Genomic DNA, 56,848 nt, shown 5'->3' on the forward strand with positions numbered 1-56,848 from the left:
CTGGCGCGCAGGCGCGCCGCCGGGTCGCCTGCCATCGCGCGCAGCACGGTCAGGCCGCGCTCCAGCGGACCGACCGTCTCACCGGGCGCGGCGAGAGCCGCGGCGGTCTCCCGCGTGGCCTGCGGCATGGGCCTTACCTCCTTGGAGCGGTCACCGGGCCGGCAACGCTGTGAAAACCGTACCCGCCGCCGTTGACACGGCCGAAAGCTCGGCGGACACTCAACCTCAAGCGATTATGAACGAAAGTTCATCAGGCGAACAGAGGCGATTCATGGACAAGTTGGCGGCAAGCGCCGACGACGCGGTGGCGGACATCCCGGACGGCGCATCCCTGGCTGTCGGCGGATTCGGTCTGAGCGGGGTTCCGGATGTGCTCATCCAGGCGCTGTACGCCGGCGGCCCGGTCGGACTCAGCGTCGTTTCCAACAACTGCGGTGTGGACGGCGGAGGTCTCGGCACCCTGCTCGCGGCCGGGCGTATCGCCCGGGTGACCGGCAGCTACGTGGGTGCGAACAAGGAGTTCGCCCGCCGCTATCTCGGTGGCGAGCTGGAGCTCGAACTCACCCCCCAGGGCACACTGGCCGAACGGCTGCGCGCCGGCGGCTGCGGCATCCCTGCCTTCTTCACCCCGGCGGGCGTCGGCACCCAGGTCGCCGACGGCGGACTGCCCTGGCGGTACGCGCCCGACGGCAGCGTCGCGGTGTCCTCGCCGCCCAAGGAAGTGCGTACGTACGACGCACGCGAGTACGTACTGGAACGCGCCATCACCACCGACTTCGCCCTGGTGCGCGCCGCCAGGGGCGACCGGCACGGCAACCTCGTCTTCAACAAGGCGGCCCGCAACTTCAACCCCCTCGCCGCGATGGCCGGAAGGGTGACCATCGCGGAGGTCGAGCAGCTGGTGGAACCGGGCGCGATCGACCCCGACGAGGTTCACCTGCCGGGGGTGTTCGTCCAGCGCGTCGTGGCACTGACCCCGGCGCAGGCCGCCGACAAGAGCATCGAGCGGCGCACCCTTTCGGCGTCCGTGGCGCCGGGGAAGGTACGCGTCTGATGGCCTGGACCCGGAACGAGATGGCGGCGCGCGCCGCGCGCGAACTGGAGGACGGCTCGTACGCCAACCTCGGCATCGGCCTTCCGACGCTGGTGCCCAGCTTCCTCCCGGACGGGGTCGATGTGGTGCTCCAGTCGGAGAACGGACTGCTGGGCGTCGGCCCGTACCCGACCGACGACGAGGTGGACCCCGACCTCATCAACGCCGGCAAGGAGACCGTCACCGTCCTGCCGGGAGCGAGCTTCTTCGACTCCGCGCTCTCCTTCGGCATGATCCGCGGCGGCCACATCGACGTCGCGGTCCTCGGTGCGATGCAGGTGTCCGCCGCGGGGGATCTGGCCAACTGGATGATCCCCGGAAAAATGGTCAAGGGGATGGGCGGTGCGATGGACCTCGTCCACGGCGCCCGCACTGTCATCGTCCTGATGGACCACACGGCCAAGGACGGCTCACCGAAGATCCTCCAGGAGTGCACCCTGCCGCTGACCGGCCGCCGCTGCGTCAACCGGATCATCACCGACCTGGCCGTCCTCGACGTCACCGGCGGTGGCCTGGTCCTGGCCGAGACCGCCCCCGGCGTGAGCGCGGCGGAGGTCCTGGCCCGCACGGCCGCGCCCGTGCGTCTCCCGGGCGACCGCACGGCCGACCACCCACCGATGACCGGACTGCGTACCGCTGCCCGACACGCCCCCGTACCTGAAAGGTAACGGCCCCACCATGTCGCTCACCCAGCCCGACATCTCCCGCGAGATCGCCCGGGAGCGCGATGCGTACGTCAGTGCCGGCACGGTCCGGCACCATCCGTCCCGCGGCTACGCGCCGTACCGCAGCACTGTGTTGCGGCACCCCGGGCAGCCTCTGGCCACCGTGTACGACCCGGAGGCCGTGGAGCTGTCCGGACCGGCCTTCGGCATCACCGACGTCACGGCGCTCGACGCCGACCTGACCCGCAGGCACCCGGGTGAACCGCTGGGAGAGCGGATCACCGTCACCGGCCGGGTACTCGACCGCTCCGGCCGCCCGGTGTGCGGTCAGCTGGTGGAGATATGGCAGGCCAACGCGTCGGGGCGCTATGCCCACCAGGGCGATCAGCACCCGGCGCCGCTCGACCCCAACTTCACCGGGGCGGGGCGCTGCCTGACGAGCGGCCAGGGGTGGTACTCCTTCACCACCGTCAGGCCCGGCGCCTACCCCTGGCGGAACCACGCCAACGCCTGGCGTCCGGCCCACATCCACTTCTCGCTCTTCGGCAGGGCCTTCACCCAGCGCCTCGTCACCCAGATGTACTTCCCCGGCGACCCCCTCTTCGCCTACGACCCCATCCTCCAGTCCGTCACGGACGACGACGCCCGCCGGCGTCTGATCGCCAGCTACGACCACGAACTGTCGCGCCCCGAGCAGTCGCTGGGATACCGCTGGGACATCGTCCTCGACGGGCCCGCCGCCACCTGGATCGAGGAAGGGCGATGACCGTGCTCCCCACCCCCTCGCAGACCGTGGGCCCCTTCTACGGCTACGCGCTGCCGTTCCCCGGCGGACCCGACATCGCACCACCCGGACACCCCGGCACCATCACCGTCCACGGACACGTACTGGACGGCGCCGGAGAGCCGGTCCCCGACGCGGTACTGGAGTTCTGGCAGCCCGCACCCGACGGGTCCCGGACCGGAGCTCCGGGCTCGATGCGGCGCGACCCGGTGTCCGGTGGCCACCTCGGCCGCGACGGTCTCACCTTCACCGGCTTCGGCCGCGTCGCCACCGACGCGGACGGCGGGTGGGCCGTGCGCACCCTGCCGCCGGGCGGGGTGCCGTACCTCTGCGTCTGCGTCTTCGCCCGCGGTCTGCTGCACCACCTCTACACGCGCGTCTACCTCCCGGGGGTCTCCGTGGACTCCGACCCGCTGCTCGCCTCCCTGACCCCCGCGCGCCGGCGGACGCTGACCGCGGTCGAGGCGGCACCGCGCACCTACCGCTTCGACATCCGTCTGCAGGGCCCCGAGGAGACGGTCTTCCTTGACTTCCGCTGACCACCTCACCGAGCCGGCCGGCGTCCCCGACCGGCCGGCCTGCGCCGACGTAGGCCTGCTCGATCCGGTCCGCGCCGGCGCGGACGTCGACGCGGCCACCGGCGACCTCGCCTTTCTGCAGGCCATGCTGGACACCGAAGCGGGGCTGGCCCGTGCCCAGGCCGCGCTGGGACACACCCCGGTGTGGGCCGCGGCAGAGATCTCGGCCGCGGCCCACACCGGACGGTTCGACGCACGTGACCTGGCGGTGCGCGCCCGCCGGAGCGGCAATCCGGTCATCCCACTCGTCTGCGACCTCGCCGCCGCCGTGTCCGGTGAGGCCGCGCCGTACGTACACCGCGGCGCCACCAGTCAGGACATCCTCGACACCGCGGCCATGCTGGTCGTGGCCCGCAGCCTGCCGGGGATCACCGGAGATCTGCGCCGGACCGCCGAGGGGCTCGCGCGGCTGGCCGCCGAGCACCGGGAGACCCCGATGGCGGGGCGCACCCTCACCCAGCACGCCGTCCCCACCACCTTCGGCCTCAAGGCTGCGGGCTGGCGAAGTCTCGTACTGGACGCCGCTGACCGGCTTTCCGCCCTGCGGCCACCGGTCCAGCTCGGTGGCGCCGCCGGCACCCTGGCAGCGTTCGAGACCCTGGCCGGGGAGCCCGGCAGCGGCCCCCGGCTGCTCGCCGCCCTCGCAGGTGAACTCGGCCTCGCCGCGCCAGTCCTGCCCTGGCACGCCCTGCGCACCCCGGTCGCCGACACGGGCGGGGCGCTCGCCTTCACCGCGGGAGCCCTCGGCAAGCTCGCCGCTGACATCCTCGTACTGTCCCGCACCGAGATCGGGGAAGTCGCGGAGGACAGCGGGGGCGGCTCGTCCGCGATGCCCCACAAGAACAACCCTGTCCAGGCCACCCTTATCGCGTCCGCGGCCCGCAGAGCACCGGCCCTGGCATCCGTGCTGCTCGGCTCGCTGGCCGCCGAGGACGAACGGCCCGCCGGCGCCTGGCACGCCGAATGGCAGCCCCTGCGCGAACTGCTCCGCCTGACCGGTGGGGCAGCCGGACTCGGCGCCGGACTCGTCTGCGGCCTGCGGGTGTTCGCCCCGCGGATGGCCGCCAATCTGCGTCTCACCCAGGGCCTGGTGGTCAGCGAGCGGATCGCCGCCGAGCTGGGCCGCCTGCTCGGACGCGGTCCGGCCCGGGAACTGCTCTCCCGCGCCTCCCGCCGGGCCGCCGCCGAAGCCCTGAGTCTGGAAGAGGTGCTGCGCGAGGAGCCCGCTCTGGAAGGCAGGATCAGCCGCGACGCACTGCGCGAACTCACCGATCCGGCCGGGTACCTCGGCTCAGCCGCCGGCCTCGTCGACCACGCCCTGCAGCGCATACCCGCCGGAAGGACCCACCCGTGAACGGTCTGCCACATCACCTGCTCGACGGGCCGGCCGACGGCGCCCCGCTGGTGCTCGGCCCCTCCCTCGGCACAACCACATCCGTCTGGGCCTCCCAGGCCGCCGTCCTGGCACGTACCCACCGCGTGCTCCGCTTCGATCTGCCCGGACACGGCGGCTCCCCGGCCGGACTGCTCGCCCAGGACGGCTCCGCCACGGTCGCCGCCCTGGCGGATCTCGTACTGCGGCTGGCCGACTCCCAGAGCTGGGACCGCTTCGCGTACGCCGGGGTGTCGCTCGGCGGCGCCATCGGCGCCCACCTCGCGGTGCACCACCCCGAGCGGGTCGGCGGCCTCGCCATGGTCTGCTCCTCCGCCCGCTTCGGCGACCCGGCCGGCTGGCGGGAGCGCGCCGCACTCGTCCGGGCCGAAGGCACCGCCGCACTCGCGCCGAGCGCGCCGGGACGCTGGTTCACCCCGGCCTTCGCCCGCTCGGCCGGCGCCGCCGGTACGGTCGCCGACCTGCGCGCCACCAGCCGGGCGGGGTACGCGGCCTGCTGCGACGCACTGGCCGCGTACGACCTGCGGAGCCGGCTGCACCACATCCGCGCGCCCGCTCTGGTGGTCGCCGGACGCGAGGACCCCTCGACTCCCCCGGCCCACGCACGGGAGCTCGCCGACGGCATCCCCGGTGCCACCCTGCTGGAGCTGCCCGGCGCCTCCCACCTCGCTCCGGTGGAGCGACCGCAGCCCGTACTCGCCGCCCTCCAGGGGCACTTCACCACCACGGCCCACGACGACGAGTCGCGCCGCGCCGCTGGGACCACCGTCCGCAGGGCCGTACTGGGCGATGCCCATGTGGACAGGACCACCGAACGCAGCACACCGTTCACGGCCGCCTTTCAGGACCTCATCACCCGCTATGCCTGGGGGGAGATCTGGACACGGCCGGGTCTGGACCGGCGTACCCGCAGCTGCATCACCCTCACCGCGCTGGTCGCCCACGGCCATCTGGAGGAACTGGCGATGCACGTCGGAGCGGCGGTCCGCAACGGCCTCACCCGCGACGAGATCGGGGAGGTCCTGCTCCAGAGCGCCGTCTACTGCGGGGTTCCCGCCGCCAACGCGGCCTTCGCCACCGCGCAGCGCGTCCTGACCGATCTCGACCGGAGCGGCTGACGGCCGCAGGTACACCCCGCGACCACCACCCCTCTCCACCTCCAGGAGTCCGCATGCGCACACGCGTAGGCATCATCGGCGCCGGCCCGGCCGGCCTGCTGCTGTCCCATCTGCTCCACCGCCAGGGAATCGACAGCGTCGTGCTGGAACTCCGCTCCCGCGATTACGTCGAGCAGCGCCAGCGTGCCGGCATCCTCGAACACGGCACGGCCGAGGTGCTGCGCGCCTCGGGGGCCGGAGAGCGGATGGACCGCCAGGGCCTCCCGCACGAGGGCATAGAGCTCCGGTTCGACGGCCGCTCCCACCGCATCGACCTCACTGCGGGTACCGGCGGGCGGTCCGTGATGGTCTACGCACAGACCGAAGTCGTCAAGGACCTCATCGCACTGCGCGAACAGGCGGGCGGCGCCGTCCTCTTCGGGGCCGAGGCGCTCTCCGTCGACGGCGTCGACACCACGGCCCCGAGCATCCGCTACCGCCACGGAGGGGCTGAGCGGACCCTGGACTGCGACATCGTCGTCGCGTGCGACGGCTTTCACGGCATCGGGCGCCGCTCCGTACCCGAAGGCCTGCTCACCGTCTCGGAGCGCACCTACCCGTTCGCCTGGCTCGGCATCCTGGCTGATGTGCCCCCCTCCTGCGACGAACTGGTCTACGCCCACCACGCGCGTGGTTTCGCCCTGCACAGCATGCGGTCCCCCCGGGTCAGCCGTCTCTACCTCCAGGTGGACCCGGCCGACAGCACCGACAACTGGCCCGACGAGCGGATCTGGGACGAACTGGACACCCGGTTCACGACGGACGGCGCCTGGAGGCTCGGGCGCGGACCGATCACCGAGAAGGGCATCACTCCGATGCGAAGCTTCGTGGCCGAACCCATGCGCCACGGCCGCCTCTTCCTGGCCGGCGACGCCGCCCACATCGTGCCTCCCACCGGAGCCAAGGGCCTCAACCTGGCCGTCGCCGACGTCACCCTGCTCGCGCGCGCCCTCGCCCACTGGCACATCCGGCAGGACGAGACGCTGCTCGACGGCTATTCCGAGACCGCGCTGCGCCGCGTGTGGAGGGCCGAGCACTTCTCGTACACGATGACGAGCCTGCTGCACACCGATCCCGGGGCCACCGATTTCGACCGACGGCTCCAGCTCTCCCACCTGCGGTACATCGCGTCGTCCGGGGCGGCGTCGGCCTCGCTGGCCGAGAACTACGCGGGGCTGCCGGTCGTCTGACCGTTCGCGTCGGTACCGGCGCGACGGCGGGCCCGCGCGCCGGCCGGGCCGGACTACTTGACGGCGATGGGGTTCACCGGTGAGCCGACGGCTCCGGTGACCGGCAGTGGGGCCGCCGTCAGCCAGAATTCGTACACCCCGTCGCGGGAGCAGTGGGCAGCGAGCGCGTCGGGATCCCACATCTCGCCGATCAGGAGCCCCATATTCGGAATCGCGACCTGGTGGAGAGGCTGGAAGGCGTTCTCGAACTCGTTGGGCCGGACCTCGAAGCCCCAGGTGTCCGTCGCGACGGCGGCGATCTCGGTGCGGTGCAGCCATCCCGCTGTGGTGAAGGACAGGCCGGGTGACGCGCCGCCCGCGTACTCGCCCCAGCCCTCGCGCCGGGCCCGGGTCAGCTGCCCGGTGCGTACGATCACGATGTCGCCGCGCCCGACCGTCACCCGGTGCGCGTCGGCTGTCGCGACGAGGTGTTCCTCGGTGATGGCGAAGCCGTCGGGCAACTCGGCGTCCGGCCCCCCGACGACCCGGCCGACGTCGAGCAGCACGCCGCGCCCGGCGACGTGGGGCGCCATGTGCTCGATACCCGTGACCAGGTCACCGGCCGACGTGACGACCTCCTCGGCCGGGCGTCCGTTCCACGCCTTGCCGTGGTCGAAGATGTGGCCGAGCCCGTCCCACTGGGTGGAGCACTGCAACGGCATGGCGATCATGTCGTCGGCGCCGCCGAACCCGTGCGGGAAACCCTGGTTGCCCAGCGCCGCGTCGGTGCCGGTCTCCAGCATGGTGTGCACCGGGTTGGTACGCCTGCGCCAGCCCTGCTGCGGGCCCGCCATGTCGAAGGACTGCGCGAGCGAGAAGCTGACACCTTCGCGGACGAGTGCCGCGCCTTCGCGCCGCTTGGCCGCGTCGAGGAAGTTCAGCGTGCCGAGAACATCGCCCTCGCCCCAACGGCCCCAGTTGGAGAAGGCCTTGGCGGCTTCGGCTATCGCATTCCCGGGGTCGTTGCGGTTGATCACTCTCAGGCCTCCTGGACGGGACGACGGGCGCACTGTGCACCCCGGCAGCACCATGATCCTCTCCGTCACGCCCCGAGCCGCGCCGGCCTCCCTCCCGCGTATGCCGTCCCGGACACGGTGCGCCGGTACCCGCGGTCCGCCGACAGGCGAATTCGCCGAGGGCAGAACGCCACCGGCAGCCTGCCGGGCGCAGGGCTCCTAGGCTGGAGAGGTGAGCAGCCATGCGCCGAACCAAGCCCGCGTCCTTCCCCTGCGCCCGGTTGCAGCCGCCGCTGCGCCGGTCCCGCAGGAGGGGACGAAAGAGCCCCTGTGGCGCGATGTCGTGGGGGATGTCCTGCGCCGTGAACGCCTCGCGCAGGAGCGCACGCTGAAGGACGTGGCCGACGCGGCCAGAATCTCGATGCCGTACCTCTCGGAGGTGGAGCGCGGCCGGAAGGAGGCCTCGTCCGAGGTGCTCGCGGCCGCCGCCCGCGCGCTCGGACTCGGCCTCGCTGATCTCCTCGCACTCGGCCAGCGTGAGCTTGCCCGGCTCACCCGCGCGAGGCCTGCCACGCCCCGTACCGAGCTGCCTCCCGCGACCGGGGCGCGCGGTCCGGTCGCCGGCCAGCCGCTCTCCCGCGCCGGCCGGAGCAGTGCCGTGGTGTCCGTGACGGAGCTGAGTTCCCGCGGTACGGCCTCACCGGTCTCGCACCGGGGCGAAGTACGCCTGGCAGCCTGAGGGTTCAGCGCCGGGGCGGGAGTACGGGGCGTGGTGCGCGCCGTACTCCCGCCCCTCCCCCGGACCTCCCCGCCGACCGGGGTTACGCGGCTGCGTTCCGGCGGCTGAGCACCTGGTCGGCGAGCCCGTACGCCACGGCCTCGCGAGCGGTGAACACCTTGTCGCGGTCCATGTCCGCGCGCAGTTCGGAGATCTCGTGGTGGGTGTGGCGGGAGAGCACCTCCTCGACATCGGAGCGGATCCGCAGCATCTCCTTCGCCCGCAGGCTGAGGTCGGACACCGTCCCCTGCTGGCCCCCGCTCGCCGGCTGCCCCAGCAGAACGCGCGCGTGATCGAGCACGAACCGGCGTCCGGGGTCTCCCCCGGCGAGCAGCACCGCGGCTGTCGAGGCCGCCTGCCCTACGCAGAACGTCGAGATGGGCGAGCTGACGAAGGTCATCGTGTCGTAGATGGCCATCAGCGAAGTGACCGAGCCACCGGGCGAGTTGATGTAGACCGAGATCTCGGTCTCCTGGCTCGAGGACTCCAGGTGCAGCAGCTGGGCGATGACGACGTTCGCCACTCCGTCGTCGATCTCGGTGCCGATGAAGATGATCCGCTCGGAGAGCAGCCTGCTGAAGACGTCGTAGGACCGCTCGCCCTGCGGGGTGCGTTCGACGACGCTCGGAATCGTGTACTGGCTCATGTCCGTCGTGTACCGGTCCATGTCACAGTCCCGTCCGTCGTCGCGGACCGGCGGGCCTGACGTCGCTGAGCGACTCCACGACCCGGTCCACCATGCCGTACTCCTTCGCCTGCTCCGCGGTGAACCAGCGGTCGCGGTCGCCGTCCCGGGAGATGGTCTCCTCGCTCTGGCCCGTGTGCTCCGCGGTGATCCGCTCGATGGACTTCTTGGTGAATTCGAGGTTCTCCGCCTGGATCGCGATGTCGGCCGCGGTCCCGCCGATCCCTGCCGACGGCTGGTGCATCATGATCCGCGCGTTCGGCAGCGCAAGGCGCTTGCCCCGCTCTCCCACCGTGAGCAGGAACTGGCCCATGCTCGCGGCGAATCCCATCACGAGGGTGGAGACGTCGTTCGGGATGAGACGCATGGTGTCGTAGATCGCCAGCCCGGCCGTCACCGAGCCGCCGGGGCTGTTGATGTACAGGCTGATGTCGGTCTTCGGGTCCTCCGCCGACAGCAGGAGCAGCTGGGCGCAGACCCGGTTGGCGGAGACCTCGTCGACCTGGGTGCCGAGGAGCACGATCCGCTGCATGAGGAGCTGTGCGGCCAGGTGGTCGTCGAAGCGTGTCGCGGGTGTGCTGTCGTCGTCGGACCCTTGTGGGGCGAGGGCGGTGCCCCAGCCGGTGGGGGGAGTTCGCATCGGTCCTCCTTGTCGGGGCGCGGACGGTGTCTGCGCGCTCTGACCCCACTGTCGGCCCGGCTGTGCCCCTTGTTGAGCGTTCTCGGCCCGCAGCAGATTCGCCGACGGCAGAGCCCGGCGGGCGGCCTCCACCGCGTCGGCCCCGTGGTCCCGCGAGCGTCCGTTCCGGAACGCCGGAAACCGGTTGCGGGGCCCACAGTGCCGCATGTGGACCCCACAACCGGTTGCCTCGCCCTTCCGGGCCTTCCTGTTCAGTCCGCCGCGGGAATCCTTCCGGTCTCCTGCTTGCCGAGCCCCGGCAGGTAACGCCCGATCAGCAGCTTGTACAGGCCCGCGCCGAGCGCACCGCCGATGAGCGGTCCGACGATCGGCACCCAGAAGTAGAGGTTGCCGTACTGATCCCGCCAGGCGCTGTGATAGCCGGTGATGAAGCTCGCCAGCCGGGGGCCGAAGTCCCTCGCGGGGTTGATGGCGTATCCGGCGTCAGCACCGAACGCCATACCGATGGCCACGATGAGCAGCCCGATGAGCAGCGGTCCCAGGTTGGCGCCCGGCGGGTCGTTGAGCAGGTCCGTGAGGGCGAACAGGACGAAGAGCAGGATCGCGGTACCGAGGATCTGGTCGCGCAGCGCGCCCCACTCACTGACCGGCAGGGATCCGTTGCCGGGCAGCGTCGAGAAGACGAACTGCGTCTTCAGCGTGTGGCCGGGGTCGAACTTGGCGAGCACTTCGGTGTAGTTCCAGCGGACGAGCAGAGCGGCGGCGAAGGCACCGGCGGTCTGCGCCACGACGAAGGGAACCACTTTGGCCCAGGAGAAGCCCCTGAAGAGGGCGAAGGCCAGCGTGACCGCCGGATTGATGTGGGCCCCACTGATACGGCCTGCGACATACACACCCAGCGTCACGCCAAGACCCCAGGCCCAGGCGATGCTGTCGTGGTCTCCGAGGCCGGCCGCCGTCACCTGGGCCACCACACCGCACCCGAAGAGGATGAGGATGAGGGTGCCGGCGAACTCGGCGGACAGTTCACCTACCAGGCCCGTTCTCGTTACGCCTTTCGACATGAACACCTGCCTCCAGAGAGTCCGGGCTGAGACGTACGGCCGGTGGCGTTCGGCTGCACGGGCGGCAGGCTGACACACCGTACGGCCGGAACGCGCACCGGCATACTCATACGACGTGCATGTACGCGGGGGCGCAAGCTGTGGCGGGCGACCGGGTGTCAGGCCGACCGCACACAGCACCTCTTGACGCGGACACGACGAGCTGAAATGGTCTGGACCAAGTTGGTGGAGACCACTGGTGGCGTTGACCCGTCACCCGGCCCCTCCGGTACGGAGGGGGTCCCCACCGGTGCCCTTCGCGCCTCTCGGCCCCACCCGCGAGAGGCCGGCCTGCCGCGGCTGTGTCCCCCCACGGGCCCTCCCGCGCAGGAAGACCTGATGTGAAGGAGTTCTCATGCACGCGAAAAGGAAGACAGCCGCGGTGCTCGGCGCCGTTCTCGCGCCGGTACTCGCGTTCAGCCTGTCCACAGGCTCGGCGAGTGCCCACGGATATGTCTCGTCACCTCCCAGCAGGCAGGCGCAGTGCGCGGCAGGCACGGTCAGCTGTGGTGCCATCACCTACGAGCCGCAGAGCGTGGAAGGCCCCAAGGGCCTCCAGAGCTGCAGTGGCGGAAACGCCAAGTACGCCGAACTCGACGACGACTCCAAGGGCTGGACGGTCACCCCGGTGTCCGCCACCACGGATTTCAAGTGGACGCTGACCGCACAGCACGCCACCAGCACCTGGCAGTACTTCGTCGGCGGACAGAAGATCGCCGAGTTCGACGACCACGGCGCGAAGCCCGGTGCGACCGTCACCCACTCGGTGAATTTCGGCAGCCTCAAGGGCAAGCAGAAGGTGCTGGCCGTGTGGAACATCGCGGACACCAGCAACGCCTTCTACACGTGCATCGACGTGAACATCGGCTGACGCGGGCAGGCCTCCGGCCTGCCGGGTGAAAGCCCCTCACAGAGGCCGGGGCGTCCTCGCCGGCGCCCCGGCCCGTCCCACGGATCCCACCCACGAGGAGTGGCAGAGAATGTTCCGACGAGGTCTGCGTGGTCTTCTGGCACCCGTGATGGCGCTGGCGTGCCTGGGAGCCGCGGCGCCCGCGGCCGGCGCGCACGAGGCGCGGCGGGCCGTCCCGTTCGTGGTGAGTGAGAGCCAGTTCGAGCGGATGTTCCCGGACCGGGACCCGTTCTTCACCTATGCCGGGCTCGTCGAGGCCACGCGTTCGTACCCGGGCTTCGCCCGTACGGGAAACCTGTTCGTGCGGCGGCAGGAGGCGGCGGCCTTCCTCGCCAATGTGAGCCATGAGACCGGCGGCCTTCACTACAAGGTCGCTCAGGACCAGTCCACGTACCCGGTTTTCTGCGACACCACCCAGCCCTACGGCTGCCCCGCGGGTCAGGACGCGTACTACGGGCGCGGCGCGATCATGCTGAGCTGGAACTTCAACTACAAGGCCGCCGGCGACGCCCTCGGGCTCGACCTGCTGGACAACCCCTGGCTGGTCGAGCAGGACCCGGCCGTCGCCTGGGCCACCGCCCTCTGGTACTGGGACACCCAGAACGGGCCCGGCACCATGACGGGGCATCAGGCGATGGTCCGGCACGCGGGGTTCGGCGAGACCATCCGAAGTCTCAACGGAACCGCCGAATGCGACGGCGGCGATCCCGCGCGGATGCAACACCGTGTCGGCCTCTACCTGCGGTTCGCCCGGACCCTGCACACCCCTCCCGGGCGGCGGGTCACCTGTTGACGCGTTGCCCGTCGTCCGCCGTCCCCTCGACGAGGAGCCAGCCGCGGTGCGGGAGGTCCTGACCGAGCAGCAGGGTCCCCACCGATGCGGTCAGTGCGGCGGAGGCGGGTTCCGCGAGCGGGGCGAGCAGCGTCGCTTCCACGACAGCGGGGCTGTCGGCCAGGGCGATCCGGGGCCGGGCAGGGTCCGCGCTGCCGTTGGTGACGGCGAGTTGCCACCCCTGGCCGGTGCGCGCCAGACGGGGAATCAGATACGGGCCACCGCTGACCAGCGGGAGAACCGGCTCATCGCCCTCCAGGTAGCGCACCGTCGCGTGCAGGAGCCGCCGGCCGTCGTCGTCGTAGGGCAGCAGATGGGGAGCCGTGGCGGCGAGAACCGCGACGCGGCCGCCGAGCGAGTTCGTGAACTCGCAGCGGCCCGGCCCCCAGGGTTTCAGGTCCGCGGTGAGGACACTGGTCCGGACCTCGGCTCCCGCGGAGGGACACAACCGCGCCAGGGCGGGTTGCAGGTTGACGCTCAGACAGACGTCGGCATCGGCCGCGTGGGCCGATGAGGCGGGAACACACTCCAGGGAGTACGGACCGTTCGCGGACGGGGCCCGTCGGTCGACGATCTCCGTGACGGTGACTCCGAGCAGTTCCCCGAATCCGCGCTCGGTCAGTATCCGGGCCGCGGTGCCGTCCACCAGGAGACCGCCCGAGAGCATCCGTCGCAGGGCGTCGTCGTCGAAGGACCGGGCCACCTGCCCGAACAGCACACGTACGGGGGCCTCTTCGGCGGTCACCGGTACGCCGTAGCGCAGCAGGAAGTCCGCCGCCGGGCCCGGGTCGACAGCCAGGTCGGCGAGATGTCCGGGCCGCTCCGTGTGTACGTGCGCCGAGGCGTCCGGGTGGAGGGGCAGTCCCACGCCACAGGTGCCCAGCTGGCGGCGGTGGCGCTGGGCGACGTGGTCCAGCGCGGGGCGCGACCGCCGCAGGAGGCGGGTGACGCCGGGGAAACGCCGGGCGTGGCCGGACTGGACGGGCAGGACGTTGAGGAACAGCGCGTCCGCTCCGCAGATCTGCGCGGTGACCATCTCGGACCAGGTCTGGGTGTCGGACTTCGACCAGGTGGTGTGCGGCCAGTTCTCGATCTCCGGTTCGGTGCGCACGTACGGAGGCCGCAGGATTCGCTGGACGTCCAACGTCCAGAGGGAGTGGCTCAGTTCCCGGCCCGGGGCGTCGCTGTAGGGGGCGAAGTGGGGCCGGTGCACCGCCTCGCCGCCGATGGAGAGTGCGTCGAACAGGGCGGGCCAGTCGCGGCCTTCGACGGCGTGGGCGCCGGGCACCGAACTCATCAGACCCAGCCGGGAGCGGCCCGCCGAGTGCTTCTCGACGGCGTCGGCCACCAGGGCGGCGACTTCGAGCTGCGCGGTGCGCCACGTCTCCTGCAGCAGCGCGCGCCAGGGATGCGGAGCGCCGGGCGCCGTCACCGCGGCCACCACCGCCTCACGCGTGACCGGTTCGCCGGCCAGCTCAGCGAGCCGTTCCAGCATGAGGGGCTCGAACCCGCCGCCCCATTCGAGCGGCGCGTGGTTGTGGTAGCGGAAGTCGTCCTCCAGCCACAGGACACGGAAGCCGAGCCCGGCGAAGCGGGCGTAGTGCGCGGTGATCCAGGCACGCCAGCGCGGGCAGGCGAAGGACGCCTGCCCGGCAGCGGCCTGCCCGTCGGGCCCCACCATGGGGGCGAAGCCGTGCCGGTCCCGCCGGCCGCGGTCGGCGTGCCCAGCTGTCACCCAGGGGTTGAGACTGACATCGAGCCCGGCGCCCCGCAGAACGGCGGCCGAAGTGGCGGCCGTGTCGTACAGGCGGTCCTCCTCGTCGCCCGCCGGGTGGCCGTTGTAGAACTCCTCGGCCCCGAGCAGCAGTACGACTTCGTCGACACCCGACTGCAGGCAGAAGTCAGCGAGTTCGGCGGCCTGGCGGCCGGCCGCTGACGTGGGGTGGATGTGGAACCTCAGGTGGTACCGGGCGGGCACGCGGGGCCTCCATGGTGCGCTGTCGGCGATGGGCCCGCGCCGACAGCGAGTCGGCGCGGGCCCGTCGCGGGGTTCTGGCCGGCGGGCGCTCAACGCGTCGCCGGCGTTCCTGCAGTGTCAGTCGTCCTTGCGGCCGTTGAGACGCAGCGGAGCAGGTGCGACGGGGCGGGACGGACCCGCGACACCGCCCTTGCCGCCCTTGTGGGCCGGGCCCACGGCGGTGAGCGTGAGGGTCTGCTCCGCAGCCGTGCGCGCTCCGCCGACCGGGCCGCCGGTGGTGTCGGTCCACGCGCGGGTGGGCGTGGTCTCGGCGAGCCGGCCCTGAGCGGCCGACAGGCCGATGACGAGTCCGCTGTAGCGGTTCACCAGACGGTAGGTACCGGTGGAGTTGCCGTTGACGGCTGTGTTCTTGATGACGAACCACTGCTGGCCGACACTGGGGCCGCCGGCCGGTGCGTTCGTCGCGGTGGGCCTGGCCGCCCAGGCGCGCCCGGCGTTCGTCTTCGCGTCGACACCGAGGAGTTGGTGGGTGGACGCGTTGGCTATGCGGTAGGAGCCGTCACCGTCGGGGGTGAAGATCCAGTGGCCGAGGGCCGATCCGGCCGACGCGGCCCGCGAGGTGGTCGCGCCGCTGCCCCGGACCTGGGTGAGGACACGGCCCGCTCCGCTGGCGATGGTGTAGGCCTTGCCCGTGTCGAGTGGAGCTGCCGGGGCGCTGGTGTCGATGGCGGTGTTGTAGTACTCGCCGTCGGCGCCGCCGGAGCAGGAGAACGAGCAGTAAGAACGGAAGTTCTTGCCGACGATGGTGGAGCCGGTCTTGTTCTCCGAGTCCAGGAACCAGCGGTACCAGGAGCCGGTCAGGTAGTCGCCGGAGTCTCCTGCGAGACGCCACTTCTGGGTGGCGAGGCTGTCGGTGACGTAGAAGCGCTGCGGTTCGCTGGCGTCCTGGTGGATGGTCTCGGGCTCACCTATGTACAGGCCGAGGTAGGCGTCGTAGGCGATGTTCATGGTCAGCAGGTCGGACTTGGCGGGCAGCTTGCCGTTCGCCTGCTGCTCCTGGACGTTGCCGGGGTTCGCCGGGTTGTAGTCGTTCGCGACGGGTGTGTAGCCGGTGGGGTGGTCGGCGTCGACCGGCTGCAGGTTGCTCTCCAGGCCGCCGGTCCCCGGCTGGGACCAGGAGCCGTTGTACCACTTCTTCCAGGAACCCGGCGCCATCTTCGCGGACATGGGGGCACGCGCCACGTGCGAGAGGCTCCCGTCGGTCCAGCCGCCCGGCACGCCGCCCTTCGGGATGACGCGCGAGTTGTAGTAGACGTAGAAATAGCCGGACGCGGTGTCCACGAACAGCCGTGCGTCGCCGTCGCCGTAGTCGAACGTGTCGTGGGGGAAGGCCTTGTCGTCGCCGCGGCGGGTGCTGTACGGCGAGGTGAGCACGTGGTCCTTGATGTCCCAGGTCTTGCCCTGGTCCTTGGACACGGTGTAGTCGATCGTGTCGTAGTGCAGGCCGTCACCGAAGGGCTGCGGGGTGAACTCGTTGTGGATCAGCCCGTACCAGTCACCGGTGTCCGGGTCCACCCACACGCCCATCAGGTCGCAGTAGTTCTTCTGCGCGTAGCTCGAGGTGCCGGGGGCGTACGTGGCCTCCCGGCCGGTGGGACTGTTGTTGCACCGCCAGGTGGTGTCGTCGTTGCGGTCCTTGGAGTTGGCGGGGTTCACCGCGTCGCTGAGCGCGGCCGAACGGTCGGCGGAGTCGAAGTCCTTGCCCGTGTAGAACGTCCAGTTGCGGGAGTCCTTCGCGCCGTACAGGGAGTGGGCCGACTGGTAGTAGAACGCGCCGTCCTTGTCGGTGTACGTGGCGGCGGGAGTGTCGTCGGGGTTGGTCCAGGAGCCCTTGTCACCGATGGAGACGTTGTACTTGGGCGAGGGGTCCTGGGCCGACGCCGGAGCGGTGGCCAGTGCGCCGAGCAGGACCACGGCAGTGGCGGCGAGCGCACCGGCGATCTTCGTTCTGGGACGGGCTGACACGGGTACTCCTCTCTTGCCCGGACTGCCTGCGGGAGAGACGAGCAGGGGCCCGGGGCGGCGAGATGTCCGGCGGTGGGGCGGCGTGTGCCACCGGACTGGGGGCATGGGGGGGTGAGAGCGTGCACAACGGTGTATTAATTAGTTTGAATAGAATCCGAACTAATAGAGGCCTGTCAAGACTCGTGTCACTCATGAACCGGGATCGCTCCGCCGCCACAGCCCGGACGCGGACTTGCCATCATGAGTGCGCAGACAGACCCGCCCAGAGATGAGGACGCAGTGACCGACCTTCACGCGGCGGCGCCGCCGTACGCCACTGCCGGACCCTCCCGGCCCCGGGACCGCGGGTCCATCCGGCCCGCCAACCTCGGTGTGGTGCTGCGCATCCTCCGTGATTCCGGACCGCGTTCACGTGCCCAGATCGCCGCCGACACCGGCCTCCCGAAGCCCACGGTCACCACGCTGGTGGCCGAACTCGTCGCCCACGGCCTGATCCGTGAGGGGCCCGCCCAACGTGAGGGAGCCGTGGGGCGCCCCGGCACTCTGGTCCACATCGACGGCCGGGGCCTCTGTGGCATCGGGGTGGAGATCAGCACCAGCTACATCCACGTTCTCGCCCTCTCGCTCAGCGGGGCCGCCGTCCACGAGCACCGCGTCGCCGTGGCGGTCGCGGAGGCCGGAGCGGAGGAGATCCTGGACCTCACCGCACAGGCGATCCGTACGTGCCTCACCGTGCTCAGCGGCGAAGGCATCCGGCCCGTCGGCCTCACGCTCGCGGTGCCCGGCGTCATCGACGCCGCCGCCGGCACGGTCGAGTACGCGCCCGCCATCGGCTGGCGCGCAGTGGCCGTCGCCGACGGGCTCCGGCAGCGCCTGGAGCAGCCGCTGCCGCGCCTGACCCTGGACAACGACGCGAAGCTCGGCGCCCTCGCCGAATACGTCCAGGTGCAGGGTTCGGACGTGCACGACATGGTGTGCATCACCGGCGAGCGCGGTATCGGTGCAGGCATCGTCAGCGGCGGCAGGCTCCTGCGCGGAGCCACCGGTTTCGCCGGCGAAGTCGGTCACATGCCTCTCGACCCGCAGCGCCGCCCCTGCGTCTGCGGACGCCGCGGGTGCTGGGAGGTGATGGTGGGCCTTGATGCGATCCTGCGCCTGGCCGCCGCCGACGACGACCTGATCCACGACCCGGCCGTCGAACTGGAGACCCGCCTGGCCGAGTTGCGCCGCCGCGCCCTGGACGGAGACGCCCGCACCCTTGACGCGTTGGCGCGGGTCGCGGAGGACCTCGGGCTGGGTCTCGCCCTGCTGGCCGACGTGCTCAACCCCCGGATGGTGATCCTGGGCGGGTACTTCACCCACATCGGGGACCTCATGCTGGAGCGGGTACGGGAAGTGGTCCACGAGCGGGTCATGGCGTCGGACGCCGGGGGGTGCGAGGTGCGGCTGTCCGCGCTGGGGTTCGCCGCCGCGGCCCGCGGCGGCGCGTATCTCGCACTCGACGCGGTGTACCAGGATCCGGGAGCGGTATGAGGCCGGCCGGGACCTGCCCGGCCGGCCTCATGGAGCTGCCCCGCTGTACTGCGGCTTCGTCGCGTGTACCGGCCCCCACGCCCCGACGGACCGACCGTCAAGGTTGCCTCAGTGTCCGTACGTCTCCAGCAGCCGCAGCCACACCTCGCTGATCGTCGGATAGGCGGGTACCGCGTGCCACAGCCGTTCGACGGGCACCTCCCCCGCGATGGCGACCGTTGCCGAATGCAGCAGTTCGCTCACTCCCGGGCCCACGAACGTGGCGCCGACGACGACCTCACGGTCGAGGTCGACGACCATCCGGGCCCGGCCCCGGTACCCGTCGGCGTACAGCCCCGCTCCCGCGACGTTCGCCATGTCGTAGTCCACTGCCCTGACCCGGTACCCCGCACTCTCCGCATCGGCGAGCGTCAGACCGGCCGACGCCGCCTCCGGGTCGGTGAAGACCACCTGCGATACCGCGGCGTGGTCGGCGGTCGCGGAATGGGCGCCCCAGCGGTCGGTTTCGAGCAGCGGGACCCCCTGGGCCCGTGCGGTGATCGCCGCACCCGCGATGCGCGCCTGGTACTTGCCCTGGTGCGTCAGCAGGGCCCGGTGGTTGACGTCCCCCACCGCGTAGAGCCAGTCGCTGCCCTCGACCCGGCAGCTGTCGTCGACGGTCAGCCAGGAGCCCGCGGTCAGGCCCACCGTGTCCAGGCCGATGTCGTCGGTGCGCGGGGCGCGGCCCGTGGCGATGAGGATTTCGTCCGCCTCGATCCGCTCGCCGTCCTCCAGCACCACGGTCACCGGTCCTTCGCCCCGCTCGACCGAGGCCGCGGACGTGTGGAAACGGATGTCGGCCCCCGCCTCCTTGAGCGCAGCGGCCACCAGCTCGCCGGCGAAGGGCTCCATCCTCGGCAGCAGTCCGCCGCCGCGCACCAGCATCGTCACGCGGGAACCCAGCGCCTGCCAGGCGGTGGCCATCTCGACGGCGACCACTCCCCCGCCGACGACCACCAGGCGTCCGGGCACCTCCTGGGAGCTGGTCGCCTCGCGGCTGGTCCAGGGCCGGGCGTCCGCGAGTCCGGGGAGCTCGGGGAGGACGGCGCGGCTCCCCGTGCAGACGGCGACCGCGTGCCGTGCGGTCAGCTGCTGCTTCTCCCCCGCGGGGCCGGTCACGACGACTGTCTTCCTGCCGGTGAGGCGCCCCTGGCCGCGGTAGAGATCCACCCCGATGCCCTCCAGCCAGCTGACCTGGCCGTCGTCCTTCCAGTGCGAGGTGTATTCGTCCCGGTGGGCGAGCACCTCCGCGACATCCAGGGGGCCCTGCACCGCTCCGCGCAGTCCGGGCACCCTGCGGGCGTCGGCGCGCGCGGTCACCGGGCGCAGCAGAGCCTTGCTCGGCATGCACGCCCAGTACGAGCACTCACCGCCGACCAGTTCGCTCTCCACCACCGCCGCACTCAGCCCGCCTGCGCGGGCGCCGTCCGCCACGTTCTCGCCGACCGGGCCGGCGCCGATCACCACCACGTCGTACGCCGTGTTCTCCATGGGATCCGTCATGGGAGCCAGTCTGGTACGGGGTGTGCCGCGCGGCCACATGGGCAGCCGGAATACGACAGCGAACACCACGGTTGACCCCGGCGAACACACCGGTCAGCCAGGAAAGGCGGGCACAGCATGAGCACGGTCGAGCTCACCAAGGAAAACTTCGACGATGTCGTGACCGACAACGACTTCGTCCTCATCGACTTCTGGGCTTCCTGGTGCGGACCCTGCCGTCAGTTCGCCCCGGTCTACGAGGGTGCGTCGGAGCGGCACGAGGACCTCGTATTCGCGAAGGTCGACACGGAGGCCCAGCAGGAACTGGCCGCGGCCTTCGAGATCCGTTCCATCCCCACCCTGATGATCGTGCGTGACAACGTCGCGGTCTTCTCACAGCCCGGCGCTCTGCCGGAAGCCGCTCTGGAGGATGTGATCGGGCAGGCCCGCGCGCTGGACATGCAAGAGGTCCGCAAGTCGGTGGAGGACGAGAAGAAGGCGTAGCGGGACCGGTCAGGTCCCGGGTTTCACCGACACACCGGGAAACGCCGGACCGGTCCGGGCTCCGGCGGGCGTGGGCCGCCCGCCGGAGCCTTTCCGTTCTTGTGGCCGCCGCGATCAGCGTTCGAGTACGAGCGCGAGCCCCTGGCCGACGCCGATGCAGAGCGCGGCCAGACCGGTTCCGGAACCGGCCGCGGCCAGCTGGTGCGCGACCGAGCCCGCGAGCCGCGCCCCTGACGCGCCGAGCGGATGACCGATCGCGATGGCGCCGCCGCGCGGGTTGACGACCGCCGGGTCGAGCTCCGGCCACTCCGCGAGACAGCCGAGCGACTGGGCCGCGAAGGCCTCGTTCAGCTCGAAGACCGTGAGGTCGCCGAAGTTCTTGCCGGCCTTGGTCAGAGCCCGCCGGACCGCCTCGACCGGGCCGAGCCCGAAGAGCTGAGGCTCGACACCCGTGACAGCGGATGTCCGGATACGGGCGAGCGGTTCCCGGCCGGTGGCCCGCAGCCCCTCGTCGTCGACCAGCAGCAGAGCCGCCGCGCCGTCGTTGAGCGGGGAGGCGTTGCCCGCGGTGACGGTACCGTCCGGGCGGAAGACGGGCTTGAGCCGGGCCAGCGCCTCCATGCTCGATCCGGCTCGGACGCACTCGTCACGGGCGAGGTCGACACCCTCGTACGGAACGACCTCCGCGTCGTAGAGGCCCGCTTCCCAGGCCGCGGCCGCCTTGCCGTGGCTGGCCAGGGCGAAGGCGTCCTGCTGCTCCCGGCTGATGCCGTGCTTGTCGGCGATGAGCTCGGCGCCCTCACCGAGCGGGACCGTCCACTCCTCGGGCATCCGCGGGTTGGTCATCCGCCAGCCCAGGGTCGTGGAGTGCAGCTGCTGATGCCCGGCCGGGAAGGCGCGTTCGGGTTTCTGCAGCACCCAGGGCGCCCGGGACATCGACTCGACCCCGCCCGCGACGGCCACCGACGCGTCGCCCAGCGCGACGGCACGGGCAGCCTGGATGACGGCCTCCAGCCCTGATCCGCAGAGCCTGTTGACGGTGACGCCCGGGACGGAGACCGGAAGCCCCGCCAGCAGCACGGCCATCCTCGCCACATCGCGGTTGTCCTCGCCCGCGCCGTTGGCGTCGCCGAAGTACACGTCGTCGACGCGGGACGGATCGAGGTCCGGGCTCCGCTCCACGAGAGATCTGACGACGTGGGCGGCCAGGTCGTCGGGGCGTACTCCGGAGAGTGCCCCCGCGAATTTCCCGACCGGTGTACGGACTGCGTCGACGATGTAGACGTCGCGGATACTCATCGGACCTCTCCCATGCCACCTGGCCGTTCGCCCGGTGAACGATTGTTCATAACGGCTTACCGCCCGAGTCTGTGTCCGCCCCCTCCGCCTGTCAACGCCCGTGCGACGGAGCGGCCCGCGGACGTCGCGAAAGGATGCGGGCCCCCCGGCGCAGCCGTCAGGTCACTGCTGGGCGAGCACTTTCCACAAGCCCGGGTCCTCGAAACCGAGCGCCCAGAGCGAGGTGTTGCGCACCCCGTACTTGCGGACCGCGGCCAGCTGCACGGCGGTCCCCCGTGCGTCCTGGTACCAGACGGTCCTGGGCACATCCCCGTCCTGGTAGGTGAAGTGCGGGGTGCCCGACTCCGGGTCGAGCGCATAGGGCGCGCCCACCTCGCGGCGCAGCGCCTCCGCCTGCTTCCACGTCACGTGCCGGGCGGGACCGCTGCCGTCGGCCGGCCAGTCCCAGCCGTACCCGGGCAGCGCCATTTCGATCCGGCCGGCCGGCACCAGCGCGGTCGCCCGGCGCAGGATCCCGTCGTACCAGGAAGTGGCCGAGAGCGGGCCGGGCGGACCGCCCGACCAGTGCAGGTCGTACGCCATGATCCGCATCCGGTCCGCGGCCCGGCCGATCGCTGCGTAGTCCCAGATCCGGCCCGTGGTGTCCGTCTGGGGCGAGACGGTGACGACGCACTGTTTCCGCAGGGCGTGCAGCTTCGCGCACAGGCCGGTGACGAAGGCCGCGTACGCGGACCGCACGCGGTGGTAGTCCGGCGTGGCGGTGGAGGCGATGGTCTCGTAGTCGAGGTCGATGCCGTCGTAACCGTGACTCCGTGCGAGCCGGACCAGCGCCGCGGTGTGCGCTTCGCGCAGAGCCGGCGTGGTGAGGACGGCCGCCAGCGCGCCCGGCTTCATGGTGTCCATGTCCATGACTGTGGGTACGACATCGATCCCCGCCCGGTGCAGTCCGCCGATGATGCGGGCGTCACCGGCGCCGGGGTGCCCCTCGATACGGTCCGCCGCCGCCGCTTTGTACCAGAAGGGACTGACGGTGTGCAGTTGATCCGCGTGGCGCAGGGCGTCCTGGTACGCGTTCTCCTGGTCCCAGTACGGGAGCCAGGCCGAAACGGTACGCGGAACGGCCGGAGCGCTCGGCGGACCGGCTGCGCGGGCGTTCGCGGGAAGCGCCGCGGCCAGGAGGCAGACGACGCCCGCCAGTGAACGGGCGAAGCGGGATACAGGTGCAGTGATCATGGGCAGAGAGTGGCGGGGACACCGGGATACCGCGCTGCGGAGTGGTCCATCCAGGTTCTGACGTGACCCGGATGACGGGGTATCAGGGTGACCGCACCGGTCTGCCCGGCAGCATTGGCTGACTCCGAGCGCCACGGCCGGGGCCGGAGGGCAGGTGACCGGTGACCGGTGCTCAGACCGTCACGTGAGCCGGGACACCGAGGTAGCGCCCCAGGTCGGCGGCGTCAACGTGCAGGCCCTCCCGCACGCCGGCATCCAGCCCGTCGTCGAACGGCGTGATCTCGACGGTCATCCGGTGTCTGCGGTGTCGGACGCTCCAGGTCCCGAGAGCACGGCCGTCGGCCACGAACGTCGGCATGATGAAGCCGCCACCGCTCTGGACCGCACGGTCGTGAGCGGGCGGGACAATCAGGGTCCGGTCGCGATAGCCGAGCAGGTACCCGTCGAAGTGGCCGAGCAGCCGGACGTCCGGGTGGGGCACGACCGCCTCCCCTGCGCGCTCCGGAAGCTCGTGCAGCGGACCGAGCTCCGTGGCGACCTCGCACAGCTCTCGCGCCGCGAGGGCGAAGGCCCGCCCGGCGGATGTCAGGGGCAGCCCACTCCACGCGGCCAGGTCGGGAGGCCCGGTGGGGCCGTGCCCGGTGACGTAGCGAAGAGCGAGCCGGGCGAGATCCGCATCCTCGTCGCCCGGCTGCGCCGGCCCGGCCCGGTCCGCGAGCAGGGTGTACGTGGCTCCGTCGTGCTCGTCCTCCGGGCCGCGGCAGACCAGCCCGCGGACCGCGGCGTACTGCAAGAGGTGCGCGGGTGCCTGACTCCGGGGATCGAGTGCCACACCTTCACGGGCGATCTCGTCCATCAGAGTTGCCCGCGTGAGCGGCGCCGACCCGGCGAGTACGGCCCGCAGCGCGTCGAGGCCGCGTCGGCAGGTGTCCTCGTCGAGGCCCAGGCGCCGGCGCCGTCCCGCCTGGCGGCGGGCCGTCCGCTCGCCGAACAGCCGCAGCAGCCAGCGGACGTCGTCGGCGATGACCATGTGCAGCGTGCCGCGCATGAGCCAGGTGCGCACCAACTCACCACTGGTGCACCTCGCGTCGACATCGCCTGCGGTGAGCCCGGTGGAGCGGGCACGGACCGCGAGACGGGCCGGCTTCACGTCCTGGGACTGCACACCCACCACGCGGCGTACCGCATCGGCCGGCCCCGACGCGCTCTCCGCGCCCAGCAGTTGTGCGGCGGCCCGGCGTCGGCGCACGTCTGCGGCCGTCCATCGATCTCGCATGATCGCGAGCCTATCGAAGCCCGGGAGCGGGCGGCTGCTGACGCGTCGGACGGTGACCGACCGGCTCCCGTGGCCCCGCAGCGGGGAAGCCACCGCTCAGATGCCTACGTAATTCTCGGCGAAGTAGTCCTGATGGCTGCGCAGATCCCGCAGACTCACCAGTCGTGCGCGCTGCAGCAGGCGCATGAAGGCGGCGTCCTCGCCGTCCGCTGCGGGGCCGTGCAAGAGGTTGACCATCCAGTGCGAGAACTCCTGTGCGTGCCACATACGCGGCAGGCAGGCGTCGGAGTACCGGGCCAGTCCACGCTGATCGTCCCTGGCCAGCGCGTCGGTCAGTGCCACGGCCAGTGTCCGCGCGGTCACGATGGCGAGATTGGCCCCCTTGGCGGCCGAAGGGCTGATCAGGCCGGCGGCGTCGCCCGCCAGGAACAGCCGCCCGTACTGCATGGGGACGCTGACCGCCGAACTGAGGTCCACGGTCGCCCGTTCCAGAATCGGTCCCTCGCGCAGCGGCCCGTACTCGCCGGTGCGCATCCTGGTCCCCAGCTCGTCCCAGATCCGCGCGTCGCTCCAGTCCCCGGGAGCCTCCCCGCGTGGCACCTGGAGGTAGTACCGGGTGACGGTGGCGCTGCGTGCCATGTGCCCCGCGAAACCCCGGTCGTGCACGGCGTAGGTCACCGCTGTCATGCTGGGCGGTGCCTGCGCCAGTATCGCCAGCCAGGTCACACCGTGATAGCGCCGGAACCCCTGGGCCGCCCCGGCCGGCATCTGCCGCAGTGCGACACCGTGCTGGCCGTCGCACCCGGCCGCGTACTCCCCGGAGATGCGGTACGTCCGGCCGTCGGTCTCCCGGCAGTCGATCGACGGGCTGTCGCCGTCGAGTCCGTGCATCGCGGTTACCGTCGTTCCGAACCGGATGTCCCCGCCCCGGTCCAGGAACTCGGCTATCAGGTCGGCCACCAGCTGCTGCTGCGGATAGACGGTGTGGACCTGCCGCTGGCCCAGCTCACCGTAGTTCAGCTCGAACTGCCCGTGCTCACCGCGGAACGCGCAGGTGCCGTGGAGCTGCCCCGCCGCGTGCAACCCCTTGGCCAGTCCGTTCTCGTCGAGGACGCGGACGACGTCCGGTGCGAGGAACCCGGCCCGCCCGCGCTGCTCGACATGGGCGCGGCTCTGTCTTTCCACGATCACGCAGGTGATGTCCGCGGCACGCAGTAAATTCCCGAGCACCAGACCGGCGGGCCCGGCTCCGACGATCAGTATCCGGGTTCTCTCGGACACGGGCATGGAATCCCCTCCATCGCGCAATTCGCTACCGGCCCCCTGCACGCACGCACACTGTATTGGGCTCCCGGAGCCTGGGGCCGGCCATGCAGAGGATCGTGCGTGGGACCGTGTGAGCCGGTATCAACTCCCCCTCGGCTGCGCTCGGTCCACGATGGTTTCGTCACCGCGGCCGGGCCGGGCGCCCTGCTCTCCGCGGGTAGCCCGTCACCTCTCCGTCCGGCGCCGGGCCTCCCGGGCGAAAGCGGTAGGAGCGCGGCCCGGGAATGTCCGGAACTCGGTGGTTCACCAAGGCTGTCCCGGCGTCCCCGGTGGATCGGTGCACGGAGTCGGACGCGGTGCACCGCAGGGATGAGGGGCGTTCGCACACCGGACGTATTCGGGCGTTCCGGCGAACGCGGCGGGGCTCCGTAGCCGTCGTCGTGCGCCCGCCGGGGGTCACCGGAACAGCGCTTAGCCTGTCCCGGTGACTTCCTACACCGATGACCAGCAACTGCCCGACTCACCCGGCCGGCGCGGCCCCTCCGCCACGACCGAGGCCGAACCGCACGGCATCGGCCCCGTCAGGACCTCCTACGCCCCCGCCCACGACGGAGATCCCGACCCGGGCGAAATCGTCTGGACCTGGGTGCCGTACGAGGAGAACGACGGACGCGGCAAGGACCGGCCGGTTCTCGTGGTGGCCAGGGAGGAGGCGGGCACGCTGCTCAGCGTCCGCCTCTCCAGCAAGACGCACGACAGGGACCGGGAGTGGCTGGCGATCGGCGCCGGGCCCTGGGACCGCGAGGGGCGTGAGTCCTGGGTCGATCTGGACCGGGTACTGCGGGTGCACGCGGACGGCATGCGGCGCGAGGCCTGCGCGCTCGACCGGCCGCGGTTCGACGCCGTCGTGGGGCGCCTCAGGGAGCGCTACGGCTGGAGCTGACCGGCGCGGGCCGTCACACCCACGCCCCGGGTGGCCGAGCGGGCTCCGCCGGACGCGGCGCGGCCCCGGATGCCCTGCGTCGCGCGCCCGCGGCGCCTGTTTCCGGCCTCCCGGGGCACTCTTGTGCGGACCGTCGGCAGTGGCTTAGGTGGGATGGAACGTTCTCCGGAGGGCACAGGAGAACGGCTGAAGGTATCTTCGCCACGAGGAGCCGATCATGACCATGCCGCAGCTGACCGAGGTGGACGCGGAGCACCTGCTCCGATGTATCTGCTTCAAGACCGGACCACCCCGGACCGTCGGGGTCGAGCTCGAATGGCTCATCCACGACCTGCACGACGCCCGGTCGCCGCTGTCCGACGACCGGATCGGCCAGGCTCACGCCGTGGTGCGCGCGCTGCCGCTCATCTCGCCGCTCACCTTCGAACCCGGCGGCCAGCTGGAGCTCAGCTCGCTGCCTGCCACGTCCCTGACCGAGTGCGTCGATTCCGTGTCCGCGGACCTGCGTGCGGTGCGGGGCGCGCTGCGCGACGAGGGTCTGGTGCTCACCGGGCTCGGCCAGGACCCCTGGCATCCGCCGCGCAGGCTGCTGCGCGAACCGCGGTACGACGCCATGGAGACCTATCTGGACCGGCACGGGACGGCAGGCCGTTCCATGATGTGCGGTTCGGCCTCCATCCAGGTCTGCCTGGACGCGGGGCACGACGAACCAGGGCCGCTGGGCTACGGCAGGCGCTGGAAGCTGGCGCATCTGCTGGGCGCCGTGCTGGTGGCCGCGTTCGCCAACTCGCCGCACCGCCAGCGCCGTACCACCGGATGGCTCTCCACCCGGCAGTCCCAGTGGGCCGACCTCGACCCGGTGCGGTCGCTGGCGCCGGAGGACGGGCCCGAGCCCCGGGTCGCCTGGGCCGCGCACGTCCTCGACGCGCCTGTGATGTGCATCCGTGCCGACGAGGGGCCCTGGCCGGTTCCGGAACGTCTCTCGTTCCGGGAATGGCTGCGCACCGGCCTCCCCAGACCCCCGACGCGCGAGGATCTGGACTACCACCTGACGACACTCTTCCCGCCGGTGCGGCCGCGCGGCCACCTCGAACTGCGCATGATCGACGCGCAGCCCGGCGAGGACGGCTGGGTGGTGCCGCTCGCGGTGACCGCCGCGCTCTTCGACGATCCGGCCGCTGCCGAGACGGTGTACCGCGCCGTCAAGCCGCTCGCGGAGACCGCGGGCCGGGCCCGTGCGCCGCGCAATCCGCTCTGGGAGACCGCCGCACGGTCCGGTCTCGCCGACCCCGAGCTGCGCGCAGCGGCCACGGTCTGCTTCTCCGCCGCACTGGAGGCACTCCCCCGGCTCGGGGCCTCCGCCGCCGTACAGGAGGCGGTCGCCGCCTTCGCCGACCGCTATGTCGCACGGGGCCGATGTCCCGCCGACGATCTGCTGGATCCCGATCACGGGAAGGATCTCCTGCCATGAACGCCGACCCCAGCGCTGTGCGCCGCAGCGCGCTCGACGCGCTCACCACGGCACGCAGCCGCACCAGCGCACTGACGGACTGCGTCGAGGACAGCGAACTCACCGCACAGCACTCGCCGTTGATGTCCCCACTCGTCTGGGACCTGGCCCATATCTCCAACCAGGAGGAGCAGTGGCTCCTGCGAGCGGTCGCGGGCCGCGAGGCGATACGTCCGGAGATCGACTCGGTGTACGACGCCTTCGAGCACCCCAGGGCCACCCGGCCCACTCTTCCGCTGCTCCCGCCCGCCGAGGCACGGCGCTACGCGTCCGATGTGCGAGGACGCGTCGTCGACGTACTGGAGAGCGCCCCGCTGCACGGCCGGCCGCTGGTCGACGCGGGCTTCGCCTTCGGCATGATCGCCCAGCATGAGCAGCAGCACGACGAGACGATGCTCATCACCCACCAGCTGCGCACCGGCCCCGCCGCACTGACCGCCCCGGCCCCGCCGCGCACCGACAGCACCGGCCTCCCAAGCGAAGTCCTGGTACCCGCAGGCCCGTTCACCATGGGCACATCGGACGAGCCCTGGGCGCTGGACAACGAACGACCGGCGCACCAGCGGCTCGTCCCGTCCTTCCACATCGACACGGCCCCGGTGACCAATGGCGCGTTCCTGCGGTTCATCGAGGACGGCGGATACCACGACGAGCGCTGGTGGGCGGAGAAGGGCTGGGACCTGATCCGCGGACACGAGCTGACCGCGCCCCTGTTCTGGCACCGGGAAGGCGGCCAGTGGCTCCGCCGCCGCTTCGGCGCCGTGGAGCCCGTGGCGTCCGACGAGCCGGTGCTCCATGTGAGCTGGTACGAGGCGGACGCCTACGCCCGCTGGGCGGGGCGGCGGCTGCCGTCCGAGGCCGAGTGGGAGAAAGCTGCACGCCACGATCCGGCGACCGGCCGTTCGTACCGCTATCCGTGGGGCGACCAGGATCCCACGCCCGAGCGGGCCAACCTCGGCCAGCGCCACCTCGGTCCGGCGCCTGCAGGCAGCTACCCGGACGGTGAATCGCCCCTCGGCGTTCGGCAGTTGATCGGGGACGTGTGGGAGTGGACCTCCAGCGACTTCCAGCCCTACCCCGGGTTCGCCGCGTTCCCCTACCGCGAGTACTCGGAAGTGTTCTTCGGCCCGGACCACAAGGTGCTGCGCGGCGGCGCGTTCTCCGTCGGCGAGGTGGCCTGCCGGGCCACCTTCCGCAACTGGGACCTGCCGGTGCGCCGTCAGATCTTCGCCGGGTTCCGCACCGCGAGGGACGCCTGATGTGCCGTCACATCGCTTTTCTGGGGCCGCCGGAGCCGCTCGGTGAGGTGCTGGTGCGGCCCCGGCACTCGCTGGTGCGCCAGTCGTGGGAGCCACGCAGACAGCGTCACGGGACAGTCAACGCCGACGGGTTCGGCGTCGGGTGGTACGCCGGGGACGACCCGGTGCCCGCACGCTACCGGCGCGCCGGGCCGATCTGGGCCGATCTCTCCTTCACCGATCTGGCACGGGTCGTCCGCAGCGGGGCCGTACTGGCGGCGGTACGCGATGCCACGGAGGCGGGCGCCGACGACGAAGCGGCCGCGGCGCCATTTGCCGCGGGCCCCTGGCTGTTCAGCCACAACGGCGCGGTCAGGGGCTGGCCCACGAGCGCGGCTCCGATCGCGGCGACACTCCCTGCGGCCGAGCTGCTCGGTATGGCCGCACGCTGTGACTCCGCACTGGTCTGGGCGGTCGTCCTGCACCGGCTGCGGGAGGGCGACCCTCTCGGCCAGGCGCTCGGCGACACCGTCACCGAGTTCGCGGCTGCGGCACCCGGCTCGCGGCTCAACCTGCTGCTGACGGACGGCACTGCCGTCGCCGCCACGGTCTGGGGCGACAGCCTCTGGTACCTCACGGAACCCGGACGGACCGAGGCGGGCGGCCGCACGGTGGTCGCGTCCGAGCCCTACGACGACGACCCGGGCTGGCGGGAAGTACCCGACCGCACTCTGCTCGTGGCGACCCGCACCGATGTCCAGCTGACCCCACTCAAGGAGCCCACGGCGTGAGTCCGTTCCAGCTGACCCGTACCCTGCCCGAGGACGCGACCAACGCCGCGCTGCGCGCCGATGTGCGCCAGGGCCTGACCGGTTCGCCCAAGACACTGCCGCCCAAGTGGTTCTACGACGCACGCGGCAGTGAGCTCTTCGAGGAGATCACCGCACTGCCCGAGTACTACCCGACCCGGGCGGAGCGGGAGATCCTGCTCGCTCGCGCCGGCGACATCGCGGAGGCCACCGGCGCCCGCACTCTGATCGAGCTGGGTTCGGGGTCGTCGGAGAAGACCCGGCATCTGCTCGACGCGCTTCCCAGGCTGATGAGTTACATCCCGGTGGACGTGAGCGGGAGCGCGCTCACCGCCGCCGCGGACGCCCTGCTCGCGGAGCGGCCGCAGCTCGTCGTGCACGCTCTGATCGCGGACTTCACCCGTGAACTGACCCTGCCCGCCTCTCCCGGCCCCCGGCTGGTCGTCTTCCTGGGCGGCACCATCGGGAATCTGCTGCCCGCCGAACGCGCCGCGTTCCTGCGGTCCGTACGGAGCCTGCTGGAGCCGGGCGATCAGCTGCTGCTGGGCACGGACCTGGTCAAGGACGAGAGCGTGCTGGTCCCCGCCTACGACGACGTGGCCGGTGTCACCGCCGCGTTCAACAAGAACGTGCTGAGCGTCATCGACCGGGAGCTGGGGGCCGACTTCGATCCGGACGCCTTCGACCACGTCGCCGTCTGGGACCGCGAGAACGAGTGGATCGAGATGCGGTTGCGGGCGCGCCGGGCATTCACCGTGAAGATCCCCGAGCTGCAACTGGTGGTGCCCTTCGCGGCGGGTGAGGAGATGCGGACGGAGGTCTCCGCGAAATTCCGGCAGGACCGGGTGCGCTCCGAACTGGCTGCCGCAGGACTGACACTGCACCACTGGTGGACGGATGCCGACGCCAGGTTCGCCCTGTCGCTCAGCGGTCCACCAGCTCGTCCGTGAGCCGTCTGGACGCCTTCTTCGCGGCTGTTGCGGCGTCCTGCCCTGTGAGTACTTCCGTCATATAGGGCTTGATCGGGTTGTCCGCCTCGACCGCCGCCCAGCGCGGCGAGTTCGGGGTGGCCCGCCCGCGTGCCGCGCCCACGGCCATCGCGGCCGTACCCTCATCGCCGTTGACCACGCCCGCGAGCGTCGTCTTGTTGGGGACGTAGCTCATGGTGCGGGCCAGCTCGGTCTGCCATTTCCGTCCCGCCAGGGCCTCGACGACCTCGACGGCGGCGTCACCGTCGTGGGCCTTGTCCGGGATGATCAGGTCGGAGCCTCCGGTGAACACCGCCGACGGCTTGGCGGCTGTCCTGCCCGGTATCGGGAAGAAGCCGAGCTTCCCCTTGAGCTGCGGATTGCTCTTCAGGATGGTCTGCGCCGTGCCAGGCACCGCGATGATCTGGGCGACATCGCCGCGGGCGAACACGCCGGCCTGCTGCGGATGCGCCTCGTCCGCGTTCTTGGGCCCCCGGCCGAGATCCTGGAGCTGCTTGTAGAAGTCCATACCCCTGATGGCGGCCTGGCTGTCGAGGGCTCCGGTGTAATTGCCGGCGTCCTCGTCGGCCAGTTCGCCGCCCTCGTCCCAGATAAAACCGGAGAGGGTGTACCAGTCCTGTCCGGCGAGGTATATCCCCTGCCGGCCGGCCTGGTTGAGCTGCCCGGTGTCCTTGATCCACTGTGCGCGGGTTTTCGGCGGCTCGGTGATCCCGGCGGCCCTGAACAGGTCCTTGTTGTAGATGACGACGCGGTTGGCCGCGTACCAGGGGATGCCGTACTGCGCGCCGTCGATGCTGCCGGGATCGGCGAGACCGGGCAGCCAGTCCTTGCTGCCGAGGTCACGCACCGATTCGAGGGTGAGGTCCCGCAGTCCGCCGCTCTGCGCGTACATCGCGACCTGGGTGTTGCCGACCTCGATCAGGTCGGGCCCGTCGCCGGACCGGAGAGCCGAGGTGACCTTGGCCCCGATTCCGCCCCACTCCTGGATCCGCACATCCAGCTTGATGTTCTTGTGCCCGCTCTCGAACTCGCTGGTGAAGCGCTTGACGAAGCCGTCGGACGCGCTGCCCTTCATCAGCCACACCGTGACGGTGCGGGTGCCGTCGCCGGTGCCCGGCAGATAACCGCAGCCGGCGAGTGCGCAGGCGGCCAGCAGGGCGGTACAGGTCAGGCCGGTTCGGTTTTTCACGGAGGTCACCTCTGTCGTAGACACGGCAGTTCATGACCCGACGTGGGGGAAGCGCAGACGGCTTGAACGGGTTGGCTCAATTTTGGTACAGACCAATCCTCGGGGTCAAGTGCTGTCCCTGTCCGTCCGCCATCAGCGACAGGCCCCCGCGGCCGGCGCCGCGCGGAGTACGGCTGTGTACGGCACCGTGGAGGGAGGCAACGGAAGGAGCGGGCTCATGACGGACAACACCTACCGGGTCACGGAGATCGTCGGCACCTCGCCGGACGGGATGGACCAGGCCATCCGCAACGGTCTGGCACGCGCCGCCCAGACACTCCGGGGCCTCGACTGGTTCGAGGTCACACAGGTGCGCGGACAGATCGTGGACGGCCAGGTCGAGCACTACCAGGTCGGCCTGAAGGTCGGCTTCCGGCTGGAGGACGAGGAGTGACCTGACGGCGGACCGTGCCCGCACCCCCGGCCGGCCCCGGGGCGGCACACACGCGTACGGAGCGGGCGTACGCCACCGCGCGTCGCCCGCCCCGGGGAATGCCCGCCCGCCCCGGACGTTGAAGGTGTTGTGAGCTCTGCGATCTCCTCGACCCCGTTCTCCGTGCTGGACCGCTCCCGTACCCGCGAGGGGTACGACGACCCGGCGGCGCTGCGTGACACCGTGCGCTTCGCCCAGCAGGCCGAGGCGCTCGGCTACCACCGGTTCTGGGTCTCGGAGCACCACAGCGTGCCGGGCGTCGCCGGCTCCGCACCCACCGTGCTCGCCGCAGCCGTAGCGGCCGCCACGTCTTCGATCCGGGTGGGCACCGGTGGGGTGATGCTGCCCAACCACCGGCCGCTCGTGGTCGCCGAGCAGTTCGGGGTGCTGGAAGCGCTCTTCCCCGGACGAATCGACATGGGCCTGGGCCGGTCCGTCGGGTTCACCGACGGCATCCGCCGGGCGCTGGGCCACGATCGGCGGGACGCCGATGACTTCGCGGCACAGGTGGCGGAACTGCTGGGCTACTTCACCGGTGACCAGACCGCGTACCCCCAGGTCCACGCCCGACCGGCGGAGGGGCTGCGACTGCCCGCTTTCATCCTGGCCACGGGCGCGGGGGCCCGGGTCGCGGCCGCGGCCGGGCTGCCGCTGGTGATCGCCGCGGTGCACGGCGAGGACGAGATGCTGCGCGCCGTGGACGGCTACCGCGACGCGTTCCGGCCCTCCGCCTGTGGCGAACGGCCCTACGTCGTGCTCTCGGGCACCGTCGCCGTGGCGCCCACGACGGATGAGGCCCGTCGCATCCTGCTGCCCGAGGCGTGGTCCACGGCCTACTCGCGCACCCGCGGCACGTTCCCGCCGCTCGTCCCCGCCGAGCGGATCAGCGGCCTGCGGATGACAGACCGGGAGCGCACTCTGTTCGAGGAGGCGCAACGCGGCCAGCTCCACGGCACCGAGGACGAGGTGGCGGACGGACTGGAGAAGCTGCTGAGCCGCAGCGGCGCGGACGAGTTCCTGGTCACGACCAGCACGTACGACCGTACGGCGCTGCTCGACTCGTACCGGAGGCTGGCCCGGATCACGCGCTGACGCCGCTGCCGGCCGCGCTACCGCCCGTCGGCCGTCCGGCCGTCCTCGAGCAGGGTCTTCAGCGCCGAGAGGATCATGACCCAGCCGTCGCTGACGCCCTCCAGCATCTTGCTGTCGGGGCTGTCGAAACCATCGTGTGTGATGGTCAGTTTCACCCCTGCGGCGGGCACCTCGGCAGGCTCGATGACGAAGGTGACCTTCGACCGCTCCTGCCGCGCCTCGTCGAACTGCTCTTCCGTCACGTCGTCGAACAGCACCCGGTGCATGGACTGGAGCGTGTGCCAGGTGTACGAGAGCCGCTTGCCCGGCACCGCTTCGAGCACCCGCTGGTCCAGGTCCTCGAAGTCGCCGTCGGGCCCCATCTTCCACTCGACCGGCGATCCGGGCTCCCAGTCCGACCTGGGCCCCCAGCCGCCCATGTACCGCTTGATGAACTCCCATTCGGTCAGGGCTTCGTAGAGCTTCTCCGGGGTGGCCTGGATGTACGTCACATAGACGAATTCCGGCTTGTCCATGGTCTCCGGTCCTTCCAACGTCTGTTTCAGCTGCGAGAGTGCCGTCAGCCGCCCGCGTTCGTACCGGCCGATCCAGCGGTCGGCTATCTCCTGGATGGGCACGGGGTTGAGGTAGTGCAGCTTCTGCCGGCCGTGCCTGACGGCCGTCACCAGGTGTGCTCCGGCCAGTACCGCGAGGTGTTTGCTCACGGCCTGCCGGCTCATCCCCAGGCCCTCGCTCAGCTCCCGCAGGCTCTGCCCGTTCCGGGCGTTGAGCCGGTCCAGAAGCCTTCTCCGGCTCGGATCGGCCAGCGCCCGGAACGCCTCGTTCATGCTCACCCTTCGAGTATAGGCAACCTTTAGGTTGCCTATCAACTGGAGACCAGGGCCGCACGGCTCCGTACGGACACGGTCGCCGCGAGCCGCTCCGGTTCTGTTACGGTCTCCCCATGTCAGTGATCCGTTGGTATCAGCGCTATGAGCCGGCTCCGGGTGGAGCCGGAGGTCACCTGCGCTGACCGACCGATCACCCGGAGCCAGCAAGGCAGAGACACACCGTCTCTGCCTTTCGTCGTACAGGCGGGCTGGTACCGGATGGCGTGCTCCTCACGCACAGGGCCTCCCGCCGCAGCAGAACGGGAAGCCCCCATGAACACGCCCGGCACACCCTCCACCACCGGCGCATCCGACACCGGCGACCTGCGGGTCACCGGCTTCCAGCGCCTTGTGGCGCCCTCGGCGCTGCGGGACGAAATCCCCCTGGACGCGGAGCGCGTGGCGCTGGTCCGCGACAGCAGGCGAGCGGTGCGGTCCGTACTGGCCGGGGAGGACGACAGGCTGCTCCTCGTCGTCGGCCCCTGCTCCGTCCACGACCCGGTCGCGGCTCTGGAGTACGCACAGCGACTGGCTGCGGCCGTCGCACCCCTGAGCGGTGAGCTCTGCGTCGTCATGCGCGTCTACTTCGAGAAGCCGAGGACGACACTGGGGTGGAAGGGGCTCATCAACGACCCCGGCCTCGACGGCACGCACGACGTGGAGCGGGGTCTGCGCACGGCCCGCCAGGTCCTGGTCGATGTGCTCGGCGCCGGGCTCCCGGTCGGCTGCGAGTTCCTGGAGCCGACCGGCCCGCAGTACATCGCGGACGCGGTGACCTGGGGCGCGATCGGCGCGCGGACGCCCGAGAGCCAGGTGCACCGCCAGCTCGCATCGGGGGTGTCGATGCCGGTCGGATTCAAGAACGCCACGGACGGGGACGTCCAGTCCGCGGTCGACGGCTGCCAGGCGGCGGCGGGCAGCCATGTGTTCTTCGGGATCGACGGTGACGGACACGGTTCGGTCGTCTCGACGTCCGGCAATCCGGACTGCCATGTGATCCTGCGCGGGGGCCGGGGCGGTCCCAACTACGGTCCGCACGAGGTCGCCGACGCTCTGGCGCTCCTGGACAAGGCGGGTATGCCTGGCCGGCTGGTGGTCGACGCAAGCCACGCCAACAGCGGCAAGGACCATGTGCGCCAGGCAGCCGTCGTACGCGAGATCGCCGACCGGGTGGCAGCGGGCGAGCAGGGCATCGCGGGGCTGATGCTCGAGAGCTTCCTCTTGGAGGGCCGCCAGGAGCCCGGTCCCGTCGAGACGCTGACGTACGGGCAGAGCGTGACCGACGCGTGCGTGGGCTGGGAGGAGACCGAGCGCCTGATCGGCGAACTGGCGGCGGCCGTCGTACGGCGGCGTGCGGCACACGGCTGACCGCCCGGCGCCGCCGGACGTCGTGCGGCGCCAGGACGCCCGACCGCGAGGGCGGGCCCGCGGCCGGGTCGCCGCCCAGCGCAACGACACTAGAATTTCCGGTATGCAAAGCCCCCATGACCCGTATGTCCGTGTCCGTGGCGCCCGGGAGCACAATCTGCGCGGCGTCGATGTGGACATCCCCCGTGACTCCCTGGTGGTGTTCACGGGGGTATCGGGCTCGGGGAAGTCCTCACTGGCGTTCGGGACGATCTACGCGGAGGCTCAGCGACGCTACTTCGAGTCGGTCGCTCCGTACGCCCGGCGTCTCATCCACCAGGTGGGCGCGCCGAAGGTCGGCGCGATCAGCGGTCTGCCGCCCGCGGTCTCGCTCGAGCAGCGCAGGTCGGCGCCGACGTCCCGGTCATCCGTCGGAACGGTCACCACGCTCTCCAACTCACTGCGGATGCTCTTCTCGCGTGCGGGCGACTACCCGGCGGGGGCCGAACGGCTCGATTCCGACGCGTTCTCCCCGAACACCGCCGCCGGTGCCTGCCCCGAGTGCCACGGCTTGGGACGTGTGCACAGGACCAGCGAGGCGCTGCTGGTGCCCGACCCTTCCCTCTCCGTCCGGGAGGGCGCCATCGCGGCCTGGCCCGGAGCCTGGCAGGGCAAGAACCTCCGCGACGTACTCGACGCGCTCGGGTACGACGTGGACCGGCCGTGGAACCGGCTGGCGCAGGAGGACCGCGACTGGATCCTCTTCACCGACGAGCAGCCGGTGGTGACCGTGCACCCGGTGCGGGACGCGGGGCGGATCCACCGGCCGTACCAGGGCACGTACATGAGTGCCCGGCGGTATGTGCTGCACACGTTCGCGGACTCGAAGAGCCAGTCACTGCGCGCACGGGCCGAGCGCTTCCTGGCGAGCACGCCCTGCCCGGTCTGCGGGGGCCACCGGCTGCGTCCTGAGTCGCTCGCGGTCACGTTCGCGGGCCGCACCATCGCCGAGCTCGCCGCGCTCCCGCTGTCCGGTCTGGCCGGGGTGCTGGGAGGCGAGTACGGCAGCGAGACCGCGAAGGTGCTGACCGCCGACCTGCTGGCGCGCATCGCGGTCGTCACCGAACTGGGCCTGGGCTATCTCAGTCTCGACCGCAGCACCCCGAGCCTCTCCTCCGGCGAACTGCAACGGCTGCGGCTCGCCACGCAGTTGAGGTCAGGTCTGTTCGGCGTGGTCTACGTACTGGACGAGCCGTCGGCGGGGCTGCACCCGGCGGACACGGAGGCGCTGCTGGTGGTTCTCGACCGGCTCAGGGAGACGGGCAACTCCGTCTTCGTCGTCGAGCACCAGACGGATGTCGTACGGCGCGCGGACTGGCTGGTCGATGTGGGCCCCGACGCGGGTGAGCACGGCGGACGGGTGCTGCACAGCGGGCCGCCCGGACTGCTCGCGGATGTCGCGGAGTCGGTGACCCGCCGGTATCTCTTCGACGAGTCGGCGGCTCCCCCGCGTACCGTCCGGGAGCCGTCCGGGCTCCTGGAGATCGGCCCGGTGACCCGGCACAGCCTGAAGGCGCTTCGGGCCGGGATCCCACTGGGCGTACTCACCGCGGTGACCGGCGTGTCCGGCTCCGGAAAATCCACCCTCGTCGGCGAGATCACCGAGGAACTCCCCGGCGTCAAAAGGCTGGTGACGGTCGACCAGAAGCCCATCGGCCGCACTCCCCGGTCCAACCTCGCCACGTACACCGGTCTCTTCGACGTCGTACGGAAACTGTTCAGCGCCACGGACGAGGCTCGGGCCCGCGGGTACCGGGCCGGCCGGTTCTCCTTCAACGTGCCGGGCGGGCGGTGCGAGACCTGCCAGGGCGAGGGGTCCGTCTCCGTGGAGCTGCTGTTCCTGCCCAGTACGTACGCTCCGTGCCCGGACTGTCACGGAGCGCGGTACAACCCGGAGACCCTGCAGATCACGCACCGGGGTCGCACCATCGCGGAAGTACTCGACCTGACGGTGGAGGCGGCTGCCGGGTTCTTCGCGGATTCGCCGGGCGCCGCCCGCAGTCTGCGGACCCTGCTCGACGTGGGGCTCGGCTATCTGCGGCTCGGGCAGCCCGCGACCGAGCTGTCGGGCGGTGAGGCACAGCGCATCAAGCTGGCGAGCGAGTTGCAGCGCGCTCGCGGGGCGCACACCCTGTACGTCCTGGACGAGCCGACCACCGGACTGCATCCGGCCGACGTGGAGGTGCTGATGCGGCAGTTGCACGGACTGGTGGACGCGGGCCATACGGTGGTGGTGGTCGAGCACGACATGACGGTGGTGGCCGGGGCCGACTGGGTGATCGACCTCGGTCCGGGCGGTGGCGGAGAGGGCGGGCGGATCGTCGCAGCCGGTCCGCCCGCCGCGGTGGCCGCCGCGCCGGGCAGCAGGACCGCGCCCTATCTGACGCGGGCGATGGGCGGTGCGTGACGCGGCTGATGACGTGGTGCGTGACCGGCCGGACGGCGCGCCAGGTCATGCACCACGTGGTGCGGTCCGGGTCAGCGGCCGACCTTCCGGGTCGCCCGCAGCCACTCCTTGTTCATGGCGGCGATCGACGGCAGCGGAATGCCCTTGGGGCACGCGGTGGCGCACTCTCCGGTGAGCGTGCAGCCGCCGAATCCCTCGTCGTCCATCTGCGCCACCATGTCGAGCACCCGCGTCTCACGCTCGGGAGCTCCCTGCGGAAGCACGTTGAGGTGATTGACCTTCGCCGATGTGAACAGCATCGCGGAGCCGTTGGGACAGGCCGCCACGCAGGCACCGCAGCCGATGCACTCGGCGTGTTCGAAGGCGTAGTCCGCGTCGGGCTTCGGGACGGGAGTGGCATGCGCCTCGGGCGCCGCGCCGGTGGGGGCGCTGACGTATCCGCCCGACTGGATGATCCGGTCGAAGGCCGAACGGTCGACGACCAGGTCCTTGACGACAGGGAAGGCCGAGGCCCGCCACGGTTCGACGTCGATGGTGTCGCCGTCCCGGAAGGAGCGCATGTGGAGCTGGCAGGTGGTGGTGCGCTCCGGTCCGTGGGCGTCGCCGTTGATGACGAGGCTGCACGCGCCGCAGATGCCCTCGCGGCAGTCGTGGTCGAAGGCGACGGGCTGATCGCCCTTGAGCGTGAGTTCCTCGTTGAGGGTGTCGAGCATCTCCAGGAACGACATGTCCGGTGAGATGCCGTCGACTTCGTAGGTCGTCATGGCGCCGGCGGCGGTCGCGTTCTGCTGGCGCCAGACGCGCAGGGTGAGCTTCATGCGTAGCTCCGCTGAGTGGGGTGGACGTACTCGAAGACCAGGTCTTCCTTGTGCAGGACGGGGGCTCCACCGGTGGTGGTGAACTCCCAGGCCGCGGCGTACGAGAACTCCTCGTCGCGCCGAGCGGCCTCCCCGTCCGGGGTCTGCGACTCCTCGCGGAAGTGGCCTCCGCAGGACTCGGCGCGGTGCAGGGCGTCGAGGCACATGAGCTCGGCCAGCTCCAGGTAGTCGACGACGCGGTTGGCACGCTCAAGCGACTGGTTGAACTCCTCGCCGGTGCCGGGAACCTTGATGCGGCGCCAGAACTCCTCGCGGATCTGCGGCAGCCGGTCGAGCGCCTTGCGCAGGCCGGCTTCCGTGCGGGCCATCCCGCAGAACTCCCACATGAGTTCGCCGATCTCCCGGTGGAAGGAGTCGGGGGTCCGGTCACCGTCGACCGCGAGCAGCAGGTGGAGCCGGTCCTCCGTGTCGGCGACGGCCTCTGCCACCGCCGGGTGATCGGCGGTGATCTCCTCGTGGTGCGGATTGCGGGCGAGGTAGTCGTTGATGGTCGACGGCAGGACGAAGTAGCCGTCGGCGAGCCCCTGCATCAGCGCGGAAGCGCCGAGCCGGTTGGCGCCGTGGTCGGAGAAGTTGGCCTCACCGACCGCGAACAGGCCGGGAATGGTGGTCTGGAGGTCGTAGTCGACCCAGAGCCCGCCCATCGTGTAGTGGACCGCCGGGTAGATGCGCATCGGTGTCTCGTACGGGTTCTCCGCGGTGATCCGCGCGTACATGTCGAAGAGGTTGCCGTACTTCTCCTCGACGGCCTTGCGGCCCATCCGTTGGATCGCGTCGGCGAAGTCCAGGTAGACCCCCTGGCCACCGGGGCCGACGCCCCGTCCCTCGTCGCACACGTTCTTCGCGGCGCGCGATGCGATGTCGCGCGGGACGAGGTTCCCGAACGACGGGTAGGTGCGCTCCAGGTAGTAGTCGCGCTCGCCCTCGGGGATCTCGTTGGCGGGGCGGTCGTCGCCCTTCGCCTTCGGCACCCAGATCCGGCCGTCGTTGCGCAGCGACTCGCTCATCAGGGTGAGCTTCGACTGGTGTTCGCCGGTACGCGGGATGCAGGTGGGGTGGATCTGGGTGAAGCAGGGGTTGGCGAACCAGGCGCCGCGCCGGTGGGCCCGCCAGGCCGCGGTGGCGTTGGAGTTCATGGCGTTGGTCGAGAGGTAGAAGACGTTGCCGTAGCCGCCGCTGGCCAGCACCACGGCGTCCGCGAAGTAGCTGGAGATCTTCCCGGTGATCAGGTCGCGGGCGACGATACCGCGCGCTTTGCCGTCGACGACGATCAGATCGAGCATCTCGGTACGGGGGTGCATCTCGACGGCGCCCGCCGCGATCTGGCGCGAGAGTGCCTGGTAGGCGCCGAGGAGCAGCTGCTGCCCCGTCTGGCCCCTGGCGTAGAAGGTGCGGGACACCTGGACGCCGCCGAAGGACCGGGTGTCGAGGAGTCCGCCGTACTCGCGGGCGAACGGGACACCCTGGGCGACGCACTGGTCGATGATCTCCACCGAGATCTGGGCGAGCCGGTGCACGTTGGACTCGCGGGACCTGAAGTCACCGCCCTTGACCGTGTCGTAGAAGAGCCGGTGCACGGAGTCACCGTCGTTGCGGTAGTTCTTGGCGGCGTTGATCCCGCCCTGCGCCGCGATGGAGTGGGCGCGGCGCGGTGAGTCCTGATAGCAGAACTGCACCACGTGGTAGCCCTGTTCGGCGAGCGTGGCGCCCGCGGAGCCTCCGGCGAGGCCGGTGCCGACAACGATGACGGTGTGCTTGCGGCGGTTGGCCGGGTTGACGAGCTTGGCTTCGAAGCGGCGGGTGTCCCAGCGTTCGGCCACGGCCCCCTGCGGGGCTTTGGCGTCGACGGCCGGCGTACCCGTCGTGTACTGCGTGTAGTCGGTCATGTCAGCTCACGACTCCGGTCATGACGGCGACGGGTACCGCGATGAAGCCCACCGTCAGCACCAGCGCGAGGATGTTGGCAGTGGCCTTCAGTACCCGGTCGCGGGTTGCTTTCCCCGCTCCGAGGGTCTGCGCCGCGCTCCAGAATCCGTGCCTGATGTGCAGGCCGAGCGCCAGCATCGCGACGATGTAGATGACGTCGCCGTACCAGGTGTGGAACGTCGCCACGACGTTCTCGTACGGGTGCCCCGGCTGGGCGTTCCTGTTCACGGTGAGCGTCGTGAAGTCCAGCAGGTGCCACACGATGAACAGGGCGAGGATGATGCCGCCCCATCGCATGGTGCGGGTGGCGTAGCTGGCGCGCCGGCGCTTGTGCGCGTAGGCGACGGGGCGGGCGCGCAGATCACGGCGGCTGAGCTGGTAGGCGCAGACCGCGTGCAGCACCACGGCCGCGACGAGTACGACGCGGATGATCCAGAGCGCCCACTCGTAGTGCAGGAAGGGCTCGCCGATGGTGCGCAGCCAGTGCGCGTAGCTGTTGAACTGCCCGGAACCGAAGAAGATCTTGAGGTTCCCGAACATGTGGACGACCAGGTACAGCAGCATGATCAGACCGCTCACAGCCATGATCGTCTTCTTGCCCACGGTCGACGCCCAGACCGATCGCGCGATGGACGGCCGGTGGTCCGTCTTTGTTGCCAGTGCCATGTCATGAGACGTTACGGCCCCGGCATGCCAGAGGTCCAAGACATCGTGCGGCTCATCTCCATAGCTCCTTCCTATCGTGGTGGGCTACCGTGGAGGCATGCAGCTCCAGCAACTCGGCTACTTCGTCGCCGTCGCCGAGACCCGTCACTTCACCAGGGCCGCCGAGGAGCTGCACGTGGCCCAGCCCTCGCTCTCCCAGCAGATCAGGGCGCTGGAGAAAGAGCTGGGCGCCGAGCTGTTCAGCAGGGCCCGGGGCAACATCACCCTCACCGACGCCGGCGAGACACTGCTGCCCCTGGCCCGGCGTATCCTCGCCGACGCCGAGACGGCCCGCCACGAAGTGCAGGAACTGGCCCAGCTACGGCGCGGCCGGGTACGCCTGGGCGCGACCCCGAGCCTCTGTACGGGGCTGCTCCCCGACGTCCTGCGCACCTTCCACGACCAGCACCCCGGCATCCAGCTGGTGATCGAGGAGGGCGGCTCGCACGATCTCGTACGGGAGCTGGCGCGCGGCGCGCTCGACCTCGCCCTGGTCGTTCTTCCGCTGCCCACTCCGTCCCCGGCGCTCACCACCGTCGAGCTGCTGCACGAGGACCTGGTCGTCGTATCGTCGCCCGCGGCCACCGCGCCGCGCTCACCCCTGCGGATCGCCGATCTGGAAGGCGAGCCGATGGTCATGTTCCGGCACGGCTACGACCTGCGGGACCTCACGCTGTCGGCCTGCCGGGCCAAGGGGTTCGAGCCGTACTTCACTGTCGAGGGGGGCGAGATGGACGCCGTGCTCGGCTTCGTACGGGCCGGGCTCGGCATCGCGGTCGTTCCCAGCATGATCGCGGCCCGCGCCGGGCACGGGCTGCGGGTCACCCCGCTGGCCCGGCCGGGACTGCACCGCACGATCGCGCTGGCGCACCGCAGCGACGTGGCGCCACCCCGGGCCGCACGGGTCCTCCAGGATGTGCTGCTGGCCAGTCACACGGCGTCGGCCAGCGACAGCGTGTGAATCCGGTCGGGGGCTCCCGGCCTCGCGTAGTACCAGCCCTGTGCGGTGTCGCAGCCGAGCTCCTTCAGCTGGTCCGCCTGCGCCCCTGTCTCCACGCCCTCGACAGTGACCGCAAGCTTCAGGCTGTGCGCCAGTGCGACGATCCCTTCGACGATCTTGAGGTCGACCGGGTCGGCCGGATGCTGCTGCATCGACTGCGTGAACGACCGGTCGAGTTTCAGCACACTCACCGGCAGTCTGCGCAGATTGGCGAGGTTGGAGTATCCGGTGCCGAAGTCGTCGAGCGCGATGTCCACGCCCATGTCGGCCAGTTGCCGCAGCGGCTTCAGCAGATCGTCGTCCGCGCCGATCAGCGCCGACTCGGTGACTTCCAGGCAGAGCGCGCCCGGATCGAGACCGGTGCGCTCCAGCACCGCCACCGTGTCCGCGACCAGACCGGGGTGGTAGAGCTGCGTGGGCGAGAGGTTCACGTTGATCCGCAGCGGCCCGCCGTCGCTGTGCGCGGGATGCAGCTGCTGCCAGCCCCGCGCCTGCCGTACGGATTCCTCCAGCACCCAGCGGCCGAGCGGCACGATGAGCCCGGTGTGCTCGGCGAGCGAGATGAACCGGTCGGGCCCGAGTATCCCGTGCTGCGGATGCGACCAGCGCACCAGCGCCTCCGCGCCGTGCACGGTGCCGTCGCCGAGGTGCACCAGCGGCTGGTACTCGATGAAGAACTCACCGCGCTCCAGAGCCGCGGGCAGCGCGGTGGTGAGCCCGTGCCGGGTGATGGCGCGGGCGTCCGCCTCGGCGTCGGCCAGCTGGAAGCGGTTGCCGCCCGCGGCCTTCGCCCGGTACATCGTGATGTCGGCGCTGCGCAGCACCTCGGCCGGGCTCTGCACCCCGGAGAGCCCCTCGACCACCCCGATGCTCCCGCGGACGGTCAGTTCACGGCCGTCGATCCGGATGGGGGCGGACAGCACCGACAGGATGCGTACGGCCAGTTCCTCGACCTCGTCGGCGGATTCGTATCCCGTGGTGAGCGCGACGAACTCGTCGCCGCCGAGCCGGGCAACCATTTCGCCCGACGCCGTCGCGCAGCTCTGCAGCCGGTCGGCCACCTCGACCAGCATCCGGTCGCCCGCCGAGTGCCCGAGGCTGTCGTTGATCGCTTTGAATCCGTCGAGATCCAGATAGCAGAGGCCGAAACGCATCCCGTCGGGTGCGGTGACCGCCTTGTCCAGCCGCTCGAAGAAGAGCGTGCGGTTGGGCAGCCCGGTCAGCGCGTCGTGAGTGGCCTCGTACCGCAGCCGCAGGTTGAGCAGCCGCCGCTCGGTGGTGTCCTCGATGAGCGCAAGCTGGTACTGCGGCCTGCCCTCGGCATCGCGCAGCAGCGACACCGTGAGGTTGGTCCAGAGAACGGTGCCGTCGTTGCGGTAGTACGGCTTCTCGACGTGGTAATGCTCGCGCTCGCCCCGTACCAGCTCCGCGTGCAACCGCCAGACATGCGGGGCGTCATCAGGGTGCACCCACTCGTTCACCTTGCGGCTGCGCACATGGTGGTCGACCCCGCCGAACATCCGCAGCAGGGCGCCGTTGATCTCCAGCACGTTGCCGTCCAGGTCGGCGATGCCGATGCCGACAGCGGCGTCCTCGAACACCGCACGGAAGCGCGTCTCGGTGACGTGCAGGGCCTCTTCGGCCACGCTGCGGGCTGCGAGGGCGGAGCGGGCGATGGCCTCCTGCTCGGCGAGGGTGCGCTCGCGCAGCGCCTGGGCGAACCCGGCGGCGAGGCAGTGCTGGAGGCGGGCGCACCGGTTGCGTATCTCGTCGGCTGCCAGGCCGGGTTCCGAAGTCCTCTCACCGCAGTAGAGCACCAGGTACGACTCGACCACCCCGAGAGTCCGGCTGAGCGCGTCGGGGTCGGTGCAGTGGACCGCCACCAGGTCGGCGCCGACCTGGTGGGCGGGCGACGGGTCGAAGGGCCAGGCGTGCAGAGCGTCGCTCAGGACGCGGGCTAGCGGCAGCAGACGCTGTTCGAACTCAGGCCTCGTCAGCGAGGTCGCGGTGGACGGGAAGATCGCCCGGCTCCAGATGGTCGCGAAGCGGCCGATTCTGTCCTCGAAGCTGTCCTGGTCGGCCGCGGACGCCGACTTCTGGCTCGGTACGTTCACGCCCTGAGTCCCACGCCCACGCAACCGGCGAACGCGTACGGGTCCTCCTGGTCGACCGGCGCTTCGGGCCGCCATTCCGGCATGGCGACGAGTCCGGGCTCCACGAGTTCGTACCCCTCGAAGAAGCGGGCGACCTCCTCGTGCGAGCGCATCACCAGGGGGTTGCGGATGGTGCGGTAGACACCGACCGCGCCGCCGGCCTGCTCCTGCGGGACGGGCATCCGCTCGTACGACGCGTGGGTGAGGATCAGCAGGCTGCCGGGCGCGAGGGCGTCCCGCAGCTCGGCCACGGCCGTGTAGGGGTCGTCGGCCTCCTCGATGAAGTGGAGTACCGCCACGAGCAGCAGCGCCACCGGCCGACCGAGGTCGAGCAGGGCAGTGACCTCCGGACTGTCCAGGATCTCCCGCGGCTTGCGCAGGTCGGCGGCGACCACAGCGGTCAGGTCGTTGCCTTCGAGTACGGCCTTGCTGTGCGCGACGGCGACCGGGTCGTGGTCGACGTACACCACCCGGGCGTCCGGGTCGACCGACTGCGCGACCTCATGGACATTCCCGAAGGTCGGTATACCGGAGCCGATGTCGAGGAACTGGGTGACTCCGCGTTCCACGGCGTACCGGACGGCCCGCCGCATGAAGGCCCGGTTCGCCTGCATCACCTTGGGAAGTCCAGGCATGAACTCCATGGCTTTGCGGGCGGCCTCCCGGTCCACCTCGAAATTGTGCGAACCGCCCAAGTAGTAGTCGTAGATCCGCGACACGCTCGGCACCGAAAGATCGATGCCCTGCGGGGCCCAGGCAGGACGCTCCATCAATGTCTCCAACAAGTCGGCACGACGGTCCGGCCATGTCCATGGCCACTGTTCGAGCCGAATGTACTGACCACCCGGCAAGAGAGCGAGCAAAAACGGAAATTGGCGGTCCGTTATTGGTCACACGCCGCTGGCAAGTGCTTCCGGCCTGCTGCCGCGCGCTCCGAGCGGGCGTGGCGGACCCTATCGTAGGCACCGCCCCGTACGGCAATTCCCGCGGGTGACAGGTGAGATGGCCGACTCAAACACAAAGACGCAGATATCCCCCCTTCCGGCGAACCGGGGACAATGCCGGAGTGTTGTGGTGCTCGGCGGCTCATGCTCCTCGGCATGTACCGATCGTCGCGGACACTCGTTCCGCTCACCGGCCGGCTGCTTGCGGTGGCCGGCCTCGTCTGGCTCCCGCTGATACCCGCGCCCGCAGCGGCGTCCGACTGCTCGTACGCCTACATCTCCCAGTCGGGCCACGGCGTTTCGGGGACAGCGATCGCCGTCGCGGGGAGCGGCAGTTGCAGGGCTGAGCACACCCACAAGCCGAAGCCCCCGCCACCGCGGCCCCCGAAGCCGAGACCCAAGCCGCCGCCTCCTCCTCCGCCGCCGCCTCCCCCGCCGCGGCCCGTCTACCATCCCCCGCCGCCCGTGTACCACCCGCCGCCCGTCCATCACCGCGTGGTGGCCCCGGCACCACCGCCGCCTCCGGCACCACGGCCGAAGCCACCGAAGCCGCCGGTGCGGGTACGCCCGCCCGCGCCGAAGCCCGTCGCCCTCCCGGCGTACAAGGCCCCGGTGCGGAAGAAACCGCACAGCGGACCGCCGATCGTCACCCTGATGCTTCTGGTGACGGCGCCCGCTGTCTTCGCCGTGGCCGTACTGCGCCCGCGTTCCTCCCGCTGATCCGCCCGCTGACCGACGGAGACACCCATGTCGGAATGGCTTGTTCTCACTCTCGCGATGGTGGCCGCCTGCGCCGTCGTCCTGACCATCACCCTTCTCAGCAATCGCCGGATCGCGGACGACGACGACCCGTCGCAGACGCCGGACGTCATCGAGTACATGACGATGATGATCGGCGTGATCTACGCCATCGTGCTGGGCCTGGCCATCGCCGGCGTCTGGGAGGGACGCGGCGCCGCGCAGGAATCCGTGCGTCTGGAGGCCCAGGCGCTGCACGAGGTCGATGTCCGTTCGGCCGTCTATCCCCCTGAAGTCCATCAGCGCGTGCACACCGATGTGGAGACCTATGTCAGCTACGTACTGGACACCGAGTGGAAGCACATGGGTGAGCACGGCGACCTCACCGATCGCGGCACGCAACTCCTCGGCCAGGTACGCAAGGACGTCACCGACTACAAGCCGGCGAACGACCACGAGGGCGAGGCGTATCAGCCCCTGGTGGACCAGGTGTCGGCGGCCGACGACGCCCGCAGCTCACGGGCGCAGAGCGCGCGGGCGACGATGCCGGGGGTCGTCTGGTTCGGACTGATCACCGGCGCGCTGATCACCGTCGGACTGATCTTCACGCTGCAGATCCGGCGGTCGCCGAAGGAACTGCTGCTCGCCGGGCTCTTCAGCGCGCTGATCGCCTTCCTCCTCTTCCTGATCTGGGACTTCGACGCACCGTTCGGCCGGGGTGCCATCTCAGCGACGGCCGCGCCATTCCTCGATCTCTTCCCACACGCCTCGAAATAGGAGCCCGAACGCCGGAGCGATAACCTCTGGGCGTGACAGAACAGCAGCCCCACCAGTTCGAACGTGGTACAGACGGTCCCAAGGTGATCGTGGTCGGCATCGACGGATCGGAGTCGTCGCTGCGGGCCGCCGCGTACGCCGGAGGGCTCGCCCGCCGGCAGAACGCGCTGCTGGCCATCGTGTACGTCCAGCCCGTGCTCGCCACCGGGGTCTCGCTCGGGGCCCCGGTGGGTGACACCACCGGCGAGATCGCCGAGGGGCTGGTCGCCGAGATCCGGACCGCCACCGAGCGGGTGAAGGAAATATTCGCCGTGCGCTGGGAGTTCCACACCTTCCGCGGTGATCCGTACAACGGCCTGGTCACCGCGGCCGACGAACTCAAGGCGGACGCCGTGGTGGTCGGAGCCTCCGAGTCGGCGGGCCACCGGATCGTCGGTTCGGTGGCCGTCCGGCTGGTCAAGGCCGGCCGCTGGCCGGTCACCGTGGTTCCGTAACCGCTCGTCGCACCGTTCAACCGCTCGTCGCAGAGCCGCGCCCGGCCGCTGTCCTTTCCCTCCGTGCTGCGCTGGTATACGAACCGTGACGACCACACGGACACGCCGCGGAACGGACGAGCGGGCCCTCCTGGAGCTCCAGCGCGCCCACGGCGGCGCGCTGCTGCAGTTCCTGCTGGGGCTGACGTACGGCGACCGGCAGCGCGCCGAGGACCTGGTACAGGAGACCCTGGTACGCGCCTGGCAGCACCCCGAGGCCTTCGAGGGCCCGTACGAGTCGATGCGCCCCTGGCTGTTCACCGTGGGGAGACGGCTGGCCATCGATGCCCGCCGGTCACGGATGGCGCGGCCGGCGGAGGTGAGCGGCCGTCTGCCGGAGACCACCGCCGACCCCGGCGATCCGGCCGAGCGGTCGGCCGCCGCCCTCGATGTCCGTGAGGCCGTGCGGACGCTGAGCCCCGAGCACCGGGCGGTACTGGTGCAGATCTATTTCCGCGGGCTGAGCGTGCACGAGGCCGCTTCGGCGCTCGGGATACCGGCCGGGACCGTCAAGTCCCGCTCGCACTACGCCCTGCGCGCCCTGGGACGCAGTCTCCCCGGCTACCCGGACGGGGTCCGCTGAGTCTTCCATGGACATCCTGTACGGAACGGTGAATCCTGCGCTTCCGGCCACGCGGGGCATCCGGCACCGGTTCAATGCTCCCTGGAGCGTCTGCCGGCGCGACTGCCGAAGTGCCCGGGGACTGCCCGGCCGACAGATGAAAGAGGCGAGACGGGATGCGTCCCGAGAGCACCAGCGGGACCAGTGGTGACGAACTCCTGGTTCCGATGGACTGGATGTACGCCGAGTACATCGCGGATGAACTGCTGCGGACCGGCGACCTCATGCCGCCGACGACGATCGAGTACCAGGCGGGACGGGACGCCCTGGCGCTGACCGTCTTCCTGTCGGAAGGAAGTGTCGGCGGGGCGCGGGTAGTGGCCCGGCTCGACGAGTGGCTGTCGCTCACCGCGTACGGCGCCCAGTGGCGGGACTGGGTCTGCGGCCGTATCGGGGCGCTGGTGGCAGCGGGCGGACAGGGACCCGACCTGCCGCTGGCTCTGGCGGCCTGGCGGTGGCTGGAGGACACCGAACTGTTCGCCGGCGACCTCGACGCGGTCACACCGGGAGCCGTGTCCGGCCAGGAGGCGGAGCCCCGGGTGTGGACCCCGGCCTGGCAGCTGGGGCTTCCGCTGGGCCATCTGGCGATTCATCTGTTCTAGGCAGCCCCCGGAGTCCGGGGTGCGGAGGCCGCCTCTCACGAACCGTGCACACCCGCACGGTACTTCGGGATGCGCAACGTCACCTTCATGCCCGCGCCGGGAGCCGTCTCGATGACGAGGCCGTACTCGTCCCCGTACACCTGGCGCAGCCGTTCGTCGACGTTGAGCAGCCCGATGCCGGACGAGGGCCCGGCATCGCCGCGCAGAATCCGGCGCAGCCTGTCCGGTTCCATTCCGACGCCGTCGTCCTCGACGACCACTTCGGCCTCGGCACCCGCGTCGAGTGCGCTGATGGTGACGCTGCTCCGGCCCGCTTCGCCTTCGATGCCGTGTTTCACGGCATTCTCGACAAGAGGCTGCAGACAGAGGAAGGGAAGGGCCACTGGCAGTACCTCGGGCGCGACCTGGAGCGTGACACCCAGCCGGTCACCGAAACGGGCCCGCACCAGCGCCAGGTACTGGTCGATGGAGTGCAGCTCGTCGGCGAGGGTGGTGAAGTCTCCGTGGCTCCGGAAGGAGTAGCGGGTGAAATCGGCGAATTCCAGCAGCAGTTCACGTGCCCGGCCGGGGTCGGTCCGGACGAAGGACGCGATGGCCGCGAGCGAGTTGAAGATGAAGTGCGGGGAGATCTGAGCCCGCAGCGCCTTGATCTCGGCCTCGATCAACTGCGTGCGGGAGCGGTCCAGTTCGGCGAGCTCCAGCTGCACGGACACCCACCGGGCCACCTCCCCGGCCGCGCGGGCCAGCACCGCCGACTCACGCGGCGCGTAGGCGACGAGCGCCCCGAGCACCCGGTGGTCGACGGTCAGGGGTACGGCCACGGCCCAGCGCAGCGGGCAGTCCAGATCGCCGCAGGCGCTGCTGAACGCCTGATCCCTGCCGGTCTCCAGGAGCGTGCCGAGCTGCTCCACTACAGGGGCCCTGTGGTGGTCCCCGATACCGTCCCAGGCGAGGACGCCCTCCCTGTCGGTGAGGCAGAGCGCGTCGGTGCCGAGCAGGGAGCGCAGCCGGTGCGCGGCCTTGCGGGCGCTGTCCGCGGTGAGCCCGGCCCGCAGCGGCGGCGCCGCGAGCGAGGCGGCGTGCAGTGTCTCGAACGTCGCGTGCTCGACCGGCGTTCCGACGCCGCTGCCACGAGCGGGGCGGGTGCGCCGTCCGAGCAGGAAGCCGCCCGCCAGCAGCAGCGGTCCGAGCACGATCAGGGCGGCCAGTACGGCTCCGCTCACCGGCCGCCGCCCCGCGCCGCGGCCAGTGCTTCCGGCAGATGGAAACGTGCCATGGCGGCGCTGGTACCGGGCGGAATACGGCCCGGCGTGGCCAGCGACACCAGGATCATCGCGAGGAAGCCCACCGGCACGGACCACAGGGCGGGCCAGGCGAGCAGCGCGTGCGCCCAGCCGGATGGCGCTCCCCCGCCCATCGTGACGGCGACGGCGACCAGTGCGGAGCCGCCGCCGAGCAGGAGCCCGGCGACGGCGCCGGGCGGGGTCAGCCGGCGCCACCAGATGCCCAGCACCAGCAGGGGGCAGAACGAGGACGCGGAGACGGCGAACGCCATTCCAACTGCGTCGGCGGCCGGTACACCGCTGACCAGCAGGGCGCCGCACAAGGGAATGCCGACGGCCAGCAGGGTCGCGAGGCGGAAGTGGCGTACGCCGCGGGCTCCCTGGGTGAGGACCCCGGCGACGGCCATGGTCAGCCCTGAGGCCGTGGAGAGGAAAGCGGCGAAGGCCCCGCCTGCGACGAGGGCACCGAGCAGGGCACCGCCCGAACCGCCGATCACCCGGCCGGGCAGCAGAAGCACGGCCGCGTCGGCGTCACCGCTGAGGGACAGCTCCGACGCGTACAGCCGACCGAGCGCCCCGTACACCGGCGGGAGCAGGTAGAAGGCGCCGATCAGCGCGAGGACCACGACGGTGGTGCGGCGGGCGCTGCGCCCGTCGGGGCTGGTGTAGAAGCGGACGACCACATGGGGCAGGCCCATGGTGCCCAGGAACGTCGCGACGATCAGTCCGTAGGTCGCGTAGAGAGGGTGGCCGGTGCGGTCGAAGCCCGCCGCGACCGCCAGTTGGGGGCCCGCCGACGGCACCCGCGGCCGGCCGTCCCCCTGCCAGGCGAGCACCAGGAAGAGCGCGGGGACCAGCAGGGCGGTGAGTTTGAGCCAGTACTGGAACGCCTGGACGAAGGTGATGCTGCGCATCCCGCCGGCGGCCACCGAGAGCACGACGACCGCGGCGACGATCACCGGGCCCAGCCAGCCGGGCGCGCCGGTGAGGATCTTCAGGGTCAGCCCGGCACCCTGGAGCTGGGGCACCAGGTAGAGCCATCCCGCCCCGGTCACGAAGACGCCGACCAGACCGCGGACCTGCCGTGACTCCAGCCGCCCTTCGGCGAAGTCCGGCAGGGTGTACGCGCCCGAGCGGCGCAGCGGCGCGGCGATGAGCACCAGCAGGACCAGGTAGCCGGCGGTGTAGCCCACCGGGTACCAGAGCATGTCGGGGCCGTGGACGAGTACGAGTCCGGCGATGCCCAGGAACGACGCCGCCGAGAGGTACTCACCGCTGATCGCCGCGGCGTTGAGCCGCGGGCCCACGGTGCGCGATGCCACGTAGAAGTCCGAGGTCGTACGGGAGACGCGCAGGCCGAAGCCTCCGACGAGGACGGTCGCGAGGACGACGGCGGTCACCGCCACCACGGCGTACGTCCGGCTCACCGCGCGGGACGGCCTTCCACGAGCCGGGCGAAGTCCTGTTCGTTGCGCTCGGCCCGGCGGACGTACCACCAGGCGACGGCCACCAGCAGGGGGTATGCCGCGAAGCCGAGGACGAGCCAGACGGCCAGGTCGCTGCGGAGCGCGGCGAAGGCGAGCGGCAGGGTGCCGGCGAGAAGTGCCACGAGGGCGAAGGCGCCGAGCCCGGCGCGGAGCTGCCCCCGCACGAGGGAGCGAACATAGGCGTCGCCGAGCGCGGTCTGCTCGTCGATCTCCGACTGCGCCCGGTAGCGGGGCAGCGGCCGCACCCGTCGGGGCTCGCCCGTCACGGTCTCGCGTCGGGGTGCGGGCTCTGCGGACATGGCGCGGAGTGTACGCAGGGCGGCGAGCCGCTGGGAAGGAAACGGGCCAGGAGCACCCGCGCGGGCGTCAGTGGCGGGGGCGTCGCATGAGGCGGTCACGCAGAGCCCTGGCATGGCGTCTGCTGACCGGGAGTTGGGCCGCGCCGATCCGTACGCTCATGGAGCCCGCGTCCAGGCGCAGTTCGTCGATGCGGTCCAGCGCGACGAGATGGCTGCGGTGGATCCGTACGAAACCGCGCGGGCGCCACCGCTCCTCCAGCACGGAGAGCGGGATGCGGACGAGATGGCTGCCGTCGGCGGTGTGCAGCCGGGCGTAGTCGCCGTGGGCCTCGGCATGGGCGATGTCGGTGACGGCGACGAAACGCACGACACCGCCGCGTTCGACCGGGATCTGGTCCGCGGCGGCGTCCAGTACGGGCCCCGCCCGGTCGGTGACGAGTTCCGCGACCCGCCGCACCGCCTCGGCGAGGCGTTCCCTGCGGACGGGTTTCAGTACGTAGTCGACAGCCTTCAGGTCGAACGCCTGGAGGGCGAAGTCCTCGTGCGCGGTGACGAAGACGATCAGCGGCGGCCGGGTGAGCCCCGCGAGCAGCCGGGCGATGTCGAGTCCGGTGGGCCCTGCCATGTGGATGTCGAGGAAGACGACGTCGATCGCCTCCGCACCGGGATCGCCACCGATGCGGCGCAGCGCCTCGGTGGCGTTCGGCGCGCCCTGCGCGCTGTGGACGCGGGGGTCACTGCGGAGCAGGTAGAGCAGTTCCTCGAGCGCCGGTTCCTCGTCGTCGACGGCCAGTACGCGCAGCATGGCCCGGAGTGTACGACCTGGCGCGTGGGGCGTGGGGGGATGCGGGCTCAGATTCCGTAGACCCGCGACGCGGTGGCACCGAAGAACTGCTCGCGCTCCGTTTCGTTCAGCACGTCGGTCAACTGATGTGCGGTGTCGACGACTTCACCGTAGGAGGAGCCCAGGGTGCAGACCGGCCAGTCCGAGCCGAACATCAGACGGCCGGGTCCGAAGGCTTCGAGCACGGTGTCGGCGTACGGGCGGAGCGCCCGCGTCGTCCAGTCCGCGCCGGCTTCGGCGGCCATCCCGGAGAGCTTGCAGACGGTGTTGGGCCGGGCCGCCAGGGCGCGCACGTCACAAGCCCAGGGCTGGAGCGCACCGCCGGCGATGGGCGGCTTGCCCAGGTGGTCGAGTACGAAGGTGAGTCCGGGCAGTCGCGCGGCGGCTGCCGTGGCGACCGGCAGCTGGTGGTCCAGCACGATCAGGTCATAGACGAGACCGGCCGCGGCGACGGCGGCGAGCCCGCGCAGGACGTCGGGGCGGAGCAGCCAGCCGATGTCCGGTTCACCCTGCACCTGGTGCCGGATACCGACCAGGCTCTGTCCGCCGGGCAGTTCACGCAGTGCGGCGAGGGTGTCCGCGATGCCGGGATCGGTGAGGTCGGTCCAGCCGACGACACCGGCCACCAGATCGCTCTGTCCGGCCAGTGCCAGGAACTCGGGGGTCTCCTCGGCGACGGTGACGGTCTGGACGAGCACCGTGCCGGTCACGCCTGCCGCGCGGGCCTGCGGCTCCAGGTCACCGATCGTGAAGTTCCGCCGCAGCGGGGCGAGTCCGGGCCCGGTGATCCAGTCCTGGTCCCGTACGTCCAGGTCCCACACATGGTGGTGGGCGTCGATGATGCGCATCCGCTCAGCCCTCCCGAAGCCCGTCGAGCTCGTCCCAGAGCGCTTCCGGTATGCCGACCCGCAGCATGGCGGCGGCGTCGTGGACCTCGGCGGCCGACCTGGTTCCGACGAGCACGCTCGCCACGGCCGGGTGGCGGTGCGGGAAGCGGAGAGCCGCGGCCCGCAGCGGGACCCCGTACCGCGCGCAGACGGCCTTCATCCGCAACGCCCGGCCGAGGACGTCGGCGGGAGCGGCGCTGTAGTCGTACGTCGCGCCGGGCCGGGGATCCGCCAGCAGTCCGGAGTTGAAGACCCCTCCGACCACCACGCTCCTGCCGCGCGCCTGCGCCTCCGGCAGCAGTCCGGTGAGCGCGGACCGGTCGAGGAGGGTGCAGCGCCCGGCGCAGAGCACCACGTCCGCATCCGTGTCGCGGAGGAAACGGGTGAGCATCGCTGTCTGGTTCATGCCCGCGCCGATCGCGCCGATCACCCCCTCGGACCGCAGTCGCTCCAGCGCCGGGTAGCCCTGCCGGAAGGCCTCGTCGGCGTGGTCGTCGGGGTCGTGCAGGTAGGCGATGTCGATCCGGTCGGTGCCGAGCCGGACCAGGCTGTCCTCGATGCTGCGCCGTATCCCGTCCGCGCTGAAGTCCCAGACCCGGTGATGGGTGGCGGGGACGGCGAACCCGTTCGCGAGGTCGTCGCCCTCATCCGGTCCTGGTTCCAGCAGTCGTCCGACCTTGGTCGAAATCGTGTACTCGGCGCGGGGCCGGCCGCGCAGCGCGTCGCCCAGCCGCCGTTCGGAGACGCCGAGACCGTAGTGCGGAGCGGTGTCGAAGTACCGGATCCCCGATTCCCAGGCCGCGTTCACCGCCTCGACGGCATCCCCCGGTTCCACCGGAGTGAAGAGATTGCCGATACCGGCCGCCCCGAAGGACAGTTCGGTGACGTCGACCGTGCTGTTTCCGATCTTGTTGCGCAGCATGACACGAATATTCATCGGATCACTTCAGGACGTCAACACCCTTGCGGCATCTCTCGTCGGTAACTTTCAGCAGCTCGGCCAGCTCGTCCGAGCAACACCGGGCGAGCAGTCCGGCATCCGGCACCGCCTTGCCGTCCGCCACCAGCCCGACATGCACCCGCCCGCCGTAGGCGGACAGGGCGACGGCCAGGGACTGCCCCTGCGCGAGTGGCGCCAGTGGATAGAGCTCCCGGAGCGGGCAGCCTCCGAGCGACAGGGTGGAGCGCGGCAGCGGCACGCTGGTCACCAGGACGTCGAAAAGCATGCGCGCCGCGCTCCCGGCCAGCTGGGCACCCACCCGGTGGGCCAGTGGAGGGAGCCGGTCCGCCAGGACAGCCACCGCACCCGCCCCCCGGGCGGGACCCGCAGCCTTGTTGCGGTTCATCCGGGTACGGACCCGGTCGAGCCGCGCCCAGGGGTCGGGCTCGGACACCGGCAGACCGAGCAGGTACGCGGACAGCTTGTTGGCCGAGCCCGCCGGGGCCCCGGGACGGCGCCTCGACACCGGCACCAGGGCCCGCGGATCGGCCCCCGGCAGCTGCTCACCGCGCTCCAGCATCCAGCGGCGCAGTCCACCCGCGACCACCGCCAGCAGTACGTCGTTCGCCGTACCGCCCACTTCCCTGCGCACCCGCAGCACGTCGGCCTGGTCGAGCACGGCGGTGGCGATCCGCCGGGTCCCGCTGGAGCTCGCGACCAGCGGCGAGGCGCCCCGCAGGTCCAGGCGGCTCGCCCGCATGACGGAGGCCCCGATCCCCACCGCCCGGCCCAGTTCCTCGATCCGCTCTCTGGCGAATCCGGCGAACTGGCCGGGCCCCGGCATCCAGGAGCGCGGCGGCACGGCACGCACTCTTCCGCCCTCCGCACCGCGCCCACCCGCGATCTGGTCGAAGATCCCGGCGCCGATCGCCACGGCCCGCATCCCGTCGGCCAGCGCGTGGTGAAGTTTGACGAGAACGGCGAAGGGATCACCGGAGATCCCGGTCAGTACGTACATCTCCCAGGGCGGCCGCCCGCGTTCCAGCGGCTGCTCCATGAGCTCCCCGGCGAGCCGGTTGGCCTCGGCCGCGAAGTCGTCACCCGGCAGGGCGACGTGCCGTACGTGACGGCGTACGTCGAAGTGCTTGTCCTCGGACCAGGCCGAACCGCCGATCGGGAGCATCACGGCCCGTACGCACATCCGCAGCCGGGGGATCGCGGCGGCGCGCTCCGCCAGAAGGTCCATGACCTCCTGCGGGCCCGGTCCCGGTCCGGAGCCCGTCGCGGAAGCAGGCTCGGGCCCGAAGACCGCGAGAGCGCCCAGGTGCATGGGGTGCCCGGCGGATTCGAGGTGCCAGAAGGCGAGATCAAGCGGGGCCAGCAGCTCGGAGCTCAACAGATCCTCGATGTCGTCGGGAGCCGGTGCCACGGTGCATGGGCGGAAACCCTGGATGCAGCATCGGGCTCCATGGGTCAGTAACGGTCAAGTGCGATCTCAATACTGACCGTTACCATCGAGTATCCGTCACATCGACGTCCGGTCCGGAAGCGCGAATTCGCACCAGACGCACTTGCCGCTGCCCCGCGACTCGACGCCCCACCGGTCCGCCAGCCGCTCCACCAGCATCAGCCCCCGGCCCGAAACCCCCGTCTCCCCCGCGTCCCGGCGACGCGGCAGAGCGCTGGAGCAGTCGTCCACCTCGACCCGCAGCCTGCGGTGGGGCCGCGCGAGCACCCTGAGGGTGACAACTGCCCCGCCCTCGGTGTGCATCAGGGCGTTGGTCACCAGTTCGTCGGCGGTCAGCTCGATCTCGTCGGCGCGCCCCACCGCGCCCCAGGCCCGTACCGCGGCCCGGATCATATGGCG

General features: G+C 71.0%; 52 protein-coding genes and 1 pseudogene (2 of these 53 running past the window's edge). 26 read left to right on the forward strand and 27 right to left on the reverse strand.

What is annotated here, in order from left to right:
- Window positions 1–128, reverse strand: partial view of an IclR family transcriptional regulator C-terminal domain-containing protein gene (locus tag OG584_RS02355; protein ID WP_405774461.1) — the 5' end (the start) only. 1,552 nt of this gene lie to the left of the window's left edge; the window shows 128 of its 1,680 coding nt (coding positions 1–128); the start codon lies at window positions 126–128; its stop codon lies off the left edge, out of view.
- Between the two features lie 143 nt (window positions 129–271).
- Between OG584_RS02355 and OG584_RS02360 the strand changes: the two genes are divergently transcribed.
- Genes OG584_RS02360 through OG584_RS02390 form a run of 7 tightly spaced genes read left to right on the forward strand, consistent with a single transcriptional unit; the run spans window position 272 to window position 6,860 of the window.
- The gene (locus tag OG584_RS02360; RefSeq protein WP_405774463.1) at window positions 272–1,054 is read left to right on the forward strand and encodes a CoA transferase subunit A; all 783 of its coding nucleotides are present in this window, start codon (window positions 272–274) and stop codon (window positions 1,052–1,054) included.
- Entirely contained in the window at window positions 1,054–1,761 is a 708-nt protein-coding gene (locus tag OG584_RS02365; protein WP_405774464.1) for a CoA transferase subunit B, read from the forward strand. Before OG584_RS02360 ends, OG584_RS02365 begins: the two co-directional genes overlap by 1 nt.
- 10 nt (window positions 1,762–1,771) lie before the next feature.
- Window positions 1,772–2,524 carry a protocatechuate 3,4-dioxygenase subunit beta gene (gene pcaH, locus OG584_RS02370; RefSeq protein WP_405774466.1) on the forward strand — a complete coding sequence of 251 codons (753 nt, stop codon included), beginning with the start codon at window positions 1,772–1,774 and terminating at the stop codon, window positions 2,522–2,524.
- The gene (gene pcaG, locus OG584_RS02375; protein WP_405774468.1) at window positions 2,521–3,081 is read left to right on the forward strand and encodes a protocatechuate 3,4-dioxygenase subunit alpha; all 561 of its coding nucleotides are present in this window, start codon (window positions 2,521–2,523) and stop codon (window positions 3,079–3,081) included. The genes pcaH and pcaG overlap by 4 nt, the downstream gene beginning before the upstream one ends.
- Entirely contained in the window at window positions 3,068–4,474 is a 1,407-nt protein-coding gene (pcaB, locus tag OG584_RS02380; RefSeq protein ID WP_405774470.1) for a 3-carboxy-cis,cis-muconate cycloisomerase, read from the forward strand. Before pcaG ends, pcaB begins: the two co-directional genes overlap by 14 nt.
- Complete coding sequence (gene pcaD / locus OG584_RS02385; protein ID WP_405774472.1) at window positions 4,471–5,631, forward strand: 3-oxoadipate enol-lactonase; 1,161 nt, start codon at window positions 4,471–4,473, stop codon at window positions 5,629–5,631. The genes pcaB and pcaD overlap by 4 nt, the downstream gene beginning before the upstream one ends.
- A gap of 53 nt (window positions 5,632–5,684) precedes the next feature.
- A complete protein-coding gene (locus tag OG584_RS02390) occupies window positions 5,685–6,860 on the forward strand; it encodes a 4-hydroxybenzoate 3-monooxygenase (RefSeq protein ID WP_405774473.1) in 1,176 nt (391 codons plus the stop codon).
- Window positions 6,861–6,913: 53 nt separating this feature from the next.
- On the opposite strand, the gene OG584_RS02395 is transcribed toward OG584_RS02390, so the two are convergent.
- Window positions 6,914–7,873, reverse strand: coding sequence for a cyclase family protein (locus tag OG584_RS02395; protein WP_405783831.1), 960 nt, complete (start codon window positions 7,871–7,873; stop codon window positions 6,914–6,916).
- 214 nt (window positions 7,874–8,087) lie between these two features.
- On the opposite strand from OG584_RS02395, the pseudogene OG584_RS02400 reads away from it, so the two are divergent.
- A pseudogene (locus OG584_RS02400) lies at window positions 8,088–8,435 on the forward strand (helix-turn-helix domain-containing protein); the annotation flags it as partial.
- A gap of 241 nt (window positions 8,436–8,676) precedes the next feature.
- Here OG584_RS02400 and OG584_RS02405 read toward each other — a convergent pair.
- The 3 genes from OG584_RS02405 to OG584_RS02415 all read right to left on the reverse strand — a co-directional run bounded on the left by OG584_RS02405 (window position 8,677) and on the right by OG584_RS02415 (window position 11,022).
- Window positions 8,677–9,279 carry a ClpP family protease gene (locus OG584_RS02405; RefSeq protein ID WP_405774475.1) on the reverse strand — a complete coding sequence of 201 codons (603 nt, stop codon included), beginning with the start codon at window positions 9,277–9,279 and terminating at the stop codon, window positions 8,677–8,679.
- 22 nt (window positions 9,280–9,301) lie between these two features.
- Window positions 9,302–9,958: a ClpP family protease gene (locus tag OG584_RS02410; RefSeq protein WP_405774477.1), complete on the reverse strand. Its 657-nt coding sequence runs from the start codon at window positions 9,956–9,958 to the stop codon at window positions 9,302–9,304.
- A 251-nt stretch (window positions 9,959–10,209) separates the two neighbouring features.
- Window positions 10,210–11,022 carry an MIP/aquaporin family protein gene (locus tag OG584_RS02415; protein ID WP_405774478.1) on the reverse strand — a complete coding sequence of 271 codons (813 nt, stop codon included), beginning with the start codon at window positions 11,020–11,022 and terminating at the stop codon, window positions 10,210–10,212.
- Between the two features lie 394 nt (window positions 11,023–11,416).
- On the opposite strand from OG584_RS02415, the gene OG584_RS02420 reads away from it, so the two are divergent.
- Both OG584_RS02420 and OG584_RS02425 read left to right on the forward strand, forming a co-directional pair.
- The gene (locus OG584_RS02420; protein WP_405774480.1) at window positions 11,417–11,932 is read left to right on the forward strand and encodes a lytic polysaccharide monooxygenase auxiliary activity family 9 protein; all 516 of its coding nucleotides are present in this window, start codon (window positions 11,417–11,419) and stop codon (window positions 11,930–11,932) included.
- A 109-nt stretch (window positions 11,933–12,041) separates the two neighbouring features.
- Window positions 12,042–12,764, forward strand: a complete 723-nt coding sequence (locus tag OG584_RS02425) for a chitinase (RefSeq protein WP_405774482.1) — start codon at window positions 12,042–12,044, stop codon at window positions 12,762–12,764.
- Here the strand turns inward: OG584_RS02425 and OG584_RS02430 are convergent.
- Entirely contained in the window at window positions 12,754–14,781 is a 2,028-nt protein-coding gene (locus OG584_RS02430) for a hypothetical protein (protein ID WP_405774484.1), read from the reverse strand. The genes OG584_RS02425 and OG584_RS02430 overlap by 11 nt on opposite strands.
- Window positions 14,782–14,898: 117 nt before the next feature.
- Complete coding sequence (locus OG584_RS02435) at window positions 14,899–16,806, reverse strand: RICIN domain-containing protein (protein ID WP_405774486.1); 1,908 nt, start codon at window positions 16,804–16,806, stop codon at window positions 14,899–14,901.
- A gap of 279 nt (window positions 16,807–17,085) precedes the next feature.
- Here OG584_RS02435 and OG584_RS02440 point away from each other — a divergent pair, with 279 nt between their 5' ends.
- Window positions 17,086–18,339 carry an ROK family protein gene (locus OG584_RS02440; RefSeq protein WP_405774488.1) on the forward strand — a complete coding sequence of 418 codons (1,254 nt, stop codon included), beginning with the start codon at window positions 17,086–17,088 and terminating at the stop codon, window positions 18,337–18,339.
- 108 nt (window positions 18,340–18,447) lie between these two features.
- On the opposite strand, the gene OG584_RS02445 is transcribed toward OG584_RS02440, so the two are convergent.
- Entirely contained in the window at window positions 18,448–19,881 is a 1,434-nt protein-coding gene (locus tag OG584_RS02445; RefSeq protein ID WP_405774490.1) for a dihydrolipoyl dehydrogenase family protein, read from the reverse strand.
- A gap of 117 nt (window positions 19,882–19,998) precedes the next feature.
- Between OG584_RS02445 and trxA the strand changes: the two genes are divergently transcribed.
- Window positions 19,999–20,364, forward strand: coding sequence for a thioredoxin (gene trxA, locus OG584_RS02450; protein ID WP_405774492.1), 366 nt, complete (start codon window positions 19,999–20,001; stop codon window positions 20,362–20,364).
- A 114-nt stretch (window positions 20,365–20,478) separates the two neighbouring features.
- Here the strand turns inward: trxA and OG584_RS02455 are convergent, their stop codons facing one another.
- The 4 genes from OG584_RS02455 to OG584_RS02470 form a co-directional block, all read right to left on the reverse strand.
- Window positions 20,479–21,663: a thiolase family protein gene (locus OG584_RS02455; protein WP_405774494.1), complete on the reverse strand. Its 1,185-nt coding sequence runs from the start codon at window positions 21,661–21,663 to the stop codon at window positions 20,479–20,481.
- A gap of 162 nt (window positions 21,664–21,825) precedes the next feature.
- Window positions 21,826–22,896: a glycosyl hydrolase family 18 protein gene (locus OG584_RS02460; protein WP_405774496.1), complete on the reverse strand. Its 1,071-nt coding sequence runs from the start codon at window positions 22,894–22,896 to the stop codon at window positions 21,826–21,828.
- A gap of 172 nt (window positions 22,897–23,068) precedes the next feature.
- Window positions 23,069–24,172 carry a winged helix DNA-binding domain-containing protein gene (locus OG584_RS02465; protein WP_405774498.1) on the reverse strand — a complete coding sequence of 368 codons (1,104 nt, stop codon included), beginning with the start codon at window positions 24,170–24,172 and terminating at the stop codon, window positions 23,069–23,071.
- Between the two features lie 96 nt (window positions 24,173–24,268).
- Window positions 24,269–25,459: a 4-hydroxybenzoate 3-monooxygenase gene (locus OG584_RS02470; protein WP_405774500.1), complete on the reverse strand. Its 1,191-nt coding sequence runs from the start codon at window positions 25,457–25,459 to the stop codon at window positions 24,269–24,271.
- Window positions 25,460–25,922: 463 nt separating this feature from the next.
- Between OG584_RS02470 and OG584_RS02475 the strand changes: the two genes are divergently transcribed.
- The 5 genes from OG584_RS02475 to egtD all read left to right on the forward strand — a co-directional run bounded on the left by OG584_RS02475 (window position 25,923) and on the right by egtD (window position 30,888).
- Window positions 25,923–26,381 (forward strand): type II toxin-antitoxin system PemK/MazF family toxin, encoded by a 459-nt coding sequence (locus OG584_RS02475; protein WP_405774502.1) that lies wholly within the window; start codon window positions 25,923–25,925, stop codon window positions 26,379–26,381.
- 217 nt (window positions 26,382–26,598) lie between these two features.
- The gene (gene egtA / locus OG584_RS02480; protein WP_405774504.1) at window positions 26,599–27,852 is read left to right on the forward strand and encodes an ergothioneine biosynthesis glutamate--cysteine ligase EgtA; all 1,254 of its coding nucleotides are present in this window, start codon (window positions 26,599–26,601) and stop codon (window positions 27,850–27,852) included.
- Complete coding sequence (gene egtB, locus OG584_RS02485) at window positions 27,849–29,150, forward strand: ergothioneine biosynthesis protein EgtB (protein ID WP_405774506.1); 1,302 nt, start codon at window positions 27,849–27,851, stop codon at window positions 29,148–29,150. Before egtA ends, egtB begins: the two co-directional genes overlap by 4 nt.
- A complete protein-coding gene (gene egtC / locus OG584_RS02490) occupies window positions 29,150–29,920 on the forward strand; it encodes an ergothioneine biosynthesis protein EgtC (protein ID WP_405774508.1) in 771 nt (256 codons plus the stop codon). The genes egtB and egtC overlap by 1 nt, the downstream gene beginning before the upstream one ends.
- Window positions 29,917–30,888, forward strand: a complete 972-nt coding sequence (gene egtD, locus OG584_RS02495) for an L-histidine N(alpha)-methyltransferase (RefSeq protein ID WP_405774510.1) — start codon at window positions 29,917–29,919, stop codon at window positions 30,886–30,888. The genes egtC and egtD overlap by 4 nt, the downstream gene beginning before the upstream one ends.
- Here the strand turns inward: egtD and OG584_RS02500 are convergent.
- On the reverse strand, window positions 30,863–32,116 hold the full coding sequence (locus tag OG584_RS02500; protein ID WP_405774512.1) for an extracellular solute-binding protein: 1,254 nt from the start codon (window positions 32,114–32,116) through the stop codon (window positions 30,863–30,865). The two genes, egtD and OG584_RS02500, sit on opposite strands and share 26 nt — an antisense overlap.
- A 217-nt stretch (window positions 32,117–32,333) precedes the next feature.
- On the opposite strand from OG584_RS02500, the gene OG584_RS02505 reads away from it, so the two are divergent.
- Window positions 32,334–32,549 (forward strand): dodecin, encoded by a 216-nt coding sequence (locus tag OG584_RS02505; protein WP_405774514.1) that lies wholly within the window; start codon window positions 32,334–32,336, stop codon window positions 32,547–32,549.
- A 129-nt stretch (window positions 32,550–32,678) separates the two neighbouring features.
- Entirely contained in the window at window positions 32,679–33,680 is a 1,002-nt protein-coding gene (locus OG584_RS02510) for an MsnO8 family LLM class oxidoreductase (RefSeq protein WP_405774516.1), read from the forward strand.
- A gap of 17 nt (window positions 33,681–33,697) precedes the next feature.
- On the opposite strand, the gene OG584_RS02515 is transcribed toward OG584_RS02510, so the two are convergent.
- Window positions 33,698–34,507, reverse strand: a complete 810-nt coding sequence (locus OG584_RS02515; RefSeq protein WP_405783832.1) for an ArsR/SmtB family transcription factor — start codon at window positions 34,505–34,507, stop codon at window positions 33,698–33,700.
- A 315-nt stretch (window positions 34,508–34,822) separates the two neighbouring features.
- On the opposite strand from OG584_RS02515, the gene OG584_RS02520 reads away from it, so the two are divergent.
- Window positions 34,823–35,917 (forward strand): 3-deoxy-7-phosphoheptulonate synthase, encoded by a 1,095-nt coding sequence (locus OG584_RS02520; RefSeq protein WP_405774518.1) that lies wholly within the window; start codon window positions 34,823–34,825, stop codon window positions 35,915–35,917.
- 103 nt (window positions 35,918–36,020) lie between these two features.
- Complete coding sequence (locus tag OG584_RS02525) at window positions 36,021–38,363, forward strand: ATP-binding cassette domain-containing protein (protein WP_405774520.1); 2,343 nt, start codon at window positions 36,021–36,023, stop codon at window positions 38,361–38,363.
- Window positions 38,364–38,434: 71 nt separating this feature from the next.
- Here OG584_RS02525 and OG584_RS02530 read toward each other — a convergent pair whose 3' ends face one another.
- From OG584_RS02530 to OG584_RS02540, 3 genes are read right to left on the reverse strand one after another with little or no spacing between them, the layout of a single operon-like run.
- Window positions 38,435–39,181 (reverse strand): succinate dehydrogenase/fumarate reductase iron-sulfur subunit, encoded by a 747-nt coding sequence (locus OG584_RS02530; RefSeq protein WP_405774522.1) that lies wholly within the window; start codon window positions 39,179–39,181, stop codon window positions 38,435–38,437.
- Window positions 39,178–41,127: a fumarate reductase/succinate dehydrogenase flavoprotein subunit gene (locus OG584_RS02535; RefSeq protein ID WP_405774524.1), complete on the reverse strand. Its 1,950-nt coding sequence runs from the start codon at window positions 41,125–41,127 to the stop codon at window positions 39,178–39,180. The genes OG584_RS02530 and OG584_RS02535 overlap by 4 nt, the downstream gene beginning before the upstream one ends.
- 1 nt (window position 41,128) lies before the next feature.
- Window positions 41,129–41,833: a succinate dehydrogenase cytochrome b subunit gene (locus tag OG584_RS02540; RefSeq protein ID WP_405774526.1), complete on the reverse strand. Its 705-nt coding sequence runs from the start codon at window positions 41,831–41,833 to the stop codon at window positions 41,129–41,131.
- 97 nt (window positions 41,834–41,930) lie between these two features.
- Between OG584_RS02540 and OG584_RS02545 the strand changes: the two genes are divergently transcribed.
- Window positions 41,931–42,833, forward strand: coding sequence for a LysR family transcriptional regulator (locus OG584_RS02545; RefSeq protein ID WP_405774528.1), 903 nt, complete (start codon window positions 41,931–41,933; stop codon window positions 42,831–42,833).
- Here OG584_RS02545 and OG584_RS02550 read toward each other — a convergent pair.
- Window positions 42,803–44,986 carry a putative bifunctional diguanylate cyclase/phosphodiesterase gene (locus OG584_RS02550; RefSeq protein WP_405774530.1) on the reverse strand — a complete coding sequence of 728 codons (2,184 nt, stop codon included), beginning with the start codon at window positions 44,984–44,986 and terminating at the stop codon, window positions 42,803–42,805. The genes OG584_RS02545 and OG584_RS02550 overlap by 31 nt on opposite strands.
- Complete coding sequence (locus tag OG584_RS02555) at window positions 44,983–45,795, reverse strand: SAM-dependent methyltransferase (RefSeq protein WP_405774532.1); 813 nt, start codon at window positions 45,793–45,795, stop codon at window positions 44,983–44,985. The genes OG584_RS02550 and OG584_RS02555 overlap by 4 nt, the downstream gene beginning before the upstream one ends.
- 921 nt (window positions 45,796–46,716) lie before the next feature.
- Between OG584_RS02555 and OG584_RS02560 the strand changes: the two genes are divergently transcribed.
- The 4 genes from OG584_RS02560 to OG584_RS02575 all read left to right on the forward strand — a co-directional run bounded on the left by OG584_RS02560 (window position 46,717) and on the right by OG584_RS02575 (window position 49,241).
- A complete protein-coding gene (locus OG584_RS02560; protein ID WP_405774534.1) occupies window positions 46,717–47,484 on the forward strand; it encodes a hypothetical protein in 768 nt (255 codons plus the stop codon).
- A 32-nt stretch (window positions 47,485–47,516) separates the two neighbouring features.
- The gene (locus tag OG584_RS02565; RefSeq protein WP_405774536.1) at window positions 47,517–47,978 is read left to right on the forward strand and encodes a universal stress protein; all 462 of its coding nucleotides are present in this window, start codon (window positions 47,517–47,519) and stop codon (window positions 47,976–47,978) included.
- 85 nt (window positions 47,979–48,063) lie between these two features.
- Window positions 48,064–48,600 carry a sigma-70 family RNA polymerase sigma factor gene (locus OG584_RS02570; protein ID WP_405774538.1) on the forward strand — a complete coding sequence of 179 codons (537 nt, stop codon included), beginning with the start codon at window positions 48,064–48,066 and terminating at the stop codon, window positions 48,598–48,600.
- A 155-nt stretch (window positions 48,601–48,755) separates the two neighbouring features.
- On the forward strand, window positions 48,756–49,241 hold the full coding sequence (locus tag OG584_RS02575) for a hypothetical protein (RefSeq protein ID WP_405774540.1): 486 nt from the start codon (window positions 48,756–48,758) through the stop codon (window positions 49,239–49,241).
- 35 nt (window positions 49,242–49,276) lie between these two features.
- On the opposite strand, the gene OG584_RS02580 is transcribed toward OG584_RS02575, so the two are convergent.
- The 8 genes from OG584_RS02580 to OG584_RS02615 all read right to left on the reverse strand — a co-directional run.
- Entirely contained in the window at window positions 49,277–50,464 is a 1,188-nt protein-coding gene (locus OG584_RS02580; protein WP_405774542.1) for a sensor histidine kinase, read from the reverse strand.
- Entirely contained in the window at window positions 50,461–51,951 is a 1,491-nt protein-coding gene (locus tag OG584_RS02585; protein ID WP_405774543.1) for a cation acetate symporter, read from the reverse strand. Before OG584_RS02585 ends, OG584_RS02580 begins: the two co-directional genes overlap by 4 nt.
- Window positions 51,948–52,310: a hypothetical protein gene (locus OG584_RS02590; RefSeq protein ID WP_405774545.1), complete on the reverse strand. Its 363-nt coding sequence runs from the start codon at window positions 52,308–52,310 to the stop codon at window positions 51,948–51,950. The genes OG584_RS02585 and OG584_RS02590 overlap by 4 nt, the downstream gene beginning before the upstream one ends.
- A gap of 67 nt (window positions 52,311–52,377) precedes the next feature.
- Complete coding sequence (locus OG584_RS02595) at window positions 52,378–53,115, reverse strand: LytR/AlgR family response regulator transcription factor (protein WP_405774547.1); 738 nt, start codon at window positions 53,113–53,115, stop codon at window positions 52,378–52,380.
- Between the two features lie 47 nt (window positions 53,116–53,162).
- Window positions 53,163–54,002, reverse strand: coding sequence for an amidohydrolase family protein (locus tag OG584_RS02600; RefSeq protein ID WP_405774549.1), 840 nt, complete (start codon window positions 54,000–54,002; stop codon window positions 53,163–53,165).
- A gap of 4 nt (window positions 54,003–54,006) precedes the next feature.
- On the reverse strand, window positions 54,007–54,963 hold the full coding sequence (locus OG584_RS02605) for an aldo/keto reductase (RefSeq protein WP_405783834.1): 957 nt from the start codon (window positions 54,961–54,963) through the stop codon (window positions 54,007–54,009).
- A 19-nt stretch (window positions 54,964–54,982) separates the two neighbouring features.
- The gene (locus OG584_RS02610; RefSeq protein ID WP_405783836.1) at window positions 54,983–56,377 is read right to left on the reverse strand and encodes a wax ester/triacylglycerol synthase family O-acyltransferase; all 1,395 of its coding nucleotides are present in this window, start codon (window positions 56,375–56,377) and stop codon (window positions 54,983–54,985) included.
- Between the two features lie 129 nt (window positions 56,378–56,506).
- Window positions 56,507–56,848 carry the 3' portion of a SpoIIE family protein phosphatase gene (locus OG584_RS02615; protein WP_405774551.1) on the reverse strand. It continues 1,731 nt past the right edge of the window, so only the last 342 of its 2,073 coding nucleotides appear in the window; its start codon lies beyond the right edge, outside the window; it ends in the stop codon at window positions 56,507–56,509.

This window comes from Streptomyces sp. NBC_00859 (genome assembly GCF_045161865.1).
GTDB lineage: Bacteria > Actinomycetota > Actinomycetes > Streptomycetales > Streptomycetaceae > Streptomyces.

Coding starts and splice junctions, on each gene's coding strand:
- OG584_RS02420 (WP_405774480.1), top strand. CDS start 11,417: ATGCACGCGAAAAGGAAGACAGCCGCGGTGCTCGGCGCCGTTCTCGCG.
- OG584_RS02595 (WP_405774547.1), bottom strand. CDS start 53,115: ATGCTGCGCGTACTGGCCGTCGACGACGAGGAACCGGCGCTCGAGGAA.
- OG584_RS02360 (WP_405774463.1), top strand. CDS start 272: ATGGACAAGTTGGCGGCAAGCGCCGACGACGCGGTGGCGGACATCCCG.
- OG584_RS02530 (WP_405774522.1), bottom strand. CDS start 39,181: ATGAAGCTCACCCTGCGCGTCTGGCGCCAGCAGAACGCGACCGCCGCC.
- OG584_RS02455 (WP_405774494.1), bottom strand. CDS start 21,663: ATGAGTATCCGCGACGTCTACATCGTCGACGCAGTCCGTACACCGGTC.
- OG584_RS02520 (WP_405774518.1), top strand. CDS start 34,823: ATGAACACGCCCGGCACACCCTCCACCACCGGCGCATCCGACACCGGC.
- OG584_RS02505 (WP_405774514.1), top strand. CDS start 32,334: ATGACGGACAACACCTACCGGGTCACGGAGATCGTCGGCACCTCGCCG.
- egtB (WP_405774506.1), top strand. CDS start 27,849: ATGAACGCCGACCCCAGCGCTGTGCGCCGCAGCGCGCTCGACGCGCTC.
- egtC (WP_405774508.1), top strand. CDS start 29,150: ATGTGCCGTCACATCGCTTTTCTGGGGCCGCCGGAGCCGCTCGGTGAG.
- OG584_RS02600 (WP_405774549.1), bottom strand. CDS start 54,002: ATGCGCATCATCGACGCCCACCACCATGTGTGGGACCTGGACGTACGG.
- OG584_RS02425 (WP_405774482.1), top strand. CDS start 12,042: ATGTTCCGACGAGGTCTGCGTGGTCTTCTGGCACCCGTGATGGCGCTG.
- OG584_RS02605 (WP_405783834.1), bottom strand. CDS start 54,963: ATGCTGCGCAACAAGATCGGAAACAGCACGGTCGACGTCACCGAACTG.
- OG584_RS02460 (WP_405774496.1), bottom strand. CDS start 22,896: ATGATCACTGCACCTGTATCCCGCTTCGCCCGTTCACTGGCGGGCGTC.
- OG584_RS02535 (WP_405774524.1), bottom strand. CDS start 41,127: ATGACCGACTACACGCAGTACACGACGGGTACGCCGGCCGTCGACGCC.
- OG584_RS02410 (WP_405774477.1), bottom strand. CDS start 9,958: ATGCGAACTCCCCCCACCGGCTGGGGCACCGCCCTCGCCCCACAAGGG.
- OG584_RS02560 (WP_405774534.1), top strand. CDS start 46,717: ATGTCGGAATGGCTTGTTCTCACTCTCGCGATGGTGGCCGCCTGCGCC.
- OG584_RS02540 (WP_405774526.1), bottom strand. CDS start 41,833: ATGGCACTGGCAACAAAGACGGACCACCGGCCGTCCATCGCGCGATCG.
- OG584_RS02545 (WP_405774528.1), top strand. CDS start 41,931: ATGCAGCTCCAGCAACTCGGCTACTTCGTCGCCGTCGCCGAGACCCGT.
- OG584_RS02575 (WP_405774540.1), top strand. CDS start 48,756: ATGCGTCCCGAGAGCACCAGCGGGACCAGTGGTGACGAACTCCTGGTT.
- OG584_RS02515 (WP_405783832.1), bottom strand. CDS start 34,507: ATGAACGAGGCGTTCCGGGCGCTGGCCGATCCGAGCCGGAGAAGGCTT.
- pcaG (WP_405774468.1), top strand. CDS start 2,521: ATGACCGTGCTCCCCACCCCCTCGCAGACCGTGGGCCCCTTCTACGGC.
- pcaH (WP_405774466.1), top strand. CDS start 1,772: ATGTCGCTCACCCAGCCCGACATCTCCCGCGAGATCGCCCGGGAGCGC.
- egtA (WP_405774504.1), top strand. CDS start 26,599: ATGACCATGCCGCAGCTGACCGAGGTGGACGCGGAGCACCTGCTCCGA.
- OG584_RS02590 (WP_405774545.1), bottom strand. CDS start 52,310: ATGTCCGCAGAGCCCGCACCCCGACGCGAGACCGTGACGGGCGAGCCC.
- OG584_RS02415 (WP_405774478.1), bottom strand. CDS start 11,022: ATGTCGAAAGGCGTAACGAGAACGGGCCTGGTAGGTGAACTGTCCGCC.
- OG584_RS02365 (WP_405774464.1), top strand. CDS start 1,054: ATGGCCTGGACCCGGAACGAGATGGCGGCGCGCGCCGCGCGCGAACTG.
- OG584_RS02555 (WP_405774532.1), bottom strand. CDS start 45,795: ATGGAGCGTCCTGCCTGGGCCCCGCAGGGCATCGATCTTTCGGTGCCG.
- trxA (WP_405774492.1), top strand. CDS start 19,999: ATGAGCACGGTCGAGCTCACCAAGGAAAACTTCGACGATGTCGTGACC.
- OG584_RS02445 (WP_405774490.1), bottom strand. CDS start 19,881: ATGACGGATCCCATGGAGAACACGGCGTACGACGTGGTGGTGATCGGC.
- OG584_RS02470 (WP_405774500.1), bottom strand. CDS start 25,459: ATGCCCGTGTCCGAGAGAACCCGGATACTGATCGTCGGAGCCGGGCCC.
- OG584_RS02405 (WP_405774475.1), bottom strand. CDS start 9,279: ATGAGCCAGTACACGATTCCGAGCGTCGTCGAACGCACCCCGCAGGGC.
- OG584_RS02390 (WP_405774473.1), top strand. CDS start 5,685: ATGCGCACACGCGTAGGCATCATCGGCGCCGGCCCGGCCGGCCTGCTG.
- OG584_RS02525 (WP_405774520.1), top strand. CDS start 36,021: ATGCAAAGCCCCCATGACCCGTATGTCCGTGTCCGTGGCGCCCGGGAG.
- OG584_RS02465 (WP_405774498.1), bottom strand. CDS start 24,172: ATGCGAGATCGATGGACGGCCGCAGACGTGCGCCGACGCCGGGCCGCC.